General features: G+C 73.2%; 47 protein-coding genes and 1 tRNA gene (1 of these 48 running past the window's edge). 23 read left to right on the forward strand and 25 right to left on the reverse strand.

Annotation, left to right across the window (positions count from 1 at the left end; all coding sequences use genetic code 11):
- The 5 genes from AC559T_RS00860 to AC559T_RS00880 form a co-directional block, all read left to right on the forward strand.
- On the forward strand, positions 1 to 695 hold a 695-nt coding region (locus AC559T_RS00860; protein ID WP_498867407.1), incomplete at its 5' end, for a 3-phosphoshikimate 1-carboxyvinyltransferase.
- A gap of 14 nt (positions 696 to 709) precedes the next feature.
- On the forward strand, positions 710 to 1,738 hold the full coding sequence (gene rsgA / locus AC559T_RS00865) for a ribosome small subunit-dependent GTPase A (protein WP_071059459.1): 1,029 nt from the start codon (positions 710 to 712) through the stop codon (positions 1,736 to 1,738).
- A 145-nt stretch (positions 1,739 to 1,883) separates the two neighbouring features.
- Positions 1,884 to 2,585: a TetR/AcrR family transcriptional regulator gene (locus tag AC559T_RS00870; RefSeq protein WP_041253692.1), complete on the forward strand. Its 702-nt coding sequence runs from the start codon at positions 1,884 to 1,886 to the stop codon at positions 2,583 to 2,585.
- Positions 2,586 to 2,630: 45 nt separating this feature from the next.
- Positions 2,631 to 3,473, forward strand: a complete 843-nt coding sequence (gene hisN / locus AC559T_RS00875) for a histidinol-phosphatase (RefSeq protein ID WP_020458598.1) — start codon at positions 2,631 to 2,633, stop codon at positions 3,471 to 3,473.
- Positions 3,474 to 3,496: 23 nt separating this feature from the next.
- Positions 3,497 to 4,261, forward strand: coding sequence for a glycerophosphodiester phosphodiesterase (locus AC559T_RS00880; RefSeq protein ID WP_131622257.1), 765 nt, complete (start codon positions 3,497 to 3,499; stop codon positions 4,259 to 4,261).
- Between the two features lie 399 nt (positions 4,262 to 4,660).
- Here AC559T_RS00880 and AC559T_RS00885 read toward each other — a convergent pair whose 3' ends face one another.
- The 3 genes from AC559T_RS00885 to AC559T_RS00895 form a co-directional block, all read right to left on the reverse strand.
- A complete protein-coding gene (locus tag AC559T_RS00885; protein ID WP_498867408.1) occupies positions 4,661 to 4,804 on the reverse strand; it encodes a hypothetical protein in 144 nt (47 codons plus the stop codon).
- 530 nt (positions 4,805 to 5,334) lie between these two features.
- On the reverse strand, positions 5,335 to 6,387 hold the full coding sequence (locus AC559T_RS00890) for an alpha/beta fold hydrolase (protein ID WP_420497596.1): 1,053 nt from the start codon (positions 6,385 to 6,387) through the stop codon (positions 5,335 to 5,337).
- Between the two features lie 5 nt (positions 6,388 to 6,392).
- Entirely contained in the window at positions 6,393 to 7,856 is a 1,464-nt protein-coding gene (locus AC559T_RS00895) for a gamma-aminobutyraldehyde dehydrogenase (protein ID WP_368952187.1), read from the reverse strand.
- 394 nt (positions 7,857 to 8,250) lie between these two features.
- Between AC559T_RS00895 and AC559T_RS00900 the strand changes: the two genes are divergently transcribed.
- On the forward strand, positions 8,251 to 9,570 hold the full coding sequence (locus AC559T_RS00900) for an NAD(P)/FAD-dependent oxidoreductase (protein ID WP_368952188.1): 1,320 nt from the start codon (positions 8,251 to 8,253) through the stop codon (positions 9,568 to 9,570).
- A gap of 72 nt (positions 9,571 to 9,642) precedes the next feature.
- On the opposite strand, the gene AC559T_RS00905 is transcribed toward AC559T_RS00900, so the two are convergent.
- The gene (locus AC559T_RS00905; protein ID WP_041253689.1) at positions 9,643 to 10,992 is read right to left on the reverse strand and encodes an aspartate aminotransferase family protein; all 1,350 of its coding nucleotides are present in this window, start codon (positions 10,990 to 10,992) and stop codon (positions 9,643 to 9,645) included.
- Between the two features lie 260 nt (positions 10,993 to 11,252).
- Here AC559T_RS00905 and AC559T_RS00910 point away from each other — a divergent pair, with 260 nt between their 5' ends.
- Entirely contained in the window at positions 11,253 to 11,741 is a 489-nt protein-coding gene (locus AC559T_RS00910) for an Lrp/AsnC family transcriptional regulator (protein WP_071059368.1), read from the forward strand.
- 145 nt (positions 11,742 to 11,886) lie between these two features.
- On the opposite strand, the gene AC559T_RS00915 is transcribed toward AC559T_RS00910, so the two are convergent.
- Both AC559T_RS00915 and tnpA read right to left on the reverse strand, forming a co-directional pair.
- Positions 11,887 to 13,086 carry an RNA-guided endonuclease InsQ/TnpB family protein gene (locus AC559T_RS00915; RefSeq protein WP_498867409.1) on the reverse strand — a complete coding sequence of 400 codons (1,200 nt, stop codon included), beginning with the start codon at positions 13,084 to 13,086 and terminating at the stop codon, positions 11,887 to 11,889.
- The gene (gene tnpA, locus AC559T_RS00920; protein WP_498867410.1) at positions 13,083 to 13,505 is read right to left on the reverse strand and encodes an IS200/IS605 family transposase; all 423 of its coding nucleotides are present in this window, start codon (positions 13,503 to 13,505) and stop codon (positions 13,083 to 13,085) included. Before tnpA ends, AC559T_RS00915 begins: the two co-directional genes overlap by 4 nt.
- A gap of 95 nt (positions 13,506 to 13,600) precedes the next feature.
- On the opposite strand from tnpA, the gene AC559T_RS00925 reads away from it, so the two are divergent.
- Positions 13,601 to 13,867: a DUF6907 domain-containing protein gene (locus AC559T_RS00925; protein WP_041253688.1), complete on the forward strand. Its 267-nt coding sequence runs from the start codon at positions 13,601 to 13,603 to the stop codon at positions 13,865 to 13,867.
- Between the two features lie 76 nt (positions 13,868 to 13,943).
- The gene (locus AC559T_RS00930) at positions 13,944 to 15,863 is read left to right on the forward strand and encodes an ABC transporter ATP-binding protein (protein WP_112108628.1); all 1,920 of its coding nucleotides are present in this window, start codon (positions 13,944 to 13,946) and stop codon (positions 15,861 to 15,863) included.
- Between the two features lie 175 nt (positions 15,864 to 16,038).
- On the opposite strand, the gene AC559T_RS00935 is transcribed toward AC559T_RS00930, so the two are convergent.
- Together AC559T_RS00935 and AC559T_RS00940 are read right to left on the reverse strand one after the other, a co-directional pair.
- Positions 16,039 to 16,112: transfer RNA gene (locus AC559T_RS00935), tRNA-Met, on the reverse strand.
- Positions 16,113 to 16,225: 113 nt separating this feature from the next.
- Positions 16,226 to 19,303 carry a UPF0182 family membrane protein gene (locus tag AC559T_RS00940; RefSeq protein ID WP_498867411.1) on the reverse strand — a complete coding sequence of 1,026 codons (3,078 nt, stop codon included), beginning with the start codon at positions 19,301 to 19,303 and terminating at the stop codon, positions 16,226 to 16,228.
- A gap of 93 nt (positions 19,304 to 19,396) precedes the next feature.
- Here AC559T_RS00940 and AC559T_RS00945 point away from each other — a divergent pair, with 93 nt between their 5' ends.
- Positions 19,397 to 19,903, forward strand: coding sequence for a PPA1309 family protein (locus tag AC559T_RS00945; protein WP_018502257.1), 507 nt, complete (start codon positions 19,397 to 19,399; stop codon positions 19,901 to 19,903).
- Between the two features lie 152 nt (positions 19,904 to 20,055).
- Here the strand turns inward: AC559T_RS00945 and AC559T_RS00950 are convergent, their stop codons facing one another.
- The 3 genes from AC559T_RS00950 to AC559T_RS00960 form a co-directional block, all read right to left on the reverse strand.
- Positions 20,056 to 21,102, reverse strand: a complete 1,047-nt coding sequence (locus AC559T_RS00950) for a YlbL family protein (RefSeq protein WP_112108626.1) — start codon at positions 21,100 to 21,102, stop codon at positions 20,056 to 20,058.
- 116 nt (positions 21,103 to 21,218) lie between these two features.
- Entirely contained in the window at positions 21,219 to 21,530 is a 312-nt protein-coding gene (locus AC559T_RS00955; RefSeq protein WP_112108625.1) for a hypothetical protein, read from the reverse strand.
- Positions 21,531 to 21,591: 61 nt separating this feature from the next.
- Positions 21,592 to 22,062: a molybdenum cofactor biosynthesis protein MoaE gene (locus tag AC559T_RS00960; RefSeq protein ID WP_498867412.1), complete on the reverse strand. Its 471-nt coding sequence runs from the start codon at positions 22,060 to 22,062 to the stop codon at positions 21,592 to 21,594.
- 99 nt (positions 22,063 to 22,161) lie between these two features.
- On the opposite strand from AC559T_RS00960, the gene AC559T_RS00965 reads away from it, so the two are divergent.
- The 3 genes from AC559T_RS00965 to AC559T_RS00975 all read left to right on the forward strand — a co-directional run bounded on the left by AC559T_RS00965 (position 22,162) and on the right by AC559T_RS00975 (position 27,067).
- Positions 22,162 to 23,520: a zinc-dependent metalloprotease gene (locus AC559T_RS00965; protein WP_071059361.1), complete on the forward strand. Its 1,359-nt coding sequence runs from the start codon at positions 22,162 to 22,164 to the stop codon at positions 23,518 to 23,520.
- Between the two features lie 591 nt (positions 23,521 to 24,111).
- Positions 24,112 to 25,311 (forward strand): ThiF family adenylyltransferase, encoded by a 1,200-nt coding sequence (locus AC559T_RS00970; protein WP_498867413.1) that lies wholly within the window; start codon positions 24,112 to 24,114, stop codon positions 25,309 to 25,311.
- Positions 25,312 to 25,366: 55 nt separating this feature from the next.
- The gene (locus tag AC559T_RS00975) at positions 25,367 to 27,067 is read left to right on the forward strand and encodes an ABC1 kinase family protein (protein ID WP_498867414.1); all 1,701 of its coding nucleotides are present in this window, start codon (positions 25,367 to 25,369) and stop codon (positions 27,065 to 27,067) included.
- A gap of 111 nt (positions 27,068 to 27,178) precedes the next feature.
- Here AC559T_RS00975 and AC559T_RS00980 read toward each other — a convergent pair whose 3' ends face one another.
- From AC559T_RS00980 to AC559T_RS00995, 4 genes are all read right to left on the reverse strand, one after another.
- Positions 27,179 to 29,044 carry an alkaline phosphatase family protein gene (locus tag AC559T_RS00980; RefSeq protein WP_498867415.1) on the reverse strand — a complete coding sequence of 622 codons (1,866 nt, stop codon included), beginning with the start codon at positions 29,042 to 29,044 and terminating at the stop codon, positions 27,179 to 27,181.
- A gap of 109 nt (positions 29,045 to 29,153) precedes the next feature.
- Positions 29,154 to 29,429, reverse strand: a complete 276-nt coding sequence (locus tag AC559T_RS00985) for a WhiB family transcriptional regulator (protein WP_198145593.1) — start codon at positions 29,427 to 29,429, stop codon at positions 29,154 to 29,156.
- Between the two features lie 174 nt (positions 29,430 to 29,603).
- The gene (locus AC559T_RS00990) at positions 29,604 to 29,915 is read right to left on the reverse strand and encodes a hypothetical protein (RefSeq protein ID WP_498867416.1); all 312 of its coding nucleotides are present in this window, start codon (positions 29,913 to 29,915) and stop codon (positions 29,604 to 29,606) included.
- A gap of 197 nt (positions 29,916 to 30,112) precedes the next feature.
- Entirely contained in the window at positions 30,113 to 32,392 is a 2,280-nt protein-coding gene (locus tag AC559T_RS00995; RefSeq protein WP_112108618.1) for an ATP-dependent DNA helicase UvrD2, read from the reverse strand.
- 146 nt (positions 32,393 to 32,538) lie between these two features.
- On the opposite strand from AC559T_RS00995, the gene AC559T_RS01000 reads away from it, so the two are divergent.
- Both AC559T_RS01000 and AC559T_RS01005 read left to right on the forward strand, forming a co-directional pair.
- A complete protein-coding gene (locus AC559T_RS01000; RefSeq protein ID WP_071059355.1) occupies positions 32,539 to 32,778 on the forward strand; it encodes a mycoredoxin in 240 nt (79 codons plus the stop codon).
- 188 nt (positions 32,779 to 32,966) lie between these two features.
- Positions 32,967 to 34,346: an ANTAR domain-containing protein gene (locus AC559T_RS01005; RefSeq protein WP_498867417.1), complete on the forward strand. Its 1,380-nt coding sequence runs from the start codon at positions 32,967 to 32,969 to the stop codon at positions 34,344 to 34,346.
- 117 nt (positions 34,347 to 34,463) lie between these two features.
- On the opposite strand, the gene AC559T_RS01010 is transcribed toward AC559T_RS01005, so the two are convergent.
- The 3 genes from AC559T_RS01010 to AC559T_RS01020 form a co-directional block, all read right to left on the reverse strand.
- A complete protein-coding gene (locus AC559T_RS01010; RefSeq protein ID WP_498867418.1) occupies positions 34,464 to 35,831 on the reverse strand; it encodes a M16 family metallopeptidase in 1,368 nt (455 codons plus the stop codon).
- Between the two features lie 67 nt (positions 35,832 to 35,898).
- On the reverse strand, positions 35,899 to 37,155 hold the full coding sequence (locus AC559T_RS01015) for a M16 family metallopeptidase (protein WP_373693870.1): 1,257 nt from the start codon (positions 37,153 to 37,155) through the stop codon (positions 35,899 to 35,901).
- A 196-nt stretch (positions 37,156 to 37,351) separates the two neighbouring features.
- Positions 37,352 to 37,621: a hypothetical protein gene (locus tag AC559T_RS01020; protein ID WP_071059352.1), complete on the reverse strand. Its 270-nt coding sequence runs from the start codon at positions 37,619 to 37,621 to the stop codon at positions 37,352 to 37,354.
- 67 nt (positions 37,622 to 37,688) lie between these two features.
- Here AC559T_RS01020 and AC559T_RS01025 point away from each other — a divergent pair, with 67 nt between their 5' ends.
- Both AC559T_RS01025 and AC559T_RS01030 read left to right on the forward strand, forming a co-directional pair.
- Entirely contained in the window at positions 37,689 to 38,996 is a 1,308-nt protein-coding gene (locus AC559T_RS01025; protein ID WP_498867419.1) for a PucR-like N-terminal domain-containing protein, read from the forward strand.
- A 27-nt stretch (positions 38,997 to 39,023) separates the two neighbouring features.
- Entirely contained in the window at positions 39,024 to 39,803 is a 780-nt protein-coding gene (locus AC559T_RS01030; protein WP_112108614.1) for an endonuclease/exonuclease/phosphatase family protein, read from the forward strand.
- 31 nt (positions 39,804 to 39,834) lie between these two features.
- On the opposite strand, the gene AC559T_RS01035 is transcribed toward AC559T_RS01030, so the two are convergent.
- Positions 39,835 to 40,854: an aldo/keto reductase gene (locus AC559T_RS01035; RefSeq protein ID WP_112108613.1), complete on the reverse strand. Its 1,020-nt coding sequence runs from the start codon at positions 40,852 to 40,854 to the stop codon at positions 39,835 to 39,837.
- 125 nt (positions 40,855 to 40,979) lie between these two features.
- Between AC559T_RS01035 and AC559T_RS01040 the strand changes: the two genes are divergently transcribed.
- Positions 40,980 to 41,630, forward strand: coding sequence for a TetR/AcrR family transcriptional regulator (locus AC559T_RS01040; RefSeq protein ID WP_235014771.1), 651 nt, complete (start codon positions 40,980 to 40,982; stop codon positions 41,628 to 41,630).
- Here the strand turns inward: AC559T_RS01040 and AC559T_RS01045 are convergent.
- Both AC559T_RS01045 and AC559T_RS01050 read right to left on the reverse strand, forming a co-directional pair.
- Positions 41,627 to 44,956 carry an ATP-dependent DNA helicase gene (locus tag AC559T_RS01045; protein WP_498867420.1) on the reverse strand — a complete coding sequence of 1,110 codons (3,330 nt, stop codon included), beginning with the start codon at positions 44,954 to 44,956 and terminating at the stop codon, positions 41,627 to 41,629. The genes AC559T_RS01040 and AC559T_RS01045 overlap by 4 nt on opposite strands.
- The gene (locus AC559T_RS01050) at positions 44,953 to 48,399 is read right to left on the reverse strand and encodes an ATP-dependent helicase (protein WP_498867421.1); all 3,447 of its coding nucleotides are present in this window, start codon (positions 48,397 to 48,399) and stop codon (positions 44,953 to 44,955) included. The genes AC559T_RS01045 and AC559T_RS01050 overlap by 4 nt, the downstream gene beginning before the upstream one ends.
- Positions 48,400 to 48,862: 463 nt before the next feature.
- Here AC559T_RS01050 and AC559T_RS01055 point away from each other — a divergent pair, with 463 nt between their 5' ends.
- Complete coding sequence (locus AC559T_RS01055) at positions 48,863 to 49,642, forward strand: SDR family NAD(P)-dependent oxidoreductase (protein ID WP_498867422.1); 780 nt, start codon at positions 48,863 to 48,865, stop codon at positions 49,640 to 49,642.
- Positions 49,643 to 49,790: 148 nt separating this feature from the next.
- Here AC559T_RS01055 and AC559T_RS01060 read toward each other — a convergent pair whose 3' ends face one another.
- The 3 genes from AC559T_RS01060 to ku form a co-directional block, all read right to left on the reverse strand.
- Positions 49,791 to 50,207, reverse strand: coding sequence for an MGMT family protein (locus tag AC559T_RS01060; RefSeq protein ID WP_498867423.1), 417 nt, complete (start codon positions 50,205 to 50,207; stop codon positions 49,791 to 49,793).
- A 399-nt stretch (positions 50,208 to 50,606) separates the two neighbouring features.
- Complete coding sequence (moeZ, locus tag AC559T_RS01065) at positions 50,607 to 51,779, reverse strand: adenylyltransferase/sulfurtransferase MoeZ (RefSeq protein WP_071059347.1); 1,173 nt, start codon at positions 51,777 to 51,779, stop codon at positions 50,607 to 50,609.
- Between the two features lie 202 nt (positions 51,780 to 51,981).
- Positions 51,982 to 52,896 (reverse strand): non-homologous end joining protein Ku, encoded by a 915-nt coding sequence (ku, locus tag AC559T_RS01070; RefSeq protein ID WP_498867424.1) that lies wholly within the window; start codon positions 52,894 to 52,896, stop codon positions 51,982 to 51,984.
- Between the two features lie 226 nt (positions 52,897 to 53,122).
- On the opposite strand from ku, the gene AC559T_RS01075 reads away from it, so the two are divergent.
- From AC559T_RS01075 to AC559T_RS01085, 3 genes are all read left to right on the forward strand, one after another.
- On the forward strand, positions 53,123 to 53,323 hold the full coding sequence (locus AC559T_RS01075; protein ID WP_071059346.1) for an Rv3202a family protein: 201 nt from the start codon (positions 53,123 to 53,125) through the stop codon (positions 53,321 to 53,323).
- A 162-nt stretch (positions 53,324 to 53,485) separates the two neighbouring features.
- Positions 53,486 to 54,133, forward strand: coding sequence for a TetR/AcrR family transcriptional regulator (locus AC559T_RS01080; protein ID WP_071059345.1), 648 nt, complete (start codon positions 53,486 to 53,488; stop codon positions 54,131 to 54,133).
- A 157-nt stretch (positions 54,134 to 54,290) separates the two neighbouring features.
- A complete protein-coding gene (locus AC559T_RS01085; protein WP_020458563.1) occupies positions 54,291 to 54,518 on the forward strand; it encodes a DUF3107 domain-containing protein in 228 nt (75 codons plus the stop codon).
- A 148-nt stretch (positions 54,519 to 54,666) separates the two neighbouring features.
- Here the strand turns inward: AC559T_RS01085 and AC559T_RS01090 are convergent, their stop codons facing one another.
- The gene (locus tag AC559T_RS01090) at positions 54,667 to 55,443 is read right to left on the reverse strand and encodes a ferritin-like fold-containing protein (RefSeq protein ID WP_083390620.1); all 777 of its coding nucleotides are present in this window, start codon (positions 55,441 to 55,443) and stop codon (positions 54,667 to 54,669) included.
- Positions 55,444 to 56,003: 560 nt separating this feature from the next.
- On the opposite strand from AC559T_RS01090, the gene AC559T_RS01095 reads away from it, so the two are divergent.
- A protein-coding gene (locus tag AC559T_RS01095) for a DEAD/DEAH box helicase (RefSeq protein WP_498867425.1) crosses the window boundary here: on the forward strand, positions 56,004 to 57,671 show its 5' portion. The gene runs 3 nt beyond the window's last position; the window shows 1,668 of its 1,671 coding nt (coding positions 1-1,668); it begins with the start codon at positions 56,004 to 56,006; its stop codon lies off the right edge, out of view.

The following is a 57,671-nucleotide window of genomic DNA, read 5'->3' on the forward strand; positions in this document are numbered from 1 at the left end:
GGCGGGGGGGGGGGGGGGGGCCGCCCCCCCCCCCGACCGCGGACCTGCTGCGCGCCGGGGGCACTCCGGCCGCGTCGACCCGGCGCTGGCGGGTCGAGCCCGGCGGGCCGCGGCCGCTGGACCGCGTGATCGAGCCCGACCTCAACAGCGCCGCCCCCTTCGTCGCCGCCGCGGCGGTGACCGGCGGCGAGATGACGATCACCGGCTGGCCGGCGTCCACCGAGCAGCCCGGCCGGATGCTGCCGGACCTGCTGGTGGCCATGGGCTGCCGGGCGGAGCTGGTGCCGGAGGGCCTGCGCGTCACCGGCGGCGGGCGGATCACCGGTATCGACGTCGACCTCTCCGACTTCGGCGAGGCGGCGCCGGTGCTGACCGGGCTGGCCGTGCTGGCGGACTCGCCGTCCCGGCTGCGGGGCATCGCCCACCTGCGCCTGCAGGAGACCGACCGGCTCGCCGCGCTGGCGAGCGAGCTCGGCCGGCTCGGCGCCCGTGTCACCGTCACCGACGACGGCCTGTCGATCGCCCCGGTGCCGCTGCGCGGCGCCCGGCTCGACCCGCACGCGGACCACCGGCTGGCGATGACCTACGCCGTGGTCGGCCTGGCGGTGCCCGGGGTCACCGTCGACGACATCGCCACGACCGGCAAGACAGTCCCCGACTTCGCGCGGATGTGGACGACGATGCTGGCCGGCTGACCGTGGCACGCGAGATGGACGAGGACGACGTCCGTACCCGACCCGGCCGGGGCTCCCGGCCGCGGACGCGGATCCGGCCCGAGCACGCGGACGCGGCCCGCGCGGTGGTCGTCGCGGTCGACCGCGGCCGCTACACCTGCCGCCCGGAGATTGGCCCGGGCGGCCGCCCGGGCACGGCCCGGCGTGACACCCCCGCCGGCCGGCGGGAGGGCCCGGCCGGCCTGGTGGCGGCGGTGCGCGGCGGTTCCATGCGGCGGACGTCCGTCGTGGTCGGCGACCGGGTCGAACTGGTCGGGGATCTCTCGGGCAGCGCCGGCTCGCTGGCGCGCATCGTGCGCCGCGACGAGCGGACGAGCCTGCTGCGGCGCACCGCCGACGACTCCGACCCGGTGGAGCGGCCGATCGTCGCCAACGCCGACCTGCTTGTCATCGTCTGTGCGCTGACCGATCCGCCGCCGCGCACCGGGCTGATCGACCGGTGCCTGGTGGCCGCCTACGACGGCGGGCTGACCCCGGTCCTGTGCCTGACCAAGGCGGACCTCGCCGACCCGGCCCCCGTGCGGGCGTCCTACGAGCCGCTCGGGCTGCCGGTGGTCGCCACCCGGCCGGACGGCGACCTCGACCCGCTCCAGACGCTGCTGCGCGACACGACCAGCGTGTTCTTCGGGCACAGCGGGGTCGGCAAGTCGACGCTGGTCAACCGCCTTGTCCCGGACGCCGACCGGGCCATCGGAGTGGTCAACGCGGTGACCGGCCGTGGCCGGCACACCTCCTCTGCGGCCGTCGCGCTCGCCCTGCCGGACGGCGGGACCGTCGTCGACACCCCGGGGATCCGCTCGTTCGGGCTGGGCGCCGTCCAGCTCGAGCGGGTCCTGACGGCCTTCGACGACCTCGCGGCCGCGACCGCCGACTGCGAGCCCGGCTGCGACCACCTGACCGCGCCGGACTGCGGGCTCGACGAGGCCGTCCGGCAGGGGCGGGCCGACCCCGCGCGGGTGGCGAGCCTGCGCCGTCTGCTCGCGGCCCGCGCGACACCCGTCTGACCGGACGGCGCCGGTCGCACGCGGTCGCACAACCGTCTGCGTCGCAGCACAGCGTGCGGCCCCACAGGGCTCCGGCCAGCCATGTGATCGACAAAGGCTGCCCGGCGGATGCCGATCATGGCTGTGCCGCACCTAGTCTCGGTCTGTGACCGATCAAGGAACGGTGCCGCGGGCGGGTGAGTTCGCCCGCGTGGCCCGGCGCCGACGCCGGCAGCCGGTGGAGGCCGAGCGCGAGATCCTCCAGGCCGCGATCGAGATGATCGGCTCGGACGAGCCCGGCCCGATGACCGTCGCGGCGCTGATGAGCCGCACCGGGCTCGGCCGCTCCGCCTTCTACGCGTACTTCCGGGACGTCCCCGACCTGCTGCGGCGGCTGCTGCGTGAGATCGAGGGCGAGCTGTCGGCGGCGTCCGCCGGCTGGTTCGACGGCAACGGCGACCCGGTCGAGGACTGCGTCCGCTCCGCCCGGACCATCGTCGGCGTGCACCTGCGCCACGGGTTCGTCCTGCGGGTCATCGCGCAGGCCGCGGCCACCGATCCGGAGCTGGCCGCCGGGTACCGGAGGGCGGCGGTCGAGGGATTTGTCACAGCGGTGACCGAGCGGCTCGGCCGGGAGCAGGCCCGCGGCCGGGTGCGCCCCGACCACCACCCGCAGAGCGCGCGGGCGTTGATGGCGATGACCGATGCTTACCTGCGCGAAACACTGGGCCACCACCCCCGGGCGGATCCCGCCGAGGTCATCCGTACCCTCACCGTGGTCTGGTCGCAGGCGCTCTACGGGCGGGCACCGGCAGAGCCTGCCGAAGCCGCCACGCCGGGCGGGCGGATCCGGGCCGACGTCCGGTGACCACCGCGCCCGTTCCCTCGACGCCGGAACTCGTAGTCTTCCCTCGTGACTCCGCCAAACCCGAGCCCCGTCAGCGCCAACCCGGTCGAGGCGGTCGACCCTGCCGGCTGGCTCGCCGACGACCTCGCACTCGCTCTGAGCCTCGCCGACGCCGCCGACCGGATCACCCTCTCCCGCTTCCAGGCGGTGGACCTCCACGTCGAGTCGAAGCCCGACAACACTCCGGTCTCGGACGCGGACACCGCCGTCGAGTCCATGATCAGGGAACGGCTCGCCACCGCGCGCCCCGGTGACGGAGTTCTCGGCGAGGAGGAGGGCCTCGTCGGCGAGAACACCCGCCGGCGCTGGATCCTCGACCCGGTCGACGGCACCAAGAACTTCGTGCGCGGCGTTCCCGTCTGGGGCACCCTGCTCGGCCTCGAGGTGGACGGCGAGATGGTCGTCGGCGTGGCGAGCGCCCCGGCCATGAGCCGCCGCTGGTGGGCCGCCCGCGGCACCGGGGCGTTCACCCGGGACGCCACCGGCGACACCCGTTCACTGCAGGTCTCCTCCGTCGCCCGGCTGTCGGACGCCTTCCTCTCGTTCGCCTCGCTGGAGGGATGGCGCACCGCCGACCGGCTGCCCCAGTTCCTGAGCCTGGCCGAGCAGATCTGGCGCAGCCGCGCCTACGGCGACTTCTGGTCGCACATGATGGTCGCCGAGGGCGCCGTCGACCTCGCCTGCGAGCCGGAGGTCTCACTGTGGGACCTCGCCGCCCTGCAGGTCATCGTCGAGGAGGCCGGCGGCCGGTTCACCGACCTGCGTGGGCGGCGCGGGCCCGGCTGGGGCACGATCCTCACGACCAACGGGCACCTGCACGACGTCGCCCTGAGCCACTTCCGGGACTGACCCGAGCGGGCACCCGTCCCACGATGATCGGTTTCGCGCACCGCGGCGCGCCGGCCCCGTTCCAGCGGGAGAACCGGCTGCCCGCCTTCCGCCGCGCGCTGGCGGCCGGCGCCAACGGCCTGGAGTCGGACGTCTGGCTCACCGCGGACGGAATCCCCGTCCTGCGGCATGACGGCACGCTGGGCCCACCCGGCCGCCGGCGGCGGCTGGGTGAGCTGCGCGGCGCCGATCTGCCCGGGTGGCTGCCGACACTGGCGGCCTTCTACGACGATCTGGGCTGGGGTTTCGATCTCAGCCTCGATCTGAAGGGCCGTCCCGATCACATGTCCGCGGCCGAGGCGGCGGGCGCCGTCCTCGCGGTCACCCGTGCGGCGGGTGGCACCGAGGCCGCCGCACGGCTGTGGCTGTGTGGTTCGTTTCCCGACCTGCACGAGTGGCGGCAGGCCGACGGTGACGTCAGGCTCGTGAACTCCACCACGGTGGCAAACGTGGAACAGAACGGCGGCGGCGCCGCCTACGGGGGCATCCTGTGCGCGGCGGGCGTCGACGCCCTGAACCTGCGCACACGGGAGTGGACACCACCGCGGGCGGCGATGGTCGACGAGCTGCACGCCGCCGGTATCGCGGCGTTCGGATGGGACGCCCAGTCGACGGCGACACTGCGCCGGCTACGCGGTTACCGCCTCGACGCCGTGTACTCGGATCATCTCGGGCGGTTGATCGATGTCACCGTCGGGCACACCCGATCCGCGATCGGCGACGACTGGCCGGCGGCGGGCTCATCGTAAGGACGCGGGATGGTTGGGCCTGATGGGCCGGGGCCGGCCCGATCACCCGGAAGCGCTCACCCGCAATACATCATGACCCCACACGCGCGAGCAATGGGTCACCCGATTGAGGCGGGCCGGGCCGAATGTAGCCGTCTCACTACCAGAACGATTGACCTGACCGGTCGAATTTGACGAGGTACTCGCGATGGATCTCCCACCGCGAAGACCACATGTCAAGGACATCTAGGCGAAGGGACACGGGCGGACAGGCCCGCAGGGACGTATTCATGACACCGACGGCGACCAGTACCACACGCCCCGCACTACAACCGAGACCGCACGGCCCCGGCGCACACGGCCACGGCCGCCGGCCTGGTCCGCGACTTCACGGGCACGGGCATGGGCATGGGCAAACGGTCAGTCTTTGACGGCGACTTTGAGCATCTTCGCGGGAAAGCCGGTGCGTTCCGCGACGTTGTCGATGGAGTAGCCCTGCTCTACCAGGTCACGAGCCTGTTCGAGGGTCCAGCCCCGACCGGGGTCGACCCTGCGGATGATCACCTCACTCGCCTGATGATGTTCCTGCGGCCAGCTCAGTCGCGCGCGGCGTGCCAACGGTCGACCTCCGAAGTTATGGCGGGCATTAGCGTTACGAACCAAGGATAAGCCAGATACGCGCCTTCCCGCTCCATGAACTTCGCGATAGAGACCACGCCAGAGTAATGCGCAACCCGTCGACCGGACACCGTCGGGACCACGGCCCGGCCCCATCATCGATGCTCGCCGGACACCTGACGCTGCGCGCCGGGCCGCGTGGACAACACCGTGGTGAGACAACTGTTGACCCGGCGACTGTGCGGCGCCGAGTTGTCCGATCGACATGTCCACTTAACTTGTCCGACCGGTACTTGTCCGGTCGGTTCTTGTCCGGTAATGTCCAGCGCCCGCCGCGAACGGACGGGTGCGAACGGGTCTCTCGAACCGTACCGCCCGGATCGCGCCGGCCCGGGCGGCGGAGGTCACCTGTGGCGGTATCCCTTCATCCGGCGCCACGGGACCGACCGGCCGCCCGGGGCGCGACCGGCGGCGGATCAGTCGTCCTGTGCGGGTGCCGCCGTGCCGTGGGAACGCAGCAGGGTGCGCCACTGGCGAGCGGAGTGGCTGGCCGGTCTGGTGGTCGCCAGAAAATCCTCGAGAACGGCCCGGAATCGCACCGGGTCCGCGTGGTGGGGGAAATGGCCCGCGTCCGGGAAGATCTCCAGCCGGCTGCCCGGCATCGCCTCGTGGGCGATCCTCGCGTGCTCCACCGGGATCGCCGCGTCGTGCGCCCCCCACACGATCAGCGAGGGCATGCCTGCCGCCAGGTAGCACCGGTCCAGCATCGTGATCGCCTGGCCGTGGCCGTCCACCGCCGAGCGCAGGGTGCGCAGGAAGGCCTGCCGGGCCGTGGGGACGTCCAGCGAGGCGAACACGCGCATCAGGTCGTCCGCGTCCCGCCCGACGTCGGTGTGCAGCAGCCGCAGCGCGCGGGTGGCCGCCCAGCCGACCCGGCGCACGGGCGCTCTGGTCAGCAGCGACAGCGCATGGCCCGAGCCCGGCACCGTCGCCGCCCGCAGCACCGGGTGCAGGTCCGGCCCCACGCCCCCGGTCGACACCAGGACGAGCCGCTCGCACCGCTCGGGGAACTGGTAGGCGAACTGCATCGCCACTCCGCCGCCCAGCGAGTGGCCTACCACCGTCGCCCGCTCGACGCCCAGGACGGTCAGCAGGTCGCGCATCCCGCAGGCGTAGCCGGCGATCGAATAGTCGCCCCGGGGCTTGTCGGAGCGGCCGTGGCCCAGCAGATCCGGCGCGATGACGGTGCGGCCGCGCGCCAGCTCCGGGATGAGGTCCCGCCAGGTTCCCGAATTGTCCCCGATGCCGTGGATCAGCAGCAGGGCCGGACCACGACCGGCCCGGAGATAGGCCCGCCGGTAACCGTGGACCGTCACGAACCGGGTGGACAGCTGCCGCCCCGGCCCACCGGAAGCCCGCGCGGCCGCGGTCCCGGCCGCACCCGCACCCGCAGCCGGAGCCGCGACCTCGGTCTTGTCCCCGGCACCGGCCTTGTGCCCCGCCGCTTGCCCGCCGTCCGTCACCGCCACCGACCCTAGAACTCGATGTTGTGCATCACGTGCTTGATACGGGTGTAGTCCTCCAGCCCGTAGACCGACAGGTCCTTTCCGTAACCGCTCTTCTTGAATCCTCCGTGTGGCATCTCCGCAACGATAGGAATGTGCGTGTTGACCCATACGCACCCGAAGTCGAGGCGGCGCGCCACCCGCATCGCGCGGGAGTGGTCACGCGTCCAGACACTGGAGGCGAGGCCGTACTCGACCCCGTTCGCCCACGCGACCGCCTCGTCCTCGGCCGAGAACTCCTGGACGGTGACGACCGGGCCGAACACCTCCTGCTGGATCAGCTCGTCGTCCTGGCGCAGGCCGGCGATCACGGTGGCCGGGTAGAAGTAGCCGGGCCGGTCCAGCGGCGTCCCGCCCGCGAGCAGGCGGGCGTGCTCGGGGGCACGCTCGACGAACCCGCTGACCCGGCCGAGCTGACCGGCGCTGTTCAGCGGGCCGTAGTCAGCCTCGCCTCCGCCGGCCGCGGCCCCGCCGGTCTGGCCGCCGGCGGCGGGCGGGCCGGTCGTGGTGGCACGGGCGGCCTCGGCGAGCGCGTCGGCGAGCTCGCCCGCGATGCCGGGCCCGGCGAGCACCCGGGTCGCGGCCGTGCAGTCCTGGCCGGCGTTGAAGTACGCCGCCCCGGCGATCTCCGCGGCGACCACGGCCGGGTCGACGTCGTCAAAGACGATCACCGGGGCCTTGCCTCCGAGCTCGAGGTGCACCCGCTTGAGCGAGTCGGCCGCCCCGCGGGCGACCTCCATGCCCGCGCGCACGCTGCCCGTCACCGAAATCATCGCCGGGCCCGGGTGGGCGACGAGGGCACGGCCGGTGTCCCGGTCACCACAGACCACGTTGAGCACACCCGGCGGGAGGATCTCGGCCGCGATCTCGGCGAGCAGCAGCGAGCTGGCGGGCGTGGTCTCCGCGGGCTTGAGCACGACCGTGTTCCCGGCCGCCAACGCCGGGGCGATCTTCCAGACGGCCATCATCAGCGGATAGTTCCAGGGGGTCACCTGGGCACAGACACCGATCGGCTCACGCCGGACGTAGCTGGTGTGGCCCGCCAGGTACTCCCCCGCCGACCGGCCCTCCAGCAGCCGCGCAGCCCCGGCGAAGAACCGGATCTGGTCGGCCGACGGGGCGATCTCCTCGTCAAGGGTGAGCTGGCGCGGCTTGCCGGTGTTCGCGCACTCCACGTCGGCGATCTCGGCCGCCCGTTCCTCGACGGCGTCGGCGAGGCGGAGCAGGGCACGGGAGCGCTCGCTCGGCGTGCTGTCCCGCCAGCCCTCGAACGCCTCACCGGCGGCCCGCACGGCGGCGTCCACGTCGGCCGGCCCGGAGCTCGGCGCGTGCGCGAGGACCTCGCCGGTGGCGGGATTGAGCACCGGCATCGTCCGCCCGTCCAGCGACGGTGCCTGCTTCCCCCCGACGAAATTGCTCAGCGTCCGCTCCATGGGTGTCCGCTCCATGGGTGTCCGTTCCATCGGTGTCCGTTCCATGCGTCCGGCTCCCTCCGGTCGTCCGAGCGCCACCCAACGGACACGATGGTTCCACGAACCTGGTGCCACCGATAGCGCATTCAACTCGCTCTTATGCAACCGAAAACTTCGAGAAAGGACCGTTTCAGCGATGTCTGTAGCCCGCCGTGCGGGGCCGGGAGGGGCCGGGTGCGACCCTGGTACACCGGGCCCGACCGGTCCCGGTTCCGGTGGCACAGTCATCACGACGGAACGATCTGTTCCGGCGGAGCGGGAGGCGACGGGCACCGTGCGCGACACCGACACCGGAGCAGAGGCCGACGAAGCGGTCACACCGACGGCCGTCAGCAAGGCGCCGGCGCGCCGGGCGATGGTCAGCCCGACGGGCTGGTCGCTGTGGACGGACACCCTGGACGGCGCGGCGCGCCGCCCCCGGCCGCGGGCCCGCGGCGCGCTCACCGCCGACGTCTGCGTCGTCGGAGCCGGCTACACGGGCCTGTGGACGGCCTACTACCTGGCCCGCACCCATCCCGCGCTACGGGTGATCGTGGTGGAGAAGGAGACGGCCGGGTTCGGCGCCTCCGGGCGCAACGGGGGCTGGTGCTCGGCGCTGTTCCCCAACACGGCCCTCGCCGGGCAGATGCGGCCCGCCCTGGCGGCGACCGTCGACGAGGTCGGCGCGGTCGCCCGTGAGGAGGGCATCGACTGCGACTTCGTCAAGGCCGGCTACCTGAGCGTGGCGACCACACCGGCACAGGCTGCCCGGCTGCGCCACGAGGCCGGCTCCGCCTGGCTGGACGCCGCCGCGGTGGCGGGCATCGTGCGGGTCGCGGGGGCCGAGGGCGGCGTCCTGGACCCGGACTGCGCCGCGCTCCATCCCGGCCGGCTCGCGCGCGGGCTCGCCGACGCGGTCGAGCGCCGCGGGGTCACGTTGTTCGAGCGCAGCCGCGCACGCCGGATCGTCCCGGGCCGGGTCGTGCTGGAGGGCGGGGTCGTACGGGCGGACGCGATCGTGCGCGCGACGGAGGCCTACACCGCGGCGCTGCCCGGTCTGCGCCGCGAGCTCGTGCCCGTCTACTCGCTGCTGATCGCCACCGAGCCGCTGCCGCCGGCGGTCTGGGACGAGATCGGCTGGGAGCGCCGGGTCACCGTCGGCGACGGCCGCCATATGATCATCTACGCGCAGCGCACGGCGGACGGGCGGATCGTGCTCGGCGGCCGCGGGGCGCCCTACCACTTCGGCTCGCGGGTCCGGCCGTCCTTCGACGTCGTGCCGGCCGTCTTCGACCATCTGCGGCGCACTCTCGGCGCGCTGTTCCCGGCCGCCGCGTCGGCCCGGATCACCCACCGCTGGGGCGGGCCACTGGGAGTTCCCCGCGACTGGACACCCGCCGTCCACCTGGACCGGGAGACCGGGCTGGCCCACGCGGGCGGGTACGTGGGCGACGGGGTCGCGGCGAGCGCCCTCGCCGGCCGGACGCTCGCCGAGCTGATCACCGGGCGCACCTCGGAGCGCACCGGCCTGCCCTGGGTCGGCCACTCCCGGCGGCGCTGGGAGCCCGAGCCGCTGCGGTGGCTGGGCGTGAACGGCGGCGCGCTGCTGGCGTCCGCCGCCGACGCCCGCGAGAACCGCACCGGACGGCCGTCCCGCCTCGGCTCGGCCCTGTCCGCCCTCACCGGCGGCCGCTGACGGCCAGAGACCGCTGACAGTCAGCGGCCGCGACGGCCGGCGGGCGCTCACGGCCGGCGGGCGCAGGACCCGTCAGCCGCGGGCGAGGTCCGCGGCCATCGCGTCGAGGCTCGCCAGGTAGCGGTCGACGTCGGCGTCGGTGTGCTGGACGGACAGCGTCCACTCCTCCTCCCGGCCGGGGGCCATCAGCACCTGCCGGTTGGCGTTGTAGAGCCAGGCCAGCTCCGGCAGGACCGCGTTCTGGTGGGCCATGAAGGACGTGTAGTCCCGGATCGGGGCGTCGGTGAAGTGGACGCATCCCTTCGAGCTGATCCCGACTGCGTAGCCGGCGATGCCGTGGCGGGCCAGGATCGCGGTGCAGCCGTCCACCAGGCGGTCGTTGAGGCGGTCGAGGTGGGCGTAGGCGTCCGGGGTCAGGACCTCGGTCAGGCTGGCCCGCGCCGCCGCCATGACCAGCGGGTTGCCGTTGAAGGTCCCCACCTGTTTCACCCTGTCCTCGGCGACCGCGGCCATCAGCTCCGCGGTGGCGCCGATCGCGCCGGCCGGCAGTCCGCCGCCGAGCGCCTTGGCGAGGGTGACCATGTCGGGCAGCACCCCGAACCGCTCGACGGCGCCGCCGGCCGCGACGCACAGCCCGGTCTTGACCTCGTCGAAGATGAGCACGATGCCGTGCCTGCGTGTGATCTCCCGGACGGCCTCCAGGTAGCCCGGCTCGGGCAGGACGACGCCGAGGTTCATCATCGCCGCCTCCATGATCACGCAGGCGGGCTTGCGCCCCTCGGCCTCGAGCGCGGCGATCCGCCGTTCCATCGCCGCCGCGTCGTTGAACGGCACGGGCACCGTCAGGTCGACCACCGCCTGCGGGATTCCCGCGCCGTAGGCCAGGGAGTTCATGTGGTCCGCCGGCCCGATGTCCCCGTAGGGGGTGCCGATCGAGACCATCACGTAGTCGTGATGGCCGTGGTACGAGCCGAAGATCTTGACGATGGTGTCCCGGCCGGTCACCCCGCGGGCGATGCGGATGGCGTCCATGGTCGCCTCGGAGCCGGAGTTGACGTAGCGCCACTGCGGCAGCCCGAAGCGGCGGGCCAGCTCCTCGCTGACCAGCACCGAATCCTCGGTGGGCATGGCGAAGTGCGAGCCGAGCGCCATCCGCTCGGTCACCGCGCGCACGATCGCGGGGTGGGCGTGGCCCTGAACCATCGAGCCGTACCCGTTGTGGAAGTCGGAGTACTCGTTGCCGTCGACGTCCCAGACCAGCGAGCCGCGGCCGTGCGTGAGGTAGATCGGCCAGGGGTCGCGCAGCTGGTAGGAGGACGGGACCCCGCCGGTCATCGTCCGCAGGGCACGGGTGTGCATGGCCTCGGACGCCGGAGTGCGGGCCTGCAGCGCGCGCTCCTCCCGCTCGAGGAGGTCGGTCACCCGCCCGGCGTGCCCGGTCCGCGGCGGGTCACCGGGACGAGGAGTCGTGGTCGTCGCGTTGGACACCGTCACCGCACCCTTCCTTTGCTCTCGACTATCGAAAGCGTAGCCCCGGGGCGCTGTTTGCGATGGAATCCGTGGAGACGGAGAGGTAGAAATGCCATATCCAGGCCAACGCCCCCGCGCCCATACGATGACGCGCAGCGAGTACTTGCCCCATGATCGGCGTCCATCGGACGAAACATCCAGGAGGATGTCGCGTGCAGTCACGCAGGTCGCCCGGTCAGCGCCAGACTCCGGAACCGCTGCTGGACGACATCAACAAGGCGATCATCGAGCAGCTCCAGCAGGACGGCCGCCGGTCCTACGCGGCGATGGCCACGGCCGTCGGCCTGTCGGAGGCGGCGGTCCGCCAGCGCGTGCAGCGCCTGCTCGACGCCGGGATCATGCAGATCGTCGCGGTGACGGACCCGCTGCGCGTCGGCTTCCGCCGCGAGGCGATGGTCGGCGTGCGGGTCTCCGGGGACACCCGCCAGGTGGCCGAGGCCCTCGCCCAGCTCCCGGAGGTCGACTACGTCGTCCTCACCGCGGGCACGTTCGACATCCTGATCGAGCTCGTGGCCGAGGACGACGAACACCTGCTGTCCCTCATCAACGACCACATCCGTGCGCTTCCGCAGGTCAGGGAGACGGAGACCTTCGTCTACCTGCGACTGGTCAAACAGACCTACACCTGGGGCGCTCGATGACCGAAAACGTCGGCGCCACGACAACCCTTGCCACCGGGCAACCATGAAGAGCCAACAGGAGTCCAACCTTTCGCTAAGACTGGTTGATTCCGGCTCGATCGATGAGGAGACCGTGACTACTCCGACGGCTGAAGTCGCCGGCTTCTCAGGCGGCTTGCGCCGCTTGAAGGGCCAGCCCGACCCTGAGGATGTTGACGGCGGCGTTCACGTCGGCGTGCGCGGTGTGCCCACAGCCACCGCAGGTGAACACGGCTTGTGCTCTGCGGTTGTCGGCGTGGCAGTGCCCGCAGACCGCGCAGGTGCGGGACGTGTTGGCGGGTGGCACCTCGACGACTGTCCGTCCGGCGCTTTCAGCCTTGGCGCGCAGTACGGCGAGGAACACCCCCCATCCCGCATCGAGAATGCTCTTGTTCAGCCCGGCTTTCGCCGCCTGTCCGTTGGGCAGGAACGTCCCGGGCCGCTCCGGGTCGGGTCTCGCAGCCACCCGACGGGTCATGTTCGCGACCCTGAGCGCCTCCACCGCGATCAGGTCGTGGTCGCGGACCAGATCCAGGGCAGTCTCGTGGGCGAGGTCGAGGCGCTGGCGGCGCACCGTCCCGTGCAGCGCCGCGACTTTCGCGACGGCCTTGCGGCGCCGGGCCGATCCGCGTTTCCTCCTCGCCAGCTCCCGCTGCGCACGGGCCAGCCGCCCGGCCGCCGCCGCCAGGTAGCGAGGGTTACCGACATGGCGGCCCTCAGACGTGGTGGCCAACGACGCCACCCCCATGTCCACCCCGGTCACCACCCCGGTCGGCGCAAGCGGCCGGGCGGGCACGTCATCGCAGGACAGGACCACGTACCAGCGGCCCCCCTCATGCTTGACACCGATGGTCTTGACGGTGCCCTGCACGGGCCGGTGCTGGTTGACCTTGACGTGGCCAACGCCCTGAAGCCTCACTCGGGTCTGGGTCGGGTGACCGGGCTGGGAGTCCCAGCGGCAGCCGTCCCCGCCCTTCGGCCACTCGACCGTGTCAAACCAGTGGGCTCCCTTGAACCGCGGGTAGCCCGGCTTCTCCCCAGCCCTGACCCTGCGGAAAAACGCGGCGAACGCCTTGTCAAGCCGGCGCAGGGTGGCCTGCTGCGAGGAGAACGACCAGCGGGCATGATCCGGATCGGCCGCGCGGATCTCCGTGAGCTGGGCGGACTGGTCGCCGTAACGCACCGTCGTCGCGCTCGGATGACGGTAGGCGTCACGGCGTTCCTGCAAGGCGGCGTTGTACAGCGCCCGGTGGTCCTCGACCATCGCGGTCAGCGCAACCGCCTGCCGGACGGTCGGGCGGAGCTGAAACCTGAAGGTCCGTCTCACCGCGCACGCTCCCTGCGCCACGGCCGCTCGTACTGGGTGTCGATGTACCGGCGGATCCTGTCCGCGGACACCACACCGACGGTGGCCACGACATACGGCCCTGACCACAGGGTGGGAAGCCGGGAACGCACGTGCGGGAACTCCTCACGCAGCACATGCGAGGAGAAGCCCTTGAGCTGGTTGGCGACATACGACGGGGAGTGCTTCGGGTGGGCTTGAACGAACAGACGCACATGGTCGGGCATGACGTCCAGCGCTCCAACGGTCCAGCCGTGTTCGGCGCGCTTCTCACGAACCAGCACGTCACAGCGGTCACGAACAGGCCCGGTCAGCACAGGACGCCGGTACTTCGGGCACCACACGACGTGATACCCCAGGTCGCAGACGCCACCCGCGCCCACCGCCACCTGCCGACCCACAAAACGATCATACAAGCGCGACCCATCCATCACGGTCGCGTCCCGTACCCGATACCCCTGACGCCTGAAGGCGTCAGCCCTCTCAGGGATCGCTGATGGCGCTCGTCCACCATGACCCGCGGGACGGCATCCTGATCACGAAGATCGGGCAGGCGGAGATCACCGTCCGGCCGGAGCCCCCCGCGAGCACCGGCGCCGCGCCGGTCGTCCTGCTGCGGGTCGACGCCCCCATGCTGGACAGCCTGGCCGCGGCGTACCTCGACCCCGACGAGGCCCGCTCGCTGGCCCGGGCGCTGCTGCGGGCAGCCGACCAGCTCCGGCCGGCCAGCCCCTGGCGCACTCCGGAGCGCCCGACCGGCTGAGCCACGCCGCTCCTCCGACCACCGCTTCGGTGATAATTCAGGTGCGAGAATCGGAAGTCCTTGTCACGCTTCCGGGGTGACGATCACGTCCTCCCGCACGGCCGACACGTCCCGCCCCGCGGCGAGCCCGGTCGCCGCGCCAGGCTCGGCGGCGGGCCGCAGCCCGCACGCCGGCCTGCGCTCCTACCTCGCGCACCTGATGACCTTCCGGTGGCGGGCGGCGGCGGTGCTGTGCGTGTTCGTCCTCGCGAACGTGCTGCTCGCCGTCGTACCGATCTTCGTGGGCCGGTTCGTGGCCGCACTCGCCGCCGTACCGGTCGACACCGGTGCCGCCTACCAGGCCGCCGCGCTGCTGATCTGCTGCGGGATCGGCCACGACCTGTCCTGGCGCAGCGGTGAGCTGCTGTGGGTGCGGCTGATCCTCGCCCGCGGCTACGACTACGAGAACCTCGTCTTCGACAAGGTGATCACGCAGCCCTACCCGTACTTCGTCGGCGCCTTCACCGGAAAGATCAGCAGCTACGTCGGCACGCTCGGCCGGGAGTACCGCGAGTTCCTCAGCGCGGTGTACTGGGAGTTCTGCGAACAGCTGGTCAGGGTGCCGGCGCTCGCGGTGATCATGTTCACCGTGAACGTCCCGACCGGCTGCGCGTTCACCGTGTCGCTGCTGATGATGCTCGCGCTGGGGCGGCTGACGATCTCGCGGGTCGCCGCCGAGGAGCGCAACACCGCCGACACCGCCTCCGACCTGGACGGCCGGATCATCGATGTGATCGCGAACTTCGTCGCGGTGAAGTCCTTCGGCCGCGAAGGCGCCGAATCCGCGCGGGTGCGCGCCGAGCGCCGGGGCGTCCTGCGGGCGGCGACGGGGTCCTACCGGTGGAACATCGTGTACTTCGCGTCGATGAGCCTGGTCGTGCGCTACCTCGTCGGACCCGGGACGATCCTGCTGAACCTGCACCTCTTCCTGGCCGGCGATCTCACCCTGGCGCAGCTGACCACCTTCCTGGCCGCCCTCGCGGTCTTCTCTGACTACATCTGGAACACGGTCTGGCTGGTCTCACAGCTGAATCTGCGATTCGCCCGGGTCGAGGAGGCCTACCACTACCTGTTCGGCGGCCGCGACATCGTCCGGGAGGACCGGCACCAACAGCCCACCGCACACGGACGGCCTGCCGCCCTCGAACGACCCGACGTCCACGGAGCATCGCAGCTCCACAGGGCGACCCAGCTTCCCGGGCCGGTCGGCTACACCCGGTCGCTCGGCATCCACGATCTGCGCTTCGCCTACCCGGACGAACCCGGGCGCCCGGTGCTCGACGGCATCACCCTGGAGATCGCCCGGAACGAGAAGGTCGGGATCGTCGGCCAGAGCGGCAGCGGGAAGTCGACCCTGCTGAAGCTCCTGCTCGGCTACTACCCGCTGCCCGCCGGGACTCTGACCCTCGACGGCACCCCGATCGACGACCGCCAGCTGGCCGGCCTGATCTCCTACGTCCCGCAGGACGTCACCCTGTTCCACCGCTCGATCCGGGACAACATCGTCTACGGCAGCGCCGCCGGGGTGACCGACGAGCAGGTCATCACGGCCGCGCGCCGCGCCCACGCCCACGAGTTCGTCAGCCGCACCGGTCAGGGGTACGACACCCTGGTCGGCGAGCGGGGCATCCGGCTCTCGACCGGGCAGCGTCAGCGGATCGCGCTGGCGCGCGCGTTCCTCGGTGACGCGCCCATCCTCATCCTGGACGAGGCGACCAGCGCGCTCGACAGTGAGAGCGAACGGCTCGTTCAGGACGCCCTGGAGGATCTGTGGGCCACCCGGACGGTGATCGCCATCGCGCACCGACTGTCGACCCTGCTGACCATGGACCGGATCGTCGTCCTGGACGGCGGGCGGATCGCCGAGCAGGGCACGCATGAGGCCCTGCTCGAGCTGGGCGGGCGGTATGACCGGCTGTGGCGCCGCCAGAGCGGCGGGTTCGTCGCGGTCGACTGACCGTCGCAGTCAACTGACCAGGACCGGCGGCGGCCAAAGCCGACGGCCGGGAGAATCCCACCCAAACGCCGCCCAGTGGTCGATGGCCGACCGGCCGGGTCGGTTCCGCATCGGAAATACCCGCATAAAGAAATTCCCCCGAGAGAGTCACTCTCTCGGGGGAATTTCTTCTTTGTAGCGGGGGCAGGATTTGAACCTGCGACCTCTGGGTTATGAGCCCAGCGAGCTACCGAGCTGCTCCACCCCGCGTCGGTGTGTGTCTTTACTATACAGGGACGCGGAGCCCGGATGTCAAACGAGCGGGGAAGGAATTTTCCGTCCGCTCGCCGGGCGCCCGGGAGACCCCGGGCGCCCGGTCTGGCTCAGCCGGGATGCGCGGTCCGCGCGACGGCCGGGCGGACCGCCGGTGGGTTCTCGGCGACGGCCGGCCGCACCGGTGGGCCCGGGTCCCCCGCCCCGTCCATGGCGGCGGGCGCGGCGGCTGGCGCCGCGCGGGTCGTCGAGGCGGGCGCCGCGGTGGCCGTCGTCGCCGGCGGTGTCGTCGGTGCCGTCGCCGGCGGTGCCGGGGTCGTCGGTGACAGCTGGCGCAGCCTGTCCAACGCCGCCTGGAGGTCCGTCTGGGCCTTGCCGTAGGCGGCGAAGTCCGGCGGGTTCTTGCCGAGAGCGTCCTGGCCCGCCTGGTAGGCGCGTTCGGCTTCGGCGACGGCGCCCGCCAGATCCCCGGCCGGCGGTGCCGACGGCGTGGGGCTCGACGGCGTCGGAGACGGCGTCCCCGGTTCGGTGCCCGTGGAGGGCGCGGCCGAGGTGCCCGCCCCGGCCGCGGACGCACCGGCCCCGGCCCCGAAGACGGCGTCCAACGCCTCCGCGAGCGAGGAGCCGAACCCGATCCGTTCACCGAAGGCCGCCGCCACCCCCTGCAGGGTCGGATACCCCGTCGCCCCGCGGGCCTGGACGTAGTACGGCTCCACGTAGAGCAGCCCGCCGGCCACGGGCAGCGTCAACAGGTTGCCCTCGATCGTCTGTGAGCCCGCACCGCGCCAGAGGTTGAGCTGCCGGACGACGTCGCCGTTCGACTCGATGGCGGCCTGCACCTGGACAGGACCGTTGATCGTGTCGCCCGGCGGCAGCTGCAGCAGGGTGAACTGGCCGTAGTTGTCCGGATCCATCGAGACGGCCATGTAGGCCGCGAGCTTGGACGACCGCGCCGAGATCAGCGGCGAGGTCAGGTTGTAGGACGGTTCCTTGCGCCCGGGGAGCTGGCTGTAGACGTAGAACGGCGGCTGCGGCTCGCGGGTGTCGTCCGGGGACTCGGAGACCGTCCAGAAGTCCTCCTGGGAGTAGAAGTCCCGCGGGTTGGAGACGTGGTACTGCCCGAGGAGGTCCCGCTGGACCTTGAACATGTCCTCCGGGTAGCGGAAGTGCTCCATCAGCGCCGGCGGGATGTCGGCCTTGGGACGCACCGTGTCGGGGAAGGCCTTCATCCAGGTCCGCAGCACCGGGTCCTGCTCGTCCCAGGCGTAGAGCGTCACCGTGCCGTTGTAGGCGTCGACGGTCGCCTTCACCGAGTTCCGGATGTAGTTGACCTGGTTCTCCGGCTGCTGGGTGCGGTTGCGGCTCTGGGTGGTCACGGCGTCGGCGGTGACGTCACCGAAGGTCCGCCGGGCCGAGTAGGGGTAGCCGTCCGAGGTGGTGTAGCCGTCGAGGATCCAGGTGACCCGCCCGTCGACCACCGCCGGGTAGGGGTCGCCGTCCAGGGTGAGCCAGGGGGCCACCTTGCTGACCCGGTCCCGGGGGTTGCGCTCGTAGAGGATGCGCGACTGGCCGGTGATGTCGCCGGAGAGCAGGATGTTCGGCTCCCCGAAGCGCAGCGCGAACAGCGCCTGCCGGAAGGTCGAGCCGACGGAGACGCCGCCGTCGCCGGTGTAGCTGGTCGTGAGCTGGGTGTCGTTCGGCCCCGGGCCGTCGATCTCCGCCTGGCGGGTGCCGACGATCGAGTACTGCGGGGACATCTCACCGAAGTAGATCCGGCTCTCGGTGACGCCGAAGTCGCCGGTCTCCGGCAGATTGCGCTCGGTGAACGCGGGGCGGCCCTCATCGGCGGTGTTGGACGGCGCCGCGACGAAGCCCCGCCCGTGGGTGTAGGTCAGGTGCTGGTTGATCCAGTTCCGCTGGTCCTCGCCGAGGCCGTCCTGGTTGAGCTCACGGACGGACACCACATAGTCCCGGGTCGTGGTCTTCCCGTCCGCGGTCGTGGTGTAGCGGTCGACGTCGAGGGTCTGTGGGAACCCGTAGTAACCGCGGATCTGCTGGAGCTGCTGGAACGTGGTGGACAGCTTGCTCGGGTCGAGCAGGCGGATGTTCGGGACGGTGCCCTTGTCGTCGGCTATCTGCTGCGCCGTCGCGCCCGTGGTCGCCGGATACGGGACCGGTCTGACGTCCTGGATGTCGTACGCGGACCTGGTCGCGGCTATGTTGCGCGCGATGTAGGGCTCCTCGCGCGACGCCTCGTTCGGCCGGACCTGGAACTGCTGGACGATCGCCGGGTAGATCCCGCCGATGACCACCGAGGACAGCACGAGGATGCCGGCACCGAGCAACGGCAGCGTCCAGCCCCGCTGGAAGATGTTGTAGATGAACAGCACGGCGCAGGCCAGCGAGATGAACAGCAGGATGAGCTTCGCCGGCAGCACCGCGTGGACGTCGGTGTAGGACGCTCCGGTCGACACGCCCCGGGCCGAGAACACCAGGCCGAAGCGGTCCAGGTAGTAGGCCCACGCCTTGAGTAGCGCGACCAGCCCGAGCAGCACGGAGATGTGCGCCTTCGCCGCCGGGGCCACCCGCTCGCCGGCGGACTGCAGCCGGATTCCGCCGAACAGGTAGTGGGTGAGCACCGCGACCAGCAGCGAGAGCATGACCGCGGTGAGCAGGAAGGCAAGCAGGAAGCGCTGGAACGGATAGCTGAAGGTGTAGTAGCTGATGTCCCGGCCGAACTGGGCGTCGGTCTGACCGAACGGCTCGCTGTTGATCCACAGCAGCCAGGTCCGCCAGCGCCCGGACGCCGACAGCCCCGCGATCAGCCCGAACAGGGTCGAGACCGCCAGCAGGACGAGCAGCATGTACGGTTCGATCGCAACGCGGTACCGCTCAAGGTTCTGCTGCTCGGTCGAGAGAGGCCGGATGGGCGGCCGCAGCTTGTAGGCGAGTACTATGTTCGTTCCCACCGCAATTGCCATGACCGCACCGAAGAGCACGAACAGAAGTATTCGTGTGAATACGACGGTGCCGAAGACGTTGCTGAAGTCCACCGAGCGGTAGAACAGAAGATCTGTGTAGAGGCGAGTGAAGACGCCGAGAAACACCACGAGCAGGACCAGAATGACCAGCACCGGCACGAGCAGGCGTGTGCGTGTCAGCAGCGGTCTGCGACTGGTTCCTGCCACAAGCTCCTCCGTCCGTTCCGGGCGCGGGTCGAGTGCCCGCCTTCAGGGCAACCTACGCCAGCCGAGTGTGGCTAGATCCGAGAGGATGGGTCGGTGACCAGTCCGAGCATCACCGAGTTGACCTCCGTCGTCCTGGAGGTCGAACGCCACGTCGCCGAGCTGGGCTGGGACCAGCCCAGCCAGGTCTACGCCCTCGCGGACACATCCGAGCTGCTGATGCGCGAACCGGGCCTCGCCCCCCACATCGGCGACGCCCCGCCAGGATCCCTAACGCCGGTGGAACAGGAACCGCTCCCGGCCGGGCGGCTCGACGAAGTCCTGTCCGGCATCGGCTGGCCGCCCGAGGTTCTCGGCTGCGTCCTGGTCACCGAGCTCGTCGTGCTGCCGCCCAGTGCCGAGGCCGAGGTGCCCTACGACGAGCGCGACATCGAGCACTGGGCCGCCAACCACCCGGAGCGCCAGGACGTCCGGCTCGCGGTCGGGGTGACCCGCGCCGGCATGCATGCCTCGTGCCTGCGGGTGCGCGGCGACGACGAGCTGGTCATCGACCCCGACCTCGCCGACAACCTCGTCGACGGCCTGCTCGAGACGTTCCGGTAGAGCCGCACCCAGGAAACCCGGAGGGGGCGGGTGGCCTCGGGGCCGCCCGCCCCCTCGCCGCTCCCGCTACACGGCCGTCCCCACATGCTGCCGTCCCTGGCGGCTGTCCCTGCTCCGCTGCGTTGCCAGCGCCTACCGAGCCGGCGTTCGTGCTACGCCGCGGAGCAGGTGGGCACGTTGGTGGCGTCGGGCTTGGCCCGCAGGGTGTTGAGCGCGTCCAGGGCTCCCGACAGGTTCGTCACCTGGACAAGCCGCAGGTCGGTGTTCATCCGGACGGCGTCCGCGCAGTTGCCCTTCGGGACCAGGAAGACCGAGGCGCCGGCCCGCTGCGCGCCGAGGATCTTCTGCTGGATGCCCCCGATGGGGCCGACCTCTCCGGCGGCGTCGATGGTTCCGGTGCCGGCGACCGTCTTCCCGCCGGTCAGCTCGCCGGGGGTGAGCAGGTCGACGATGCCCAGCGCGAACATCAGGCCGGCGCTGGGCCCGCCGATGTCGGAGATCCGAATACGGACGGTAAACGGGTACGACCGTTTCTCCGTCGTCGTCACCCCGATCATCGGCCGCGTCGGATCGTCCGTCGCCGGTTTGGTGGTGATCCGCCCGGTGCCGGCGGTGCCGTCCCGCCGGTAGGCGACCTCGACCACCTCACCGGGCTTCACCCGGCCGATCTGCTCCCGCAGGCCGTCCTGACCGGTGATGGCGACGCCGCCGACGGAGGTGATGACGTCACCGGCACGCAGCAGGCCCTGGGCCGGCGAGTCGGACAGCACCTCGTGGACGACGACCTCTGCCCCGGTCGGGGCGATGCCGAGCTCGCTCAACGCGGCCGCGGTCGCCTGGTCCTGGGAGTCGATCATCGCCTGGGTGTTCTCCTGCCGGATCTGCTCCTGGCTGGAGCCCGGCGGACGGACCAGCTCGCTGGGCACAACGGCCCGGTCGGAGGCGAACCAGTCCTGCAGGGCGCCGAGCAGGTTCAGCCGGGGCGTCTCCTCGACGGTGGTCAGCTCGAGGCTGCCGGCCGTCGGGTAGGTCCTGCGGCCGTCGATCTCGATCAGCGGCGCCCCGTCGACCTTACCGAGAGTGTCGGTAACCGGACCGGGCGCAAAGGTCACAAAAGGCACCGGCAGCCACAGGCCCGCGACGGCGAGGATCAGCGTCAGCACCGACGCAACGAAGAGTGTCTGCGCGCGGCGGCCCATTCCCGCAGTCTACGTAGATCGCCGCCGGCAGTTCGGATGACCGCCCGCCGACCGGCCCACCTGCCGGCCGCCCCGGCCGGGCGGCACCAGGGCACCGCTCGGCCGGGAGGGACCGGTCAGGCGTCGGCCGGACGGGCCAGGTCGCGGGAATCGCGGGAATCGCGGCCCTGCTCGCCGTCCGCCGGGTCGGGCTCGCTGCCAGCGGGCCGTGCCGACGGGACGGAGACGGGCATCATGGTCACTGAGGGTGACACCTTGGCAGTAGTGGCCTCACGCGCGGACGGGATGGGGCGGGCGAGGGCAGCCATGCTCCGGCGGTAACCCTCGACGGTGATCATGGCTTCGGAGGTGCGGTCGGGTCGGCTGCGCAGGGTGAACCAGGCAAGAGCCAGGAGCACCGCGACAGGTGGGATCAGCAGGAACCACATGGCGGCCTCGACGTCGAGACGGGGGAAGGAAGATGACCAATATCTATCCTAGGTGCCCCGCTCAGCAGGCGCCTACCCATTCTGTCGCGCCATCGGCGAATGCCTGGCGCTTCCAGATGGGCACCTGCTCCTTCACGTCGTCGATGAGGCGCCGGCAGGCCTCCAGCGCCTCCGCGCGGTGCACGGCGCCAACGGCCACGACGACCGCGATGTCCCCGATCGCCAGCCGACCCGTCCGGTGAAGCACTGCTATGGCGTGAACGCCCAGCTCAGCGGCCACATCGCCGGCCACCCGGGCCAGCTCGCCGGCGGCTCGGGGATGCGCGCTGTACTCGAGGTCCACCACCGACCTGCCATGATCATGATCGCGGACGGTGCCGATGAAGAGACCGATTCCACCAACCTCCGGCAACCGCACGGCAGCCAGGCATTCGTCGACAGAGAGCGGCAATTCACGCATCTCCGCAAGAACGACGACACCCCTGGCCACACCGTCGACAACGGGCACCGGATCCGAGCAGGTCACATCCACCCCCCGACGGTAACGCCCGGCCGACTCCGTTTCACCGGTCGGCCGGAAAACGCACTACCGTGGGTTCATGTCCCTACGGCACGCCCACAGGCCCCACCCATGAGCGGCGGCGGCTTCCCCTTCGGCTTCGGCCCCACTCCGGGTGGCGACCCGGAGCGCCCCGCTGGCGGGGCCCCGTTCTTCGCCGAGCTCGAACGGCTGCTCTCCTGGCAGGGCGGTCCGGTCAACTGGGAGCTCGCCCGCCAGGTGGCGGTGCGGACTCTGGGCAGCGACGACCGCGCGGTGCGGGCCACCGAGACCGGTGAGGTCGAGAAGGCGCTGCGCATCGCCGACGTGTGGCTCGACCCGATGACCGCGCTGCCGGCCGGCGCGACCACCGCCGCGGCATGGTCCCGCGAGCAGTGGATCGAGGCCACGCTGCCCGTCTGGCGGACGCTGTGCGACCCGGTGGCGGGCAAGGTCGTCGAGGCCATGCGCACCGGGATCTCGTCCGGCCTGAGCCAGCTCGGCGGCGGCGACCTGCCGCCCGAGCTCGCGGGCGCGCTGCCGCCCGGCGTCGACCTCGGCCGGCTGATGGGCGCCGGCGGGCCAGTCGTGCAGATGATGAACCAGGTCGGCGGCATGCTCTTCGGCGCGCAGGTCGGCCAGGCCATCGGCAGCCTGGCGGCCGAGGTGGTCAGCTCGACGGAGGTCGGGCTGCCGCTGGGCCCCGCGGGCACGGCCGCCCTGCTCCCGGCGAACGTGGCCGCCTTCGGGCAGGGTCTGGGCGTCGAGGACGAAGAGGTCCGCATCTACCTGGCGCTGCGCGAGGCGGCGTCGAACCGGCTGTACGCGCACGTCCCCTGGCTGCGGGCGCACGTGCTGGGCGCGGTCGAGGAGTACGCGCGTGGCATCGCCGTCGACCCGGAGGCGGTCGGCCGCGTGATGCGGATGATCGACCCCACCGCGCTGATGAACCCCGAGCGGCTCACCGAGGCACTCGGGGAAGATGTCTTCGCCGACGCGGACACCCCCGAGCAGAAGGCGGCACTGGCCCGCCTGGAGCTGATCCTGGCGCTGATCGAGGGCTGGGTGGACCACGTCGCGGACACCGCCGCGTCCCAGCACCTGCCGTCCGCGGCGAAGCTGCGCGAGATGGTCCGTCGGCGCCGCGCCGAGGGCGGCCCGGGAGAGCAGATCTTCTCGACCCTCGTCGGCCTGTCGCTGCGCCCGCGCCGGCTGCGCGAGGCCGCCGCGCTGTGGGAGGCGTTGCGCGAGGCCCGCGGGCACGACGGGCGGGACGCGGTATGGGCGCATCCGGACCTGTTGCCCGGCGGGGAGGACCTCGCGGACCCGTCCGCGTTCGTCTCCGGCGCCGGGGCGGGCTCCGACGTCGACATCATGGCGGAAATCGAGAAACTCGACGACACGGCGCCCGGAGAAGACACTCCGCCGGCCTCGGGTGACTCGCCTTCCTGACCTCGGCGCTCCCGACCCAGCGTGACATGCACGGGTCTGAGGACCACACGAATTGACCGGCAAGGCGAATCAGTCGTAGCTTGACCTCGCGGCCCCCGGGTATGCGAGGCGCCTCCGGAAGGGGAAGCCGGAGGCTCCACGTTCCACCCGGGGGTTCGTCTTCCTCACCCGCCGACCCGCGCCCGGCGTTGCGTGCCTCGCACCCGGCGTACTGTGCCCGCCCGTGGCGGCTGCCGCCGTTGCGCTGCACCCCTGTGATCGTTGGCGCCCGCGATCGTCGGTGCCCGCCATCCGTTGCGGCCATCACTCCCGCGACTGCTCCGCGCCGCCGCCGTGACGCACGCCATGGCTCGCGCGGCGGGCCGCCAGCCTCGACCTACCGCAGGTGGGCCATATTTTTGCACCTTTTGTCCCGAATAGCCGGTGGTGCAATCCACAGCGACAAGGCCCGCCCACAGGTCAGGACCGTTCGGGAACGGGCTGTCCACAGGGCGCGATCATCCGCACTGCGGCATTTCGATCTCATGTCATCGTGGACCTGTTGTCATCGCCGCCGGCCCGCTCGGTGCCGGCTGACGCGAAGGGGGTCCCGTGCGCCCGGTCCTCAAACCCGGCCTTCGCCGCCTCTGGCGGGACAGCACCACCCTGCAGATCGGTGTCGATCCGCTTCGTGCCGTGATCATCACCGACCTGAGTCCGGCGGACGTCTCGGCACTCGACGCGCTGGACCAGCCGGGCCCTCACCTCGACCCCGGCGGCCAGGCCGACGATCCCGCCACCCAGGTGATGATCGAGATGCTGGCCCAGGCCGGGCTGCTCGACGACAGTGCCGACACCGAGCCGGCGCCCCAGGACGACGCCGACCACGGCCGCCTCGCCCCGGATGTCGCCGCCATGTCGCTCGCGACCTTCGGAGTGCGTCCGCCCAGCTCGGTCCTCGCCGCCCGTCGTCTGGCCCGGGTCGCCGTCCGCGGCGCCGGGCGGATCGGCGCCCAGATAGCGGCGCTGCTCACCGCGGCCGGCGTCGGGCAGGTCATCGTCGACGACCCCGGCTCCACCTCCGCGGCTGACGTCGCTCCCGGGGGGTTGCGGTTCGACGACATCGGGCGGCCCCGGGCCCTCGCCGCCCACTCCGCGATGGGGCGGGTCGGCGGCGGGGCGCCTCGGCCACCGCGGTCCAGCAGGCCCGCGAGGTCACCCAGGTCCCCCGAGATCGAGCCCTTTCGCCCCGATCTCGTCCTGCTGGCCCCGGTGGGGATCCCGCTGGTCCACCCGGACGAATGCCTGGGGTTGGAGCGGTCCGGGGTACCGCACCTGCTCGCCGGCATCCGCGAGACCACGGGCATAGTCGGGCCGCTCGTAGTGCCGGGGGTCAGTTCCTGCCTGCACTGCCAGCACCTGTACCGCGACGCCCGGGACCCCGACTGGCCGATCCTGGCGCTGCAGATGGTCCGACCGTCGGAGCGCGGCCCCGACCCCTGCGAGATCTCGCTGGCCACGCTCGTCGCCTCGATGGCGGCCATGCAGGCGCTCGACTACCTCGAGACCAGGCCATCGGCTGGCCGCGGATCGGCGGCAGGCCTGCCGGCCACCGCCGGCGGCACCCTCGAGGTCAGCAGATCCGAGCTACGGATCCGACGCCGCACCTGGCCGGTGCACCCGGAGTGCCCCTGCCGCACCGCGCGCGCCGCGGCGGACGGGCCGGTCCCCGGGGATCAGTCCGACCTGTCACCACCGGTGGCCGCCCCGTCCGCCCCCGCGGACGCCATCGCCCCCAGCCACGCAGTCTGAACACGGGTACGGCGCGGGCGGCGCGGCATCCGGCTTGAGAAGGCACGATGGAGCTGTGTCCGACATCCCACGGCGAGCGGTCGTCCGCACCGCCAAGCTCGCGACCCTCCCGATCGGCATCGCCGGCCGGGCGACACTCGGCGTCGGAAAGCGCCTCGGCGGCAGACCCGCCGAGGCCGTCGCGACCGAGCTGCAGCAGCGCACCGCGGCGCAGATCTTCCGGGTGCTCGGCGAGCTCAAGGGCGGGGCCATGAAGCTCGGGCAGGCGCTGTCCGTCTTCGAGGCCGCGCTGCCCGACGAGGTCGCCGGCCCCTACCGCGCCGCGCTGACGAAACTGCAGGAGGCGGCGCCACCGCTGCCCGCCGCCACGGTGCACAAGGTCCTCGCCGAGGAGCTCGGCTCCGAATGGCGGGCCCTGTTCGCCAGCTTCGACGACACACCCGCCGCCGCCGCGAGCATCGGCCAGGTGCACCGCGCCGTGTGGGCGGACGGCCGGCCCGTCGCGGTGAAGATCCAGTACCCGGGGGCGGGCGCGGCCCTGCTGGCTGATCTGAACCAGCTGGGCCGCGCCGCGCGGCTGTTCGGCGCGCTGACGCCCGGTCTCGACATCAAGCCGCTGGTCGCCGAGCTCAAGGCACGCATCACCGAGGAGCTCGACTACCGGCTCGAGGCCGCCTGGCAGCGGGCGTTCGCGCAGGCCTACGCCGACGACCCGGACATCGTCGTCCCCCGGCCGATCGCCGGGGCGGACCGGGTCCTGGTCAGCGAGTGGATCGACGGGGTGCCGCTGTCGACCATCATCGACCGGGGGACGCGGGAGGAGCGGGACCGCGCCGGTCTGCTCCTGGTCCGCTTCCTCTACTCCTGCCCCGGCCGGGCCGGGCTGCTCCACGCCGACCCGCACCCGGGCAACTTCCGGCTCCTCGCGGACGGCCGGCTCGGTGTTCTCGACTTCGGGGCGGTGAACCGTCTGCCCGGCGGGCTGCCCGAGCCGATCGGCCGGCTCGCCCGGCTGACCCTCGCCGGTGACGCCGAGGCCGTCACCGAAGGGCTGCGGGCGGAGGGGTTCATCCCGGAGGGCGCCACCATCCCCGCGGAGGACCTGCTCGACTACCTGGCACCGATGCTCGCGCCGATCACCGACGAGGAGTTCACCTTCTCCCGCGACTGGCTGCGCGGGGAGGCGCTCCGCCTCGGTGACTGGCGCTCCGCCGCGGCGCAGCTCGGCCGCCAGCTCAACCTGCCACCGTCCTACCTGCTGATCCACCGGGTGACGCTCGGCGCGATCGGGATCCTCTGCCAGCTCGGCAGCTCCGGCCCGTTCCGGGCCGAGATGGAGCGCTGGCAGCCCGGGTTCGCCCCGCCGCGCAGCGCCGCCGCACGCCACGCGGCAGCCGCGAACCGACCGAACCGCCGCCTTCCCAGACTCGACATCGAGGACGGCACCGGCGTCATCCGTCCGCTCCCCGGACCGGTGGTCCTCGCCACCGCCCCCGCGCAGCGCTCGGGGCGCTCGGGCCGCGCACGCAGCCGCGTCCGCCCGCCGGAGCAGGCCAGCCCGGTGGAACAAGCCGGTCCGCTGGAGCAGGGCGGGCCGGTGGAACAGGTCAGCCCGGCGAAGGCCAGCACGCCGGAGCAGGCTGGTCCACCGGAGACCAGCCGACCGTCGCGGCAGGCCCGACCAGCTCCAGGAAACCGACGCAAGTTCGAGAAGGAGGCCCAGCCCGAACCAGGGACCCAGCCCGAACCCGGCTGACCCATCCCGCCGACATGCACTATTGCCCTGACTGTCCTAAAGCAGAAGAGCCCAGGCCGAGCCCGGGGTCCAACCCGGGCCGGGCTGGCGGGCCCCGGTCCGGGCAGGAGCTCAGGTGCCTGGCGGCTGCGGCGGCAGGGAGGCCGTCGCCTGGGCCCCCGAGCCGCCCGGCCCACCCTGGCCCGCCGGGCCACCTGGCGTGGCCCGGTCTCCGAGGTTGGCCGGGCTACCCGGATCAGCGGAGTCGGCCGGGGCTTCGTCGTCGCCGGCGAGGCCCAGGTAGATGAAGCCGTAGCCCTCGTCCCGGAAGACCACCCCGGCGCGGTGCAGGGCGACGTCCCAGTCACCGCGGCAGTCGGGGTCGGCCGCCTCGAATCCGTGGTCGGCGGTGAGCAGGATGGCCGTCTGGTCGGTGAGGCCACGGCGCTCCACCAGGTCGAGGAACACCCCCAGCCGGCGGTCGGCGTCGGCCAGCGCGGCACGGGCCTCGGGTGAGTAGGGCCCGCCGCCGTGATGACCGGTGTCGGTGATGGTGGTGTTCCACCAGGTCAGCACGGGTGGTTCCCGGCCGTCGGCCCACAGGTCGATGATCTGGGTCAGCCCCAGCGCGTCCACCCTCGTCGACCAGGCGTAGTTCGGGTCGGCGGTGACCCATTCGGCGCTCGCGTGCGGGTCGCCCTCGGCGGCCGGCAGGTAGTCCTCCATCCCGCCACCAGCGGCCTCAGCACCGGCACCGGCACCGCCGGCGCCCGGCCCGACCCCGAGGGCTCGCACCAGGCCGAACGTCGAGTAGCTCGCCCCGCGGTCGATCGGCTCGTTCACGCAGGCCGTCTCGGTCCCGGGGCGGGAGCGGGCCACCGCCTCGAACACCGTCGACACGCCGTCCCGGAGCTGGTCGCAGGCGACGTGCCAGGTCGCGGCCTCGTTGGTGATCACCTGGCGGTCGGTCGCGCGGTCGAAGTAGACGTTGTGCAGAATGCCGTGCCGGCCGGGGCCGACGCCGGTGATCGCCGAGGTGTGGTTGGTGAGGGTCACGCTCGGGAACTCGGCCAGGGCGCCGCCGGTCAGCGCGACGCCACGGGCCAGCAGGCGGGCGACGTTCGGGAGCTCTCCCCGGGCGGCGAGGTCGAGCAGGTCGTTGCAGTTCGTCCCGTCCCACAGCAGCCCGACCACATGCCGGGCTCCCGGCCCGGCGAGATCGTCGAGCGCGGTTCCCTCCGCCTCGGGCATCGCCGCCCCGGCGAGCGCCGCCAGGGTCGGAGCGACGTCGATCACCCGGGCGACCCGCGGCAGCAGGCCACGGGCGGTCACACCTGCCCCGGACAGAACGAGCGGCGCCCGGGACTGCCCGGCGTCCAGCGAGCCGTGCTCTCCCAGATGGCCGCCCCGCTCGGGCCAGTAGTGCCGCGGGGTGTGGACGACGGCGATGTCCGGCGAGCGCGTCGGGTCGGCGAACATGGACAGCAGGCGCCGTCCCGCGAAGGGGTAGGCGTTGCGCGCGGCCGGCGGGGACGGGTCGGCGAGCGCGGCCACCAGCGGAACACCGTGCATGGGGTCCTGGTCGGCGACCGGGTCCCGGCCGCGCAGGATCTCCCACGGCCCGTCCGGATCGTCGACCGGCAGGCGCGACGCACCGTCGGCGTTCGCGACGTGCAACCAGCCGTCCTCGACCCACGCGACCAGGTCGACGACGTGGGCGAGGTCGGGCCGGGTGAGCACGGCCACCGCCTGTGCCAGCCCGGGCTCCGCGACCGCCCTGACCGACCCGGCCACCCCGGCCTCGATGGCATCCCCGGCCGCGGTGGTCGTCACGGCCGCGGTGGCCACTCCGGGCGCGGTGGTCGTCACGGTGCCCGAGGGAGGCCCGCTGGCGGGGACGGCCTGCACGGGAGCGCCGGCCGGCGCCTCGGCGACGGTGGCAACGCGGTCGGGAGCGACACCGCTGCGGACCGGATACACGCGCTCGCTGCTGGGCACGCTCGCACACTACCGGCGCCGACCGCACCACCAGGAGAAGCACATGCCAACTCCACGGGGCGGGACGCCGACGAGTCGGCGTCCCGCCCCAGCCCCGCCTGACCAGGCCTCAGGCAGCCACCTCCTTGCGTGGGCGGCCACGCGGGCGCTTGCGGGGCACGACACGGCCCGTCACGACGAGTTCACCTCCCCAGACTCCCCACGGTTCGTTCCTGTCGATGGCGGCCGACAGGCAGGCGAGCCGCACCGGGCAGTCCACGCACACGGACTTGGCGGACTCGACGTCCGCCGGGGACTCAGCGAAGAAAAGCTCGGGGTCCACGTCCCAGCAGGGCAGGACGAGACGCTCCCGCTCGATCCGGGAAACGATCGAGGGGTCGAACACCGGGGTCACCTCCGACACTGGCGGTTTCTTCGGTTTGGTTTCTCGGTCTTGCATCCATCGACAGCGGTCAGCTCGGGTCTCGCGGTGCGGTGGCGGGTCGGCGCCGGCCCTGGAAAACACGAAGGCCGCGGACCCCTGTCGGGTCCGCGGCCTCGGATTCGCTCCGTTTCGGCGCTATGCCAGGAGCGGATCTGGGACGGGGCCCCACAGGGCGAACGGGCGCAGCGAACGCGCGACTGCCCGCGTGACGGTCGTGTTGCCGGTGCCTTGCGCCGGGCCGCTGGGCAGGGTGGCGCCATGCGGAGCGGCCAGGTGCGCGCCGGTCACGCGCGCGCGGAGAACCTGATCGACACCGATGTGCGCACCGGACGCCCAGGCGCCGGGCCGCCGGGTGGCGTGGCCGACGAGGCGGGCCTGACCGGGCTGATCGCAGGAGGTGCCGAGAGAGGGTCGCGTACGCGTATAGGCCAACATGACGAGCCTCATCGAGATCCCTCCCTCACCCTGCGTAGGAGCGTGCTGCGGCCACCCCGCGAGCGCTGTTGATCGCGCCCCGGTGTTCATGGAACACGGTAGGAGCCATCGCCCACGCTGACAACTTATTTTCCATGTGATCACACAGACACCCTCAGCCACAGCACGACTCACCCACCACCGGCGTGTCACATTCCGAGCACCAGGCGTCAGCCCGTGGACGGCGATCCAGCCGGTGGACGCCCCGTGACCAGCGCGAGGACGTCCTCGCCGTAGCGGTCGAGCTTGCTCTGGCCGATGCCGGGCAGCGCCACCAGCTCGGCGACCGTGGACGGGCGCCGCTCCGCGATCAGGCGCAGCGTCGCGTCGGTGAGGACCACGAAGGCCGGCGCGCCCTGCTCCTTCGCCCGGCGGGCGCGCCAGGCGCGCAGCCGCTCGAACAGCTCGCCGTCCACCGGCCCCCCCGGGCAGGCCTCGCACCGGCCGACGCGGGCCTCGGCGCCCGCCAGCGCGCGCCCGCAGACCCGGCAGAGCACGCTCGACCGGTTCCGTGCGCGGCCGTTGCCGCCGGTGCCGGGCTCCGCACGCGCCGAGCCCGGACGGGCCGCGGACGAGCCGCGCCGGAAAACCGCCGCCGCGCGGCGCGGCTCGTCCAGGAACCGGGACGGCCGCCGCGAGCGGCGCGCGCCCTCCGCCCGCGCCAGCGCCCAGGACAGCGTCAGGTGGACCCGCGCCCGGGTGACCCCGACATAGAGGAGACGGCGCTCCTCGGCCAGTTGCTCGTCGGTCTGGGCGTGCACGATGGGCAGCGTCCCGTCGACGAGGCCGACCAGGAACACCGCGTCCCACTCGAGGCCCTTGGCCGCGTGCAGCGAGGCGAGCGTGACGCCCTGCACCGTCGGGGTGTGCTGGTGTGCCGCGCGCTCGGCGAGGTCGGCGGCGAAGGCGGCGAGGTCGGCCTCGGGCTCGCGCGCCTCGAGGTCGGCGGCGAGCCGGTGCAACGCGGCGAGGTTCTCCCAGCGCTCACGGTCGGCTCCGGGCCCGGCCGGCGGCGCCCCCGGCCGCCATCCGAGCGCGCTGAGGACGTCCGCGACCACGTCGGCGAGCCCGCCGGGGCGGTCGGTCTCGGCGGAGCGCAGCGCGGCGCGCAGCATCCGCACCGCCCCGGTCACCTCGGGCCGCTCGAAGAACTTCTCACCGCCGCGCACGAGATAGGGGATCTCGGCCCGGCCCAGCGCCGTCTCGTACGCCTCCGACTGGGCGTTGATCCGGTACAGCACGGCGATCTCGCTGGCCGGGACGCCCGTGCCGAGCAGGCCGCGGATCCGCCGGGCCACGGCGGCGGCCTCCTCGGGCTCGCTGTCGGACTCCAGCCACACGGGCTCCGGGCCGGACGGGCGCATCGCGACCAGCCGCCCCGCCGCGGACCGACCCTCCGCACCGCCCGGAACACCCGGAACACCCGGGCCGGCCTGGACGGCCGATGCTCCCCGCGTATCCGGCGCGGGCCGGGCGGCGCCGTCGAGCAGCTGGTTCGCCAGCGCGACCACCTGAGGGGTGGAGCGGTAGTCCCGGACGAGGCGGACGACCGTCGCGGCCGGGAACCGACGTGGGAACTCCACCAGGTGCCGCGCGGAGGCGCCGGTGAACGAGTAGATGGTCTGGTTCGCGTCCCCGACGACGCACAGGCTGTCGCGGTCACCGAGCCAGGCGTCGAGCACGCGCTGCTGCAGCGGGTTGACGTCCTGGTACTCGTCGACGACGAAGTGGCGGTAGCGGGCGCGGAGCTCGGTGGCGACCCAGCCGTGCTCCTCGACCACGGCGGCGGTCAGCAGCAGCAGGTCGTCGAAGTCGAGAACCCCCGCCTCGCTCTTGACCTCCTCGTAGGCCTCGTAGAGGCGGGCGACGACGTCGGGCGCGAAGGAGGTCTCCCGGCCGTGGGCGGCGGCGAGGCGGACGTAGTCGGTGGGCGCCACCATCGTCGCCTTCGCCCACTCCACCTCGGAGGTGAGGTCGCGCAGCTCGGCGCGGTCCGGGCGCAGCCGGGCACGGTTCGCGGCCTTCGCCATCAGCGGGATCCGGCTCTTCTCCAGCCTCGGCAGCGCCGTCCCGGCGACGGAGGGCCAGAAGTAGGAGAGCTGACGCAGCGCGGCCGCGTGGAAGGTGCGGGCCTGGACGCCGTCCACACCCATCACCCGCAGCCGGCCGCGCAGCTCGCCGGCGGCCCGGTTGGTGAAGGTGACGGCGAGGATCTGCCCCGCCCCGACCTCCCGTTCCGTGACCATGTGCGCTATCCGGTGGGTGATGGTGCGGGTCTTGCCGGTGCCCGCGCCCGCGAGGATGCAGACCGGCCCGACGGGGGCGAGCACGGCGGCGAGCTGCTCGGGGTCGAGCCCCTGCTCCACGCCGGCCGGGACCGGATCGGGTGACGATCGACGATCGGGCGGCGACGCCGCGCGACGGGCCTCGGAAGCGCTGGGTCCGGACATCACCGGACACGGTAACCGTGCGCGGCCCGGGGAAGCGAAGTCACCATGGCCTGGTTATGCAGTGCGTCATACGCAGAGCGCCGCCCACCGGACGTCGCTCACCGCAACCCGTCATCTGACGGATCGTCGCCAACGGAGGTCTCACCGTGCTCACGATGTACACCACCCCCTGGTGTGGCTACTGCGTCCGACTCAAGGGTCAGTTGGACCGCGCGGGGGTGGAGTACGTGACGGTCGACATCGAGCAGAACCCGACAGCAGAGCAACTTGTCCGCGATGCGAACAACGGCAACGCGACCGTGCCGACCGTCGTCTTCCCCGATGGGACGGTGATGACGAATCCGACCCTCCGCCAGGTCACCGAGAAGGTCACTTCCGCCGCATAACGGATACGCAGGGCGACGATCTTTCGGGAGTTCACTCCTTCCCGACGCACACGCGGCCGGCTCGTGGGACGGTGTCCGTCACTGCCCGTGAACTTTGTGGGAGAGTTCGGCCTGTGTCGTCAGCACCTTCAGGACTCCCGTGGAGCACGGTCGACGCCGCGCTGAGAGCCACGCACGCACTCCATCAGATGGAGCAGACGTGCCTCGTCGTGGTGTCGACGGATGTTGCCACCTACCTACGGGTGACCGGGCCGATCCCCGAGCTGGTTTCCGGGCTGAGTGTTCCGCGCGCCCGCTGTCTACCTGCCCGGATGCTCGATGGAGCGCCAGCCGCGGGCTCCCGGGCCGACCAGGATCCCGCCCTGGCCGACACCGTCGAGCCGGAGCGGTTCGGCATTCTCAGCTATGTCGCGATGCCCGTCGTCGGGCCGGACGGGACCGTTCTCGGCATTCTCACCGGCCTCGACCGCTCATCGCTCACCGTTCCCACTGAGACACTCAGTGTACTGAGGGCGATTGCGGACAGTCTGGGAGCGTCGGACGCACTCCGCGACCAACTCGTGCGGGAGGCCCTCTCGGGGGTTGCTGCCAGTAACGAGGCGGAGGGTGACGGAACGGGCTCCCGGGGCACCGAGAACGGTGCCGCCGGCGAGACGGGTGGTGATGCCGCGCCCGCTGCGGCCGCGCCCGGTGCGGCCCCACCTGGCACCCCAGCCAACGCCGCGCCATCCAGCACGCCACCGCCACCGGGCAGCACGCCATCCGGGACAGCCGGAGCGGCCGGTGCCGGCGGGCCGGGTGAGGAGGCGGCGAGTTCGCCGCGCGCGCGGACCGCGGAGGCTCCCGGATCGGAGAGAGCACCGCGCGGATCACAACCGCCCTCGCCGGCCGGGGGCCCCGGCCGGATACCCACCCCGGAGGCCGTCGCCCGCGCGATCAGGCCCGGCCCGCCGGGTCGGCCCGGCGCGCCGCGGCCCGGACCGCCCCGGTCAGGGCCGCCCCGACCAGGCACCGCACGGGGGCCCGGCGAGACGGGAGCCGCCGCCGGCACGCCCGCTCCCGGGGCCTCCGACATGCGGCTGCGCCGCGCGCCCACCGGCTGGATCGTCGAGGGGCCCGGCGCCGAGATCCGCCCGGTCGGCGATCTGATCTCCGCGATGGTCCTGGCCGACCTGCTCGCCGAGGACCTCAGCCCGCCCGGGCGGCCCCGGCGCGCCGATCGCGACCTCAACGAGACCGAGCAACTGAGGTTGTCGGTGATCCAGCTCGAGCACGCGCTGGCGTCCAGGGTGATCGTCGAGCAGGCGATCGGCGTGCTCGCCGAGCGCAACCACATCAAGCCCCGGGACGCCTTCGAGCGGCTGCGCCGCACCGCCCGCGGGATGGGCCGGCGGGTACACGACCTCGCCCGCCAGGTGGTGGAGTCGGTAGGCGACCCGCGGGTCACCCTGCCCGGGGAGCTCGGCGGCCGCGGCGGCGGGCCGGGCACGACGGGCGGGCCCGCGAGCGGTTCCGGGGGCGGCCAGCCGCGCCCGACACCGCCGCGCGCCGCGCCGAGCCGCCGCTGACCCGACCGCCGCTGAGCCCACCGCCACCGCTGACCCGACCGGCACCGCCCCGAAGGCGCCCGGCCACGATCCCGTCATGCCCACCGGTGAGCGCCGTCCGCTGGGGAGCACCGTCACTCAGGCGGACTCGACGGCTCCGAGTGCCCGCACCGACTCGGTGATCTTCGAGGCGTCCCCCACCAGCACGGTCACCAGCCCCGACGGAGCCAGCAGCTGCGCGGAGACCGCCTGGACGTCCGCCGCGGTGACGGTCGCGAGCGCGCGCGGATGGTCGCGCAGGTACTCGACGCCGACCCCGGTGCCGGACAGCCCGGACAGGGTGCCGGCGAGACCGGCCGCGGTCGCGCTCGACAGCGCCAGCGTGCCGATCAGGTACTGGCGCGCGGCCTCGAGCTCCTCGGCCTCCGGCGGCAGGACGGCCATCCGGCCGAGCTCGTAGAGGATCTCGAGCAGCGCCGGGCCGGTCACGTCGGTGGAGACGTCCGCGGCGACGGTGAGGCGGGAGCCGGCCTGGTGGTGGTCGACCGAGCTGCGCGGGGAGTACGTGTACCCCTTGTCCTCGCGGATGTTGGAGACGAGCCGCGAGCTGAAGTAGCCGCCGAAGATCGTGCTCGCGAGCCGGAGCGCGGGATGGGCCGGCGCGGAGCGGTTCAGCGCGCGGCCGCCCATCCTGATGTTCGTCTGCACCGCGCCCGGGCGGTCGACGATCAGGATCGGGCCGGCGGTGGGCACGGGCGCGGGCGGGTGGCCCGGGGCGGCGGTGCCCGTCCACGACCCGAGCGCGGCCTCGACGGCGTCCAGCGCGCGCTCGGGGTCGACGTCGCCGACCAGGGTGAGGATGGCGCCGTCCGGGCAGACCCGGGCGCCGTGCAGCGACCGCACCCGCTCGGCCCCGACCTCGGAGAGCACCGACGGCGGGGTGATGGCGCTGCCGTAGGGGTGGTCGCCGAACATCCGGCGCACCAGCGCCTCACGGGCGATCACCGCCGGCTGGCTGAGCGCGATCGTCGTCTCCTCGACGATCCGGTCGCGCTCACCGCCGAACTCGCTGTCGGGGTAGCTCGCGGTGGTCAGAACGTCGGCGATCAGCGCGAGCAGCGGCTCGAGGCTGGTCGCGAGCGCGGAGCTTACGATCGCCAGCCGGTCGGCGTCGACACCGGTCCGCAGCGACCCGCCCAGGGCCTGCACGGCGGTGGCCAGGCCGACCCGGTCGTACCGGCTCGAGCCGGTGAGGATGGTCTCCGCCAGCAGCTCGGCCTCGGCCAGGTGGACCAGCCCGGACCCGGCGAACGGGATGCGCAGCCGCAGCTCGACCAGCGGGACGCTGGAGCGGGCGACGACGTCCACGCGCAGGCCGTTGGGCAGTGTGCGCCGCACGACGGCCGGCAGCTCACGCGGAACGGTCGGGATCACCGCCGGGATCTTCGACCCGGCCTCGGTGGGCGCGGAGATCCCGGCCGTGGCCGCAGCGGTCGTCGTCACCATGCCTCCTCGTCCCCCGGACGGGGGATGCCACCGCGGATCATCTCGCTCACCGGCCCGGCGTGCGTCATCAGGCGGCTCCCGCCCGCAGCTCCAGCACGGACCGGCCCTGGGTACGCAGCGCGCCCGCGGCCGCGGCGACCGCGTCGGCGGTCACCTCGGACAGCAGCCCGGGCAGCTCGTTGAGCAGCTCGGGACGGCCGCGGTGCAGCTCGAACGTCGCCATCGCCAGCGCCCGGCCGAGCGCGTCGTCGGACTCGCGCAGGATCGCCGAGGCCACCTGGGCCTGCACCCGCTCGAGCTCGCCGGGCTCCAGGCCGTCACCGGCCAGCCGGTCGAGCTCCTCGTCGACGGCCGCGAGCACCGTGTCGGCGGTCGAGTCCCCGGCGTGCCGGGCCTCCAGCGTCAGCAGCAGCGGGTCACGCTGGTCGAACGGGTCCCCGAAGGTGCCGACGTAGCTGCTGACCGCGGTGACCGAGCGGTCCTTCTGGACGAGGCGCCGCTCCAGCCGGCTCGCGTCGCCGGTGGTGAGGACGTCCGTCAGCAGGTAGGTGGCGAGGAACGCCGGCAGGTCGGTGTCGGGGTCGGGCACCCGGTAGCCGACGGCGAGCGCGGGGCGCGGGGCCAGCTTGTCGGTGAGCGCCTCCCGGCGCTCCTCGGCGCGCACCGGCTCGGCGAAACTGCGCCGCGCCGGCACCGGGCGGGCCGGGATGGCGCCGAAGTACCGCTGGACGAGCTCGAGCGTCGCGTCGGGGTCGAACTCGCCGGCGACGGTCAGCACGGCGTTGCCCGGCGCGTAGAACTTGTCGAAGAAGTCAGCGGCGTCGTCGAGGCTGGCCGCCTCGAGCTCGGAGAAGTCACCGTAGCCGTTGTGGGCGTTCGGGAAGGTGTCGAAGGCGACCGGCGGGAGGGTGATCCACGGGAACCCGCCGTACGGCCGGTTCAGCACGTTGACCCGGATCTCCTCCTGCACCACCGCGATCTGGTTGTCCAGGTTCTCCCGGGTGATCCTCGGCGCGCGCATCCGGTCGGCCTCGAGGAACAGCGCCAGCTCCAGCGCGCCGGAGGGCAGCAGCTCGAAGTAGTCCGTGTGGTCGGGGTGTGTCGACCCGTTGAAGATGCCGCCGGCGGCCTGCACGTACTTCGGGTGCTCCGCCTTGCCCACGTTCTCGCTGCCCTGGAACATCAGGTGCTCGAACAGGTGGGCGAAACCCGTCCGCCCCTCCGGCTCCGAGCGGAAGCCCACGTCGTAGTGGACGGCGACAGCCACCACCGGGGCCGTCCGGTCCGGGGCGAGCAGCACCCGCAGGCCGTTGTCGAGCGTCACTCGCTGAACCGGGTACGAGGGGGCCGCCACGGTGGCCCTCACCGCGCTGGACGCGGGCGGGCCGGCGGCTGGGCGTGAGGACACATCGCCACGCTACTGCCCTCGCCGTCCGGCCGGCGACCTTCGGCGGGCTCCGTCGCCCCGCCAGGTCCCCCCACGCGGACCAGAGGACTACGAAAGGGCAACCCGAGCACCGTCAGGGATGACGGCGCCCACCACTGCCCGCGGCCGAGACCAGAAAGACGAGCACCGCGGCCACCGCCACCTGCAACAACAGTGTCAACAACCAGCCGCCGTCGACACTGGTGGCAACGACGAGACCGAGCGCCGCGCCCAGCAGACCGATCAGAACCGTCATGAGACAACCGATCGGCGCCCTGCGCCGCGCCGGGACGACCGCCCGACCCAGCAGGCCGACCACGGCACCGGTGAGCAGCACGCTGACGATGCCGGTAGGCGTGTCCACGGCACCGATTGTGCTCCCCGGGCCAGCCGGCACCCCCACCGACGGGCCGTGGGCGCAGACTGTCCCGGTGGGACAATTTCCGCCCGGGCTGGGCGGCTGCCTCGCCGGTGAGCTGCGCGAACTTGGTGACGAGATCATCGCCGCCATCGCGGGTGAGGTGCCCGCCTACGCCCGCCCACTCGAGGGGACGTTCGGACAGGGCGTACGGCGCGGCGTGGACGAGGCGCTGGCCCGTTTCCTCGCCATCGTCGAGGCGGGCCCGGACGCGGCCCCCGACCTGGCGGCCGGGCGCGACGTCTACGTGCGGCTCGGGCGCGGTGAGGTGCGGGCCGGCCGCTCCCTGGACAACCTGCTCAGCGCCTACCGGGTGGGTGCGCGGATCTCCTGGCGTCGGCTCGGTGAGGCCGCGCGCCACGCCGGCCTGGACGCCGCCGGCCTCGTGTCGCTCGCCGAGATGATGTTCGCCTACATCGACGGGATCTCGGCCGCCTCCGCGGAGGGCTACGCGCTGGCCCAGTTCGAGGTCGCCGGCCAGCGGGAACGGCTGTGGGACCGGCTCGGCGAGCTGCTGCTCTCCGGCGCCGACACCGTCACCATCGAGCAGGCCGCCGCCGCGGGGGCGTTCCGGCTGCCCGACCGGATGGCGGCCGTCCTGGTGCCGACCGGGCCCGACGGGCAGCTCCCCCCGCGGCTGCCCACCGGCTGCCCGCGCACCGGCCACGGCGTCGACTTCTGGCTGTTCGTCGGGGACGCCGACGAGCCGGCCCGGCGCGGCTGGCTGGCCGACCGCCTCGACGGCACGGGGGCGGTGGTGGGCCCGACCGTCCCCTGGCAGGAGGTGACAGGCAGCGTGGAGCGCGCCGGACTCGCCCGAACCGCCCGGCTGGCCGGTCGGCTGCCCACCACGGCCGGGCAGAACCCGCTGTTCACCGACGACCACCTGACCGCCCTGCTGCTGGCCCGCGACCCGGGGCTGCTCGACGACCTCACCCGCCGCCGGGTCGCCCCGCTCGCCGGGCTGCCCGAACGCACCCGGGCCAGGCTGGCCGAGACCCTGCTCTACTGGCTCGCCCTGCACGGGCAGCGCCGGCTGGTGGCCGAGCGGCTGCACATCCACCCGCAGACCGTCCGCTACCGGGTCAGCCAGCTGCGCGAGCTGTACGGCGACGCGCTGGACGACCCCGACACCCGCTTCGAGCTTGAGCTCGTCCTGCGCGCCCTGACCGGCCAGCGCCCGGGCGACCCGACAGCGGCACCCAGGCCGGGGCCGCCGTCAATGCCACGCCAGGGCGTCCCCGCGGCCGCGAGGCAGGACGTCCCGACGGTGGCGCGGCAGGGCCCGGCGGGCACGGGAAAGCCGGTTCGGGCCGGCTGACGGGCGGTTCACGCTACCGTCCGTACTGTGCGGGTGGGCTCGTTCAACGTGATGCACGGCCTGTCTCTCGCCGACGGACGGGTCGAGGTGGACCGCTTCGCCGCGGCCGTCGCCGACCTCGACTGCGACGTCCTCGGCCTGCAGGAGGTCGACCTGGCACAGCCCCGCTCGGGCGGCGGGGACCTCGCAGCCGCCGCCGCGACGGCGCTCGGCGCCCCCGACACCGGATGGCGCTTCGCCCCCACCGTGTACGGCACCCCCGGGCACCACTGGCGCCCGGCGGAGGGCGAGCGCCGCGGCGACGAGCCCGCCTACGGAATCGCGCTGGTCAGCAGGTTGCCGGTGCACCGGTGGTGGGTGGTTCCGCTCGGCCGCGCCCCGGTGCGCTCCCCGATCCTCGCCCCGGGGGCGAACCGCCGGGCCCGGCTCATCCTGCTCGACGACGAACCGCGGGTCGCGCTCGCCGCCGTCGTCGAGACCACAAGCGGACCACTGACGGTGGTGACCACCCACCTGTCCTTCGCCCCGGGGTGGAACGCCTTCCAGCTTCTCCGGCTGGTGCGGAGGCTGCGCGGCGTCGACGGGCCGGTCGTGCTGCTCGGCGACCTGAACCTGCCGGGCCGGCTGCCGACCGCCCTCACCGGATGGCGCCGGCTGGCCGCCCACCGCACCTACCCCGCGCACGCCCCCCGGGTGCAGCTCGACCACGTGCTCGCCCGCGGCGCGGTGGGCACTGTCGCCGCCAGCGAGGCCCGCCGGACCCAGATCTCCGACCACCTCGCGCTCCTCACCGACATCCGCCGATAGCCGCGCGGGCCGGGCCAGGCCGGAGCGGGGGTCAGGCCGCGGCGCGCGCGGCCAGGGGACGGCGACGCAGGCCCGGGTCCGCCAGGGCTGCGGGTTGGTAGGCCTGGTCGAGGGTGCCGATGTCGGTGCCGGGCGGGACGATCTCGTCGATGCGGTCGAGGATGTCGTCGGTGAGGGCGACGTCCAGCCCGGCGAGCAGGCTGTCGAGGTGATCCATGGTGCGGACGCCGATCAGTGCGCTGGTGACGCCGGGGTGGGCGATGGCGAACGCCATCGCGAGGTGGGGCATGGGCAGTCCCGCCTCGGCGGCGAGGGGGATGAGCTTTTCGACCACGTCGAGCCGATGCTCGTCGTTGAGATGCTGGACCAGGCCGGCGCGCAGTAGGCCGTTGTGCTGGTCCCGGCGGACGCGGCCGGTGAGCATTCCCTGGCCGAGTGGGCCCCAGACCAGGGTGCCCAGGCCCAAGCGTTGGGTGGTGGGCAGGATCTCGCGTTCGATGCCGCGGTTGAGGATGGAGTAGGCCGGCTGCTCGGTGTGGAATCGCGCGAGGCCGCGCCGCTCGGCGACCCACCGGGCCTCGACGATGTCGGAGACGGGGGTCTGCGACGCGCCGATCGCGCGGACCTTGCCGCTGTGGATCAGGTCGGTCAGCGCGGAGAGGGTCTCCTCGAGGTCGGTGTGGGGATCGGGGCGGTGAAGCTGGTAGAGATCGATGTGGTCGGTCCGCAGGCGGCGCAGCGAGTTCTCCACGGCGGCGACGATCCAGCGCCGTGAGGCGCCCTGCTGGTTGGGGTCCTGCCCGATCGGGCGGCTGAACTTGGTGGCGAGCACGACGTCGTCGCGGCGCCCTTCCAGGGCCTTGCCGACGATGTCCTCGGAGTCGCCGTAGGCGTCGGCGGTGTCGACGAAGTTGATGCCGGCATCCAGCGCCTTGTGGATGATGCGGGCCGAGTCCTCGGGGGCGTTGCCCATGACCGTGGCGAACATCAGGGTGCCCAGCGCGTAGGGGCTGACCTGGATGCCGGTCCGACCGAGGGTGCGGTACTGCATGGGTTCTCTCCCTGTGATGGTCGGCACCGGGTGGCTGCCGTAGGCTGCGGTAAGCGGAATGCCTTTCCGGAACTATACGGAAAGCTTTTCCGCTTATGCAAGCGGAGTGATCAGACGGAGGTGACGTGGTGTCTCGGAACGGGACGCAGGCCGGGGTCTCACCGCCCGGCTCCGCGAAGCCGGGCGGTGGCGAACCGGCGCCGCGGCGGCGCGCCGACGCGCGACGCAACGTCGATGCGTTGGTCGAGGCCGCGAGGACCGTCTTTGCCACCTCCGGCGTGGACGCACCGGCGAAGGAGATCACCGACCTGGCCGGCGTAGGAGTCGGCACGCTGTACCGGCACTTCCCGCAGCGCTCTGATCTGGTCAAAGCCGTGGTGGAAAACGGAATCGACGCCGTCGCCGACGCGGGCCCGACCCTGAGCGCCAGGCACGAACCGGCGGAAGCGCTCATCAGATGGATCGACCGGTTCACCGAACTGCTCGCGACCAAACGCGGACTCGCCTCAGCGCTGCACTCGGGCGATCCGGCGTTCCAGGGGCTGCCCGGCTACTTCCTGCAGCGGCTCGGCCCCACCCTCACGGCACTGCTCGCCGCAGCGGTGGCCGACGGCGCGGTTCGCGATGACATCAGCGCCGAGGATCTCCTGCACGCCCTCACTGCGCTGTGCCAGCCTGTACCCGGGCGAGGGCCCGAGCACAACCAGCGCGTCGTCGCCGTCCTTCTCGACGGCCTACGCCGCGGCGCCACGCAGCGGCCCCCCGCCGCGTCCTAGGCGGTGCTGTCGGAGGTGCCGTCGGAGGTGTTGCCGGTGGACCAGGCACGGCCCGAGAGCAGGGCGGTGATCTCGTCCTCGCCGAGCAGCGGCGGGCGCACGACTCGCCCGGACGCGACGTAGAAGTAGGCCGCGTCGACGTCCGCCACGGCCACGCCGCGGACCCGCGCCCAGGCGACCCGGTAGACCGCGAGCTGGACGGGATCGGCGGCCTCCGAGCCGGTCTTCCAGTCGACGACCTCCCAGCGCCCACCGCCGAGCTCGTAGACGGCGTCGATGCGCCCCCGCACCGCGCGCCCGCCGATCATCACCTCGAACGGCGCCTCCAGGGCGAACGGGCGGCGGGCGCCGTACGGGCTGGCCAGGAAGGCCGCCTGCAGGCCGGAGAGGTCGCGGTCGTCCGTGAGGACGGCGGCATCTGCGGCGTCGGCGAGGTCCTCGACGTCGATGAGCGGCCGCTGGTCGAACATCTCCTCCACCCAGGCGTGGAAGCGGGTTCCCCGCCGGGCCTGCGGCACCGGCCGGCGCGGCACCGGCCGGGCCAGGTCGCGGGCGAACTCGACCGGGTCGGCCCGCATCCGCACGATCTCGGAGGCGGTCAGGCTCGCCGGGATCGGGACGTCCCGGAACGGGGCCCGGGCCACGCGCTCCTCGGCGAGCAGCAGCGCGGCTTCGCGGTCGAGCTCGGCGAGCAGGGCCCGCTCGCGGGCGGTCATCCCGCCCGGCTCGTCGACCAACGGGGCCTGGCCGGAGCGGATCATCGCCAGGGCCTCGGCGACGCCCGCCGCCGCCTCCCGCCGGCGGGCGAACGCCACCGGCTCGTAGGGCGCCGGCCACGCGAACTCCACCGGGACGGCCAGCGCGGGGTTGCCGCCCCGCTCCGGTTCGGAGGTCCACACGTCCACCCGCCCGTTCCCCTCGGCCGCGTGGTCGTGCAGCTCGGCGAGGAACACCGAGGGGCCACGCCTGGTGCGCTGGGTCGGCCCCCACCAGTGGCCGCTGCCGAGCAGCACCGACTTCGCCCGGGTGAACGCGACGTAGGCCAGCCGCCGCTCCTCGCGCTCCTGGTACTCCCGGCAGTCCTCGGTGTAGGCCTCCAGGGCCGCCTTCGAGTCGTCGAGCTCGTAGGACGGCAGCTCGGCCGCGTCGCCGCGCAGCGGGGTCGGCAGCACCCCGGTCGTGGTCGGCCACCTGTCCCGCACCGTCAGGTCGGGAAAGACCCCACGACTCAGGTTGGGCACGGCCACGACCTCCCATTCGAGGCCCTTCGCCCGGTGCATGGTCATCAGCGCGACGGCGTCCGCGCCGGACGGCCCGGTGATGTCCAGCCCGCGTTCGTGCTCGCGGGCCGCCCGTAGGAAGCCGAGGAAGGACGTCAGCGAGTTCGGCCCGTCGGGGTCGTCGAAGTCGGCCGCCGCGTCGAGGAAGGAGGCCAGGTTCTCCCGGCGGCGCGCCGCCACGGCACGCGGGCTGGCGGCGAGCTCGACGTCCAGCCCGATCGTGGAGATCACCCGGTGGAGCAGGTCGAGCAGCCCGTCGCCGACGTGCGCGCGCAGCGCCGCCAGCTCCGCGCCGAGCCGGGCGGCCCGCTCCCGTCCCTGGGCCGAGATCTCCTCGCCGGGGTCGGTGAGGGCGTCGGCGAGGGCGACGACGTCGCACGGGTCGACCCCGGCGACGGCCTCCGCCAGCGCGCTCCCGTCGCCGTCCCCGCCGGCGGCCGTGGGTGCGGTCGTGCCGGTGGTGCGCAGCAGCGCCCGCGCGCGGCGGCCCAGCGCGGCCAGGTCGCGCGGGCCGAGGCGGACCCGCGGCCCGGTGAGCAGCCGGACGAGCGCCGCGTTGGCGACCGGCGAGTCCAGCACCTCCAGCACGGCGACGACGTCGGCGACCTCGGGCAGGTCCAGCAGGCCGGCGAGGCCCACCACCTCGACCGGCAGCCCGGCGGCCGTCAGCGCCGTGTGCAGCGCGCGGACGTCCGAGCGGGCCCGCACGAGCACGGCCATGTTCCCGGGCCGCTCCCCCGCCGCGACCAGCTCGGCCAGCCGGGCGGCGACCCAGGTGACCTCCTGCGCCCAGCTCTCGTGCAGCGCCACCAGGGTCCGCCCGGCGGCGACGACGTCTGCCCGGGGACGCAGCTCGACGACGTGGTGGCGGGCCCGCAGCGGGGCCGCCACCGCGTTGGCCAGCGTCAGCAGCCGGCCGCCGCTGCGCTGGTTCACCGACAGCAGGTACCGCGCGGACGGGGTGCCGTCCGCGTGCGGGAAGTGATCGGGGAAGTTGTCCAGGTTGGCCACCGACGCGCCCCGCCACCCGTAGATCGCCTGGCAGGGGTCACCGACGGCGGTCACCGGATGGCCGCCGCCGAACAGCCCGGCCAGCATCGTGCGCTGGGCGACGGAGGTGTCCTGGTACTCGTCGAGGAGCACCACGCCGAACCGTGTCCGCTCGGCGGCGCCGACCTCCGGGGAGTAGCGGGCCAGCCGGGCGGCGAAGGTGACCTGGTCGCCGAAGTCGAGGACGTCCCGGCCGCGCCGGGCCGCCCGGTAGTCGGCGACGAGGCCGGCGAGCTCACGCCGCCCCCGGGCCGTGGCCGCCATCCGGCGCAGCTCCTTGCGCAGGCCCTTCGTGCCCGGTCGCAGCGCCGCGCTCGCCAGGGCCGCCATCGCCCGGTCGAACAGGTCCGCGTCGAAGGCCATCAGGTCGTCGGCGGAGACGAGGTGCTCGCTCATCTCCCCGTCGAGCGCGACGAGGTCGGCGACGAGCGCGGGCATCGACTTCGTCAGCGCCTCGACGCGGCCGCGGTGGGCGCGGGCGACGCGGGCCGCGAGCTGGTAGCGCGCGGCCGCGACGAGCATCCGGGTGTCGGGCTCGAGGCCGAGCCGCAGCGCGTGCTCGCTGACGAGACGCCCGGCGTAGGCGTGGTAGGTGCCGATCGTCGGCTCGTCGGCGTCGTCCGCGGCCGGCTGGCCGGGGACGTTCTCGCGGGCGCGGCGCAACGCCGTCCGCACCCGGCCGGCCAGCTCGGCGGCGGCCTTGTTCGTGAACGTCAGGCCCAGCACCCGCCCCGGCTCGACCTGACGGGTGGCCACCAACCAGACCACACGGGCGGCCATCACGGACGTCTTGCCCGACCCGGCGCCGGCGATGACGACAGCCGGCTCCAGCGGCGCGGTGGCCGCGGCCAGCTGTTCGTCGGTGTACGGGACGCCGAGCAGCTCCCGCAGGTACTCCGGCTCCGGCACCGGGCCGGTCATGGCACCGCCCGCGCCTGCCGGCTCCGGGTCGAGACCGGGAAGCACCTGCTCGGCGGCCCCCGCCGCGCCGGTCAATCGATCACCTGCTCCCCCTCCGGCCGCCCCGGGCAGCACCGACGGAACGAACACATGGTGCACCCCTCGCCGGGGGTGGGCCGGAAGGACTCGGTCGTCACGGTCCGCACCGCGTTCTCGACCATGTCGTCGATCCACGCCCGGCCGCCGGGAAGCGCGTCCTGACGCTGCACCTCGGGCGGCCCCGGTTCCTCCGCCGGCAGGCGCGGGCCGGTGTTGTCGCCGCCCGCGTCCCGCCGGAGCTGCACCAGCTCCGCCCCGCCGGGCACCGCCGCCGGCCGCTCACCGGCGGTGGACGGCGCCCCGCCGGTGGACGGCTCCCCGACCCAGGACGGGTCCCCAGCCCCGGGCACCTCGCCGGGCGCGGTCGGATCGCCGGGCGCGGTCGGATCGCGGCGGCGGGCGGCCTCGTCCAGTACCGGGTCGAGGGCGCCCTCGCGGACGGCGAGCTGGTAGCTGCCCAGCTGTGCGTGGGTCGCCAGGTCACGCCGGCTCGGCGGCGTCCGGCCGGTCTTGAAGTCGACGACGTGCACCCCGCCGGCGTCGTCGAGCTCGACCCGGTCGATGAAGCCGCGCAGCCGCACGACCCGGCCCGCCACCTCGATGTCGCAGGAGAAACGCACCTCGGACGCGACGACCTCGCGGCCGCGCTGCGCGGCGTGCCACTCGAGGAACCGGCCGAGCGCCTCCCGCGCCGCCGCGCGTTCCTGCTCGGAGCGCCACCGCGAGTCGAACTCCAGATGCCGCCAGACCAGGTCGAGCCGCGCGTCGAGGGCCTCGAGCCGCGCCTGCGTCCGGCCCGTCGTCACCTCGTCGGCCAGCGCGTGCACGACCTTGCCGAAGCCCTGCGCGGGCGACGCCGGCTCGGCCGCGTTCGCCTCGTGCTCCAGGAACCAGCGCAGCCCGCAGGAGCTCAGGCCCGACAGCGAGGACCCCGAGAGCCGGATCGGCGCGTCGGGCGCGACGACCGGGACGTCCGAGCTCGTCACGTCCAGCAGGCCCCACCAGCGGTCCGGATGGGCGGCGGGGACCAGCACCCGGCCGGTCTCGTCGGAGGCGGCGGCCAGGGCCGCGAGCCGGACCCCCGCGGCTTCCCGCATCGCCGCCGACGCCTCCGGGTCGACTGTCAGCCGCCGCAGCGCGGCGACCAGGCCGACCAGGGTGAGCGGACGCGGCGGGCGGGCCCGGACGCTCTCCACCTGCACCCCGAGCTCGGCCAGGAACCGACTGGGCTGCTCCCCGTCGTCGTCGGCGCCGTCCACCGCGGTCACCACCAGGCGGCGGCGCGCCCGGGTGAGCGCCACATAGAACAGGCGACGCTCGTCGGCGAGCAGCTCCTCCCTGGTCCGCGGCGGGCGGACGCCGCCGTTGCGCGGCGAGTCGAGCTGCTCGGCCCCGAGCAGGGTGTGCCGCTGGCGCAGGTCCGGCCAGACGCCGTCCTGCACGCCGCAGACGACCACGACCTCCCATTCCAGCCCCTTGGAGCGGTGCGCGGTGAGCAGCCGGACGGTGGCCGGGCGACCGGCCCGGGCCTGCGCCGTCTCCGGCGCGATCTGCTGGCGGGTCAGCTCCTCGACGACGGAGCTCACCCCGAAGCCCGGCCCGCGCCGCTCACCGAGACGCCCGACGGCGTCGAACAGCGCGACGACGGCGTCGAGGTCACGGTCGGCCGACCGCCCGGCCGGCCCGCCGACCGCGGACGCCCGCTCCAGCCTGGGGCCCCACTCGCTGGCCGTCCACAGTGTCCACAGCGCGTCCTCCGGGGCCGCCCCCCGCCGCAGCTCGGCGCGCACGGTTCGCAGCAACCGCCCGAGCCGGCGCGCGGGCGCGGCGAGCTCGTCCGGGACGGCGAGCAGAACCCGCTCCGGATCGGCGACCGCCTCGCGCAGCAGCTCGGCCGAGGACGCGGGCAGACCGAGCACCGACCCGTCCGCCTCCGGTGCCGAGCGCGGCTCCGGCAGGGCGATCGGGCCGACGGCGTCGTGGGCAGTGCTGTCGCGGGCAGTGCTGTTTCTGGCAGTGGTGCTCCGGGCAGCTGTGTCCCGGGCAGCGGCGCGGGCGGCGGCGTCGTGGGCGCGCAGCTCGCGGCCGAGGGCGCGCAGGCCGGCCGGGTCCGCGCCGCCCAGCGGGGAGGTCAGCAGCGCACGCGCCGTCTCCGGCGTCAGCTGGACCGCCGGGTCGTCCGCGCAGCGCAGGGCCGTGAGGAGCAGCGCCGCCGCCGGCTCCCGCGCCGGCGGGAGCTCCCCACCCGCCACGCTCACCGGGACGCCCGCCGCCGTCAGCACCCGGCGCAGCAGCCCGAGCGGCGCGGTGGAGCGGACCAGGACGGCCATGTCGTCCCAGTCGACGCCGTTCTCGAGATGCTCGCGGCGCAGCAGCTCGGCGATCGCCTCCGCCTCGGCGCCGGCCGTCGGATAGGTGCGGGCCGCGACCTGGCCCGGCCCGACGGCCCCCACGGAGACAAGATCACGGTGCGCGCGGACGTGGCGGACCGGCAGGCCCGCCGAGGGAAGCGACGCCGCGACGCGGCGGGAGGCGGCCAGCGGCGCCGGGGCCATCCGACGGCACCGCCGCAGCGCGGCGACGGGCGCCGGCGAGCCGTCGGCGCGGGGGAACCGGTTCGGGAAGTCGAGCAGGCCCCGGACCTCCGCCCCGCGGAAGGCGTAGATCGACTGGTCCGGGTCACCGAAGACGACCAGGTCCCCCCCGCCGCCGGCGACGGCGGTCAGCAGCCGCTCCTGCGCCGGGTCGGTGTCCTGGTACTCGTCGACGAACACCGCCCGGTACCGCTGCCGCAGCTGGGCGAGGACGTCCGGCTCGGCGGCGAGGTTCGCCGCGGCGTGCACCAGGTCGGCGTAGTCGAGGGCTCCCTCCGCGCCGAGCGCGTCGAGGTAGTCGCCGTAGAACTCGGCGACGGCCGCCCAGTCGGAGCGGCCCACCCGCCGGGCGATGCGCGCCAGCGCCGGCGGATCGACGCCGATCTCCCGGGCCCGCGTGAGCAGCATCCTGATCTCCTCGGCGAAGCCGCGGGTGTTCAGACAGCCGGCGAGTGGATCAGGCCAGACCGGACGTCCCAGCTCGCGGGAGCCTTCGATGAGGTCGCGCAGCCGGGCGTCCTGCTCGGGGCCCGACAGCAGGCGGAAGCCGCCGAGCGGGGTGGCGGCGCCGTACGCGCGCAGCAGCCCGAGGCACCAGGCGTGGAACGTCCACGCCGCCGGCCCCACGGCGGCCGCCCCGAGCCGGACGGCGAACCGTTCGCGCAGGTGGCGGGCGGCCCGCCGACTGAACGTGAGCACCAGCAGGGACGCCGGATCCGCCCCGGCCTCGATCCGCCGGGCGACTGCCTCGACCAGGGTTGTGGTCTTTCCCGTTCCCGGACCGGCGAGGACTAGTAGCGGACCACCGGCGTGTCCCACCACGTCGGTCTGCGCCGTGTCCAACACGATGGGTCCGGCCACCGGGACGAAGGGCGACACCAGGCGAAACGACGGCCGCCGGGCAGGGCGGGCAGGCGTCGGCACGGTGACCACGCCGCACAGCACATCACGACACTCTGACAAGATCGCCAAAGCACGGACGAGGTCGGCGCCGATGGCACGGAAGTGCTGTCAGCGCGACGACACCGGCACCCTTTGGAGCAGCACAAAGATGAGTACGAATACCACCAAAAGTGTCGAAACAGCTGCGAGTCGACGTCGGAACGTGGCAGTTTCACCGAGCATGACGGACGACGACGTCCCGGCCGGTCATTCCACGCGGACCGCGCCGGAGGCCCAGGGGGCATCCACCGGACGACGGGCACGACGGCCACAGGCCGACGCCTCGGCCCCGGCGCGGGCGGTCACGGCACCACGCCCACGAGCCGGCACGGCGGACGGCCCCGGCGATGACGGTAGCGTCGCGACGGTGACCGGCCCGTTCGCCAGGACGGCCGGCGACGCCGTCGCGGGCGGCGGCGAGTACGCCGGCCGGGTCGCCTTCGTGACCGGATCCGGCTCGGGAATCGGCGCCGCCTGTGCCCGCCGGCTGGCCGCGGCCGGCGCCTTCGTCGTCCTGGCCGACCGGGACACCGTCGCGGCCAAGGAGGTCGCCGGCGAGATCGAGGCGGCCGGCGGCACCGCACTGGCGGTGGCGGTCGACGTCGCCGACCCGGAGTCGGTCGCCCAGGCCGTCGCCACGGCGATCGAGGCCGGTGGACGGCTCGACCTCGCGGTCAACAACGCGGGCATCGCCACCGACCGGGCCCCGCTGGAGGACATCTCCCTCGCCGACTGGGACCGGGTTCTCGCGGTCAACCTCTCCGGCGTCTTCTACAGCATGCGCGCCGAGATCCCGGCGATGCTCGCGGCCGGCGGCGGCTCGATCGTCAACATGGCCTCCGTGCTGGGCACGGTCGGCCTACAGGGCACACCGGCCTACGTCGCCGCCAAGCACGGCGTGATCGGACTCACCAGGGTGGCCGCGCTGGACAACGCGACGCGCGGAATCCGGGTCAACGCGGTGGCACCCGGGTTCATCGACACCACGATGGTCAGCTCACACCGCGGGGCGCGCTTCTTCCAGCCGATGAACCGGCTGGGGACCGCCGCCGAGGTCGCCGAGGTCGTCCACTTCCTGCTCTCCGACCGCGCGTCCCTGGTGACCGGCAGCGTCTACTCAGCTGACGGAGGGTTCACCGCCCGCTGACCGCACAGGCGGGCCCCAGCCGACCGGAGTCGGTACCGGCCCGGGCCCCAACGCCGGCTGAACCCCGACGTCGACCGGGGATCAGCGCAGGTGGAGGCCCAGCGGCTGGTGGAGATCGGCGCCAGCCGAGGATCAGGCTGGCGCAGAATCAGGGCCGGTCAGGGCAGGTGACGCCGTCCCAGCGGGCTGCCGCGAGATCGACCCGATCACCGCCGGGCCGCAACGGGGTGCTGTCCGCGCGCAGGCGTCGCAGTGCCTCGGCGGGCGCGGCGGGGTTCGGCTCCCCGGACGCGCGAATCACCCGGTGCCACGGGACGTCGTCCTCGTGACCGTGCCGTGAAAGCACCGCGCCCACGGTGCGCCCGGTGCCGGCGCCGACGAACTCGGCGACGTCACCGTAGGTCATGACCTTGCCGGCCGGTATCCGGGTGACGGCCTCGAGGACGGCCATCGCGTGGGGGCTCGGCCTTCCCCCGATGTGGATCCGCGTCGCGACACCCGCCGAAACGGTGTCGGGAGACCGCCCCCGTCGAGGCCCGCCGGGCCCATCCGTCGCCCGCGCCATGCCCACCGACCTCCCCAACGCTTTTTCTCCGGGGCTCGCCCTTCCCCGTGCTCGGCCAGCCTCCCCGAGGCTGGTCTCGCACAGCCCAGATTCCTCTCAGCCCGGAACCACGGATTCCCACCCGCACCACCAGATCGCCATCTAGCGGACAAACACCCCATCCGGCGGGGTTGCCTGCTCGCCCTTTGGCATCCTTCTCGCCCTTCGGGAGCGGAATCCGCCGAGATCGACCCCCGAAACGGCGAGGACGGAATCAAAGGGCGAGGACACGATGGTCCGCAAGGCCTCCGGCACGACCGTGGCGGGTGAGTGCGGCTGTGCCGACGCACTCACCCGCCACAGATCTTCCGGGCGCACGCCCACCCAGGAGACGCGGGGGCTGACGGTTGGGGAGACGGATCAGTAGACGGGGAGGGTCTTGTCCACCTGGGTGGCCCAGGCGGTCACGCCGCCCTGGACGTGGACGGCGGTGGCGAAGCCGGCGCCCTTGAGGGTCGCGAGGGCCTCGGCCGAGCGCACCCCGCTCTTGCAGTAGACGACGACCCGCCGGTCCTGGGGCAGCTCGGCCAGGTGCGCCGGCAGCTCCCCCTTCGGGATGAGGCGCGCGCCGGGGATCCGCACGATCTCCCACTCCGCGGGCTCACGGACGTCGATCAGCTCGATCGGCTCGCCGCCGTCCAGCATGGTCCTCAGCTCGGCGGCGGTGATCGTGGAGCCGGCCGCCGCGAGCTGGGCCTCCTCGGAGACCACGCCGCAGAACGCCTCGTAGTCGATGAGCTCGGTGATCGACGGGTTCTTCCCGCACAGCGGGCACTCCGGGTCCTTGCGCACCTTGATCGTCCGGTAGGACATCTCCAGGGCGTCGTAGACCATCAGCCGGCCGACGAGCGGGTCGCCCACCCCGGTCAGCACCTTGATGGCCTCCGTGGTCTGGATCGACCCGATGGAGGCGCAGAGCACACCGAGGACACCGCCCTCGGCGCACGAGGGGACCATGCCCGGCGGAGGCGGCTCGGGGTAGAGGCACCGGTAGCACGGGCCGTGCTCGGCCCAGAAGACGCTCGCCTGACCGTCGAACCGGTAGATGGAACCCCACACGTAGGGCTTGCCGAGCAGCACGCAGGCGTCGTTGACCAGGTAGCGGGTCGCGAAGTTGTCGGTGCCGTCGACGATCAGGTCGTACTGGGCGAAGATCTCCATCACGTTGGAGGTGTCCAGCCGGGTCTCGTGGATCACCACGTTGACCAGCGGGTTGATCTCCCGGACGGAGTCGCGGGCGGACTCGGCCTTGCTCCGGCCGACGTCGGACTGCCCGTGGATGATCTGGCGCTGCAGGTTCGACTCGTCCACCACGTCGAACTCGACGATGCCCAGCGTCCCCACCCCGGCCGCGGCCAGGTACATCAGGGTCGGCGAGCCCAGGCCACCCGCACCGACGGCGAGGACCCTCGCGTTCTTCAGGCGCTTCTGCCCGTCCATCGCGACGTCGGGAATGATCAGGTGCCGCGAGTACCGGCGGACCTCGTCGACGGTCAGCCCCTCGGCGGGGGAGACCAGGGGCGGTAGTGACACGTTGCTCCTCGCCTTCTCTGTCGTACCACCCGACGATGCCACAGCCGCCCGGTCCGGCAGCCGTGATCGGCGGTTCGCGCGACCGCCGACAGCCCACCGATCTCCGGACGGGCCGCCGCAACGGGCGCTCCACATGGTGCAGCGCGTCCCCGGGCCCGGGTGTTCCCCACCCTGCCCGGGACGTCCGGCACCCGCGCGGGGGTCAGGCCGAGCGGCGGGTGGGCCGGGAGCTGACGACCTCGTCGGCCGCCGTGTCCGCCTTCTCCTTCCGGCTCCGGCTCGGCTGGCCCTTCCGGGCCCCGGCCCGGGCGGAGCCAGCCTCGGCCGGGGCCGCCCGCGCGGAGCCGGAGCTCTGGCCGTCACGGCCGGTCCGGGCCGCCTCGATGCTTGCTCGCAGCGCCGCCATCAGGTCACCGGCCGCGTCGACGCCGGGCTGCTCGGAGGGAGGTGCGACGACGTCCCGGCCGGCGATCTTGGCGTCGATCACGGCCTGGAGCGCCTCGCGGTACCCGTCGCGGAACTTCGTGGGGTCGAAGTCGGCGGCGAGGGTGTCGATCAGTGAGCTCGCCATCGCCAGCTCCTGCGGCCGGACGTCCACCTGCTCGTCGAGGACGTCGAACTCGGGCTCGCGGACCTCGTCCGGCCACAGCATTGTTTCCAGGACGAAGACGTCGTCGCGGACCCGCAGCGTCGCGAGCTGCTCGCGCTGGCGCAGCGCGATCTTGACCAGTGCGACCCGCCCCGAGCCGGCGAGCGCGTCGCGCAGCAGGACGTACGGCTTGAGGCCGGTGCGGTCCGGCTCGAGGTAGTAGCTCTTCGCGAAGTAGATCGGATCGACCTGCTCGAGGGGGACGAACCCCAGCACGTTGATCGAGCGGGACGTCGTCAGCGGCAGGTTCGTGAAGTCGTCGTCGGTGAGGACGACCATCTCCCCGTCGGGGAGCTCGTAGCCTTTCGCGATGTCGGCGTAGGCGACCTCCTCGCCGTCGGTCGCGGCGACCCGCCGGTACCTGACCCGAGCGCCGTCCGAACGCCTGACCTGGTGGAACGAGACGTCACGCTCCTGGGCCGCGGGGTAGAGCCGGATCGGGATCGACACCAGACCGAAAGAGATCACACCCTTCCAAATCGAACGCATGTTCACCCCTCACGTCGACTCAACCCAATAGTGACCCACCAGAAGCCCACTGGGAAGCCACGCGGACGAAACGTCGCCTGCGGCCCCGTCGACGGGAATCGACGCGGTCGGTGGGGGTATCGGTGACACGCACCATCGGAAGACACCGACCACCGGAAGACGCCGACCAGCCCGAGAGACCGACCAACGCCGAGGGAGACACCCGATGAGGTCACCGACCGACCCCCCGCTGGACGTCCCGGACGCCGACGCCGCCGAGCAGTCCCGGGAGCTTCGCCCGTCGGGGACGACGCAGGCGGGGCTCGTCGAGGGCGCTCAGGGCACCCAGGCCCGCGAGGTCGACGAGTTCGACGCGGTCGAGCAGAGCATCGTGGTCGACCAGGACGACGAGGAGGAATACAGGTAGGCCCCGGTCGGAGCCGGCATCCGGGGGGCGGCCGACCATCGCGGGTACTGTTGGCCACATGTCTGCGCGGCCGCGCACCGACGGCTCGCGCCTGATCGACCTAGCGTCTGATCGACCTAGCGTCTGATCGACGATGCCGGTGACCGACGGGGAGGTACGCCGGTGACAGCCGAGCCCGCGGCGCCACAGTCGCGGCCGGGCCGAACTCCTCGGCTCCCCCGCACAGCGCGCCGCTTCCAGCTGCTTGGGGCCGCCCGCGAGGTGTTCGTCGCCCAGGGCTACCACGCGGCCGCGATGGACGAGATCGCCGAGCGGGCCGGGGTGAGCAAGCCGGTGCTCTACCAGCACTTCCCCGGCAAGCTCGACCTCTATCTCGCGCTGCTCGACGAGCACTCCGAGAAGCTGGTCTCGGCCGTGCGCGCGGCGCTCGCCTCGACCACGGACAACCACATCCGGATCGAACGCTCGATCCGGGCCTACTTCGACTTCGTCGCCGACCCCAGCGGCGCGCACCAGCTCGTCCTGGAGTCCGACCTGCGCAGCGAGCCGGCCGTCCGGCAGCGGGTGGAGAACACCTCGGCGCAGTGCGTGCGCGCGATCGCCGCCACCATCGTCGCGGACACCGGGCTCCCCCAGGAGGAGGCCGACCTGCTGGCGATGGGGCTGGTCGGGCTGGCCGAGTCGGGCGCGCGCTGGTGGCTGCTGCGCGAGGGGCGGGTGTCGAAGGAACGTGCCGTGGAGTCGCTGGTCGAGCTCGCCTGGCGTGGCATCGCCGGTTACCCACAGCAGCCCGCCACCGAGGCGCCCTGACCCGGCCGCCGGCGCGGACGTGTGCCGGCAGCGAACAGCGCTCCACAGCACCCGAACGACGGCCCGCAGGCCATAGTGTGGGCGCTGATCGTCCGTCGGCGGCGGTGGCCGTCGCGGAGAAGTGCCCCTGGAAACTCGACCACGCGGAGGTTATCGAGTGGAGGTCAAGATCGGGATCAAGCACGTCGGTCGTGAGCTGGTACTGGAGAGCACCCAGTCACCGGACACGGTCGCCGCGCTGATCAGCGAGGCGGTCGACGGCAAGACCGGACTTCTCACCCTCGTGGACGAGAAGGGGCGTCGGGTCGTCGTGCCCGTCGACGCGCTCGCCTACGTCGAGATCGCGGAGTCCGAATCGCGTCGGGTCGGCTTCGGCACCGCCTGACAGACCAGCAGACCGGCGCGGCGTCGGCCCCTCGAGGTGAGATGTGCCCTCACCGTCACACCTCACCTCGACGGCCGGCGTCCGCATCCGGGCGGCCCCATCCCGGCAGCCCGGTCAGGTCCCCGCTCCCGCGTTGGTCAGGTCTCCCCTAGGCGGAGAGGCCGAGCGCCGACATCCGCCGGCCGTGCGCGGCCATGATGCGGTTGAAGATGCCGGCGATCTCCTGCAGGTCCCCGACGCCGGCGAGCAGGCCGGTCAGCGCGTCCCGGTCCACCGCGACCCGCTGGGCCTGTGTCAGCGCCTCCCCCACCAGCCGGCGCGCCCACAGCGCGAGCCGGCCCGCCACCACCGGGTTGGTCGCGATGGCGGCCCGCACCCGCTCGACGGCGAACGCCGCGTGGCCGGTGTCGGCGAGCACGCTGAGCACCAGGGCACGCGCCTGCGGAGCGAGCCGGCCGGCGATCTCCCGGTAGAAGTCCGCCGCGATGTTGTCTCCCACGTACGCCTTGACCAGGCTCTCCAGCCAGTCCGACGGCGCGGTCAGGTTGTGGAACGCGGTCAGCGCCGGCACGAACGGCCCCATGGCCTGCTCCAGGTCGACCCCGAGCCGGGTCAGCTCGCGCTCGATGGCCTCGAAGTGCGCGAACTCGGCCGCGGCCATCCGGCCGAGCGCGATCTTGTCCGCGAGCGTGGGGGACATACGGGCGTCCGTCGCCATCCGCTCGAAGGCGGTCAGCTCGCCGTACGCGAGCAGGCCGAGCAGGTCGACGAGCGCCGGGTCGGCGGTGCCGGGCACGGCGAGCGCGGGGTCCGCGGCGACCGGCGCGCCGGTCGCCTCAGTTGCGTCGGTCACATCGGTCGCATCGATCGCCCCGTTCACATCAGCGGGAAGGGTTCCGGTCCGGGTCTGCGAGGTCTGCGCCACAGCGCGATTCTGGCACCCCGCGGCCCGCGCACCGCGGCGCGAGCCCGGCCCGGCGCTTGGTGCCACGGCTCGGCAACCGCACCCCAACAGCGTCGAGCGCCCTGGTAGCGGCTCCGGCGGCGGCCCGGAGTGCGGCCCGCGCGACGGCGCCGCCCGGTGCCCGCGCCGGGCGGCGCCGGCACCTGTGAGCCCCTCGACGAACCCCTTGGACGTCAGCGTTCGCGGAGGCTGTGGGCGAGAACGTTGCAATATCACACCCGCTCGGGGCGAGACACGGGTTATCCTGGGGCTAGCCGGTGGTCATCACACCACCCAGCCATCAGGCCGCTGATCGACTGGCGCCGCCCCGACACCGGGCCGCAGGCGCCGCGCGGCACATCGCGAGCGGGTTCAGCGTAGGACACCGCTCAGAGCAGACCAGGAGCGTCCCGCTGTCCGTCACAAGCACACAAACGCCCGACAACGAACCCATCAGCGACGGCTCTGACACCGCGAGCCCGACCGAGACCCCGAGTCTGGCCGACACCCCGCGTCTGGCCCCCACCTTCGCCGAGATCGGCGTGCGGGCCGAGACAGTCGCCGCCCTGGCGGAGGTCGGCATCATCCGGCCGTTCGCCATCCAGGAGCTCACCCTCCCCCTCGCCCTCGAGCGCACCGACATCATCGGGCAGGCGCGGACGGGTACCGGCAAGACCCTCGCCTTCGGCATCCCCATCGTCCAGGTCGTCACGGCGCCGGACGAGGGCGCGGACGGCCGCCCGCAGGCGCTCGTCGTCGTCCCCACCCGTGAGCTGTGCGTGCAGGTCACCGCGGACATCGCCCGCGCCGGCCTCGGCCGCGGGCTGCGCGTGCTGTCGGTGTACGGCGGCCGCGCCTACGAACCCCAGCTCAGCGCGCTGCGCGCCGGCGTCGACATCGTCGTCGGCACGCCCGGGCGCCTGCTCGACCTCGCCCGTCAGAAGGCGCTCGACCTCGCGGGCGTGCGCGCCCTCGTGCTCGACGAGGCAGACGAGATGCTCGACCTCGGCTTCCTGCCCGACGTCGAGCGCATCCTCGCGTTCCTGCCGGAGCAGCGGCACACGATGCTGTTCTCCGCGACGATGCCCGGGCCCGTCATCTCGCTCGCCCGCAGGTTCATGACCCGTCCGGTGCACGTCCGCGCGGAGCAGCCCGACGAGGGCCGCACCGTCCCGAACACGCAGCAGCACGTCTTCCGTGCGCACGCGCTGGACAAGATGGAGGTGCTCGCGCGCGTCCTGCAGGCGGAGAGCCGCGGGCTGGCGATGGTGTTCGTCCGCACCCGGCGCACCGCCGACAAGGTCGCCGAGGACCTGGCCCGCCGTGGCTTCGCCGCGGCGCCGGTGCACGGCGACCTCGGCCAGGGCCAGCGTGAGCAGGCGCTGCGCGCGTTCCGCGCCGGCAAGGTGGACGTCCTCGTCGCCACCGATGTCGCCGCGCGCGGCATCGACGTCGGCGGCGTCACCCACGTCGTGAACTATCAGTGCCCCGAGGACGAGCACGCCTACCTGCACCGAATCGGCCGTACCGGCCGGGCCGGCGGCAGCGGTGTCGCGGTCACCTTCGTCGACTGGGACGACCTGCCCCGGTGGACGCTGGTCAACCGGGCGCTGGCGCTCCCGTTCGAGGAGCCGCTGGAGACCTACTCCACCTCGGAGCACCTGTTCGAACTGCTGGCCATCCCGGCCGGGGTGAAGGGCACGCTGCCGCACTCGGCGCGGACCCGGGCCGGCCTGGCCGCCGAGGAGATCGAGGACCTCGGTGAGAAGGGCCGCGGCACCCGCCGCCGCACCCGCGAGCGGGAGGACGAGCGTCCCGCCCGCCCGGCCCGCGCCCGGGTCCGGCAGCGCACCCGGGGTGCCGGGGCGGCCGCGGCTGCCACCGGCCTCACCGTCGCCGACGACTCGCAGGCCGACGGCCCGGCGCTCGACGGCCAGGCCGGCCTCGACGAGGGCCTCACCGGCACCGTGGACGTACCCGTCGCGCCGGTCCGCGCCATCAGTGGCGACACGGCCCGCGGCGACGCCGTCCTGAGCGAGTCCGACGAGGACACCGCCACCGACCCGACAGCCGAGCCCGCCCGACGCCGGCGGCGTAGGCGCGGCGGCCGGGGGCGCGGCACGGGCACCGTGCGCGACACCGACGTGGAGTCGATGGACGACGACGCGGCCGGTCCCGGCGCCGACCACACTCCCCGGGCCGAGTCGGCC

The organism is Frankia sp. Hr75.2 (assembly GCF_949319125.1).
GTDB lineage: Bacteria > Actinomycetota > Actinomycetes > Frankiales > Frankiaceae > Parafrankia > Parafrankia soli.

What these genes read in the sequence shown, in the direction of transcription:
- rsgA (WP_071059459.1), top strand. Translation starts at nt 710, where the DNA reads ATGGACGAGGACGACGTCCGTACCCGACCCGGCCGGGGCTCCCGGCCG.
- AC559T_RS00880 (WP_131622257.1), top strand. Translation starts at nt 3,497, where the DNA reads ATGATCGGTTTCGCGCACCGCGGCGCGCCGGCCCCGTTCCAGCGGGAG.
- AC559T_RS00895 (WP_368952187.1), bottom strand. Translation starts at nt 7,856, where the DNA reads ATGGAGCGGACGCTGAGCAATTTCGTCGGGGGGAAGCAGGCACCGTCG.
- AC559T_RS00900 (WP_368952188.1), top strand. Translation starts at nt 8,251, where the DNA reads ATGGTCAGCCCGACGGGCTGGTCGCTGTGGACGGACACCCTGGACGGC.
- AC559T_RS00925 (WP_041253688.1), top strand. Translation starts at nt 13,601, where the DNA reads ATGGCGCTCGTCCACCATGACCCGCGGGACGGCATCCTGATCACGAAG.
- AC559T_RS00950 (WP_112108626.1), bottom strand. Translation starts at nt 21,102, where the DNA reads ATGGGCCGCCGCGCGCAGACACTCTTCGTTGCGTCGGTGCTGACGCTG.
- AC559T_RS00955 (WP_112108625.1), bottom strand. Translation starts at nt 21,530, where the DNA reads ATGTGGTTCCTGCTGATCCCACCTGTCGCGGTGCTCCTGGCTCTTGCC.
- AC559T_RS00965 (WP_071059361.1), top strand. Translation starts at nt 22,162, where the DNA reads ATGAGCGGCGGCGGCTTCCCCTTCGGCTTCGGCCCCACTCCGGGTGGC.
- AC559T_RS00990 (WP_498867416.1), bottom strand. Translation starts at nt 29,915, where the DNA reads ATGAGGCTCGTCATGTTGGCCTATACGCGTACGCGACCCTCTCTCGGC.
- AC559T_RS00995 (WP_112108618.1), bottom strand. Translation starts at nt 32,392, where the DNA reads ATGTCCGGACCCAGCGCTTCCGAGGCCCGTCGCGCGGCGTCGCCGCCC.
- AC559T_RS01005 (WP_498867417.1), top strand. Translation starts at nt 32,967, where the DNA reads ATGGAGCAGACGTGCCTCGTCGTGGTGTCGACGGATGTTGCCACCTAC.
- AC559T_RS01010 (WP_498867418.1), bottom strand. Translation starts at nt 35,831, where the DNA reads ATGGTGACGACGACCGCTGCGGCCACGGCCGGGATCTCCGCGCCCACC.
- AC559T_RS01035 (WP_112108613.1), bottom strand. Translation starts at nt 40,854, where the DNA reads ATGCAGTACCGCACCCTCGGTCGGACCGGCATCCAGGTCAGCCCCTAC.
- AC559T_RS01060 (WP_498867423.1), bottom strand. Translation starts at nt 50,207, where the DNA reads ATGGCGCGGGCGACGGATGGGCCCGGCGGGCCTCGACGGGGGCGGTCT.
- AC559T_RS01075 (WP_071059346.1), top strand. Translation starts at nt 53,123, where the DNA reads ATGAGGTCACCGACCGACCCCCCGCTGGACGTCCCGGACGCCGACGCC.